This window comes from Streptomyces sp. NPDC059003 (genome assembly GCF_042740445.1).
Taxonomy (GTDB): Bacteria; Actinomycetota; Actinomycetes; order Streptomycetales; family Streptomycetaceae; genus Streptomyces.
Map to the genome: position 1 here is coordinate 1 of NZ_JBHYJH010000040.1, position 57,671 is coordinate 57,671.

Here is a 57,671-nt window from a genome sequence, read left to right on the forward strand (position 1 = left end):
GCGTCGTACCGATGAACCAGTCGTCGACGGAGAAGAACGGCTGGTCCCTGCAGACCGCCACCCGCGGGCGCCCGGTGACGGCGCGGGCGAGGCGCACCGCGGCGGTGGTGACGTCGGAGCCGTTCTTGGCGAACTTCACCATCTCGGCGGTCGGCACCGTGGCCAGGAAGCGCTCGGCGGCCTCGACCTCCACGAAGGACGGCCGCACGAAGTTGCTGCCGCGGTCGATCTCCCGCCGCACCGCCTCGTTCACGCGGGGGTGGGCGTGGCCGAGGCTGACCGACCGCAGCCCCGACCCGTACTCGATGTAGCGGTTGCCGTCGACGTCCCACACGTGGGCGCCGCGGCCGTGGCTGATGACCGGGGCCAGGTTCTCGGGGTACTGGTCGTCGCCCTTGGCGTAGGTGTGCGCGCCGCCGGGGATCAGGGCGTGCAGCCGCTCGTTCGCCGTCCGCGACCGGGGCAGGTGGAACTCTTCGGTGGCCACGCGTACTTCACCCTTCTTCTTGCTTCAGGACCTCGGCGAGGCTCGGTGCCTCCCGGTCCCGCTGGGACATCGAGGTGACCGGCAGCGGCCAGGGGACGGCGAGCTCCGGGTCGTCGAAGGCGATCGTCACGTCCTCGGCCGGGTCGTGCGGGCGGTCGATGCGGTACGAGGTGTCGGCGGTATCGGTCAGCGCCTGGAAGCCGTGCGCGCACCCCGCCGGGATGTACAGGGTCACCTGCGTGTCGCCGGACAGCTCGAAGGTGGCGACGTTGCGGTACGTCGGTGAGTCCGGCCGCAGGTCGACGACGACGTCGAAGATCTTCCCGTACGAGCAGCGCACCAGCTTGGCCTCGCCCGCGCCGGAGCGCAGGTGCAGGCCGCGCAGCACGCCCCGGACCGAGCGGGACACGCTGTCCTGGATGAAGGCGTCCGGGTCGAGGCCCACCGAGCGGACCACGTCGGCGTCAAAGGTGCGGCAGAAGAAGCCGCGCTCGTCGGCGTACGGCGTCGGCTCGAAGAGGTACGCGCCGTGGATCGCGGGGACGTCGGTCGCTTTCATGGGGTTGCCTCCTGCCGGGGCGACGTCTTGAACAGGGTCCTGGTCAAGGCGGCGAATTGGTCGGCCAGTTGCCGCGCGACGTCGGCGTTCCGGTCGGTGAGGGTGGTGCGCAGCTGTGCCGATCTCTTCTCGAGGAGGCGGAACTGCTCCAGGAGTCGGTCGGCGTCCAGCTCTCGGGCCGGATGGCAGTACGCGCCGAGGCCCATCCGCTCCATGAGCGCCTCGCTCTTGGCCGCGTAGCTCAGGGCGAGCGTCGGGGTGCCGGACTTCAGTGCGCAGATCAGGTTGTGGTAGCGGGTCGCGACCACGGCGTCGGCCGCCGCCGTCTCCTGCATGAGGTCGGCGAGGGAGGCCGTCTCGGCGGCGGTGACCAGGGGTGAGTCCACCGCGTCCAGGATCGCGGCGACCACCCGCGCGTCGCACGCGTCGCCCGTGAGCAGCCGGACCCGTCTGCCCTCCTCGGCAAGGGCACGCACGAAGCGGGTCGTCCCTTCGAGGTAGCGGCGGTGGATCTCGTCGGCGCGGGCCCGGTCGTCGTTGCCGCCGTGGAAGTCCATGACACCGACGCACACCTGGCCCTTCGGGGCGGACGACGGCGTCGGCAGGGCGAACGCGAGGTCCGGGTACACCTCGTCGCGGGCGGTGTCGACGCCCATCTCCCGCATCGCGTCGCGCGACAGGGTGTCCCGGTACGAGCGGTACGTGGCCAGGCGTGCCGCCCAGCGCACCAGGGCCCGGGTCGGCCGGTCGCGGATCGTGTCCGCGCCCACGCTGACCAGCGCGACCCGGGTGCCCGAGAGGCGGCCGCCCGCGCAGAGCAGGAACAGCGCGTACGGGAAGCCCCACGGGCGCAGCGGCAGCGTGGCCTCCAGGACGCCCATGCCCGGGACGATCACCACGTCGTGGCGGCGCACCCAGGCGGCGGTGCGGGCGACGTCGACGAGTTTGCCGATGCCCTTGCCCGCGATGGCGCCCGCGCGCGACGCGGTGCGGTACTCCCCGCGGTACCAGTGCAGTCGGGTCGCGGGGATGCCGTACCGGGCCGCGACGGCTTCGGGTCCGCCGCACAGCGCGTCCACGACCGCGTCCGGGTGCTCGGCGCGGAGGTAGCCGAGCACGGCTTCGAGGGACCCGTCGTTGCCGAGGTTGCCGGAGCCGAGCAGGCCGAACACGCCGACGCGCACCGGCGTTCCGTGCGCCGGCCTCACGCCTGCCCGCCTTCACGGCCCGCCCGGCCCTCGCGTCCCGCGACGATCGCGTCGACGGAGACGGTGAGCCGGGCCGGGTCGACCGGGGCGCGGTCCTCGACCCGCTCGCCCGCGCCGGGCCTGGCCCGGCTGGCCGCCCACGCGGCCAGGTGGCCGTAGCAGGCGCGCCGGTCGGCCGCGGACAGCGGCGCCCGCCGGATCGCCGCGACGAAGCCCCCGACGTACTCGGCGAGCAGCCGGGGCGTCGGGTGCAGCAGGCCTGCCCGGCGCGGGTCCAGGTTGACGCACCGGGAGCGCTTGGACGGGTTGGCGCGCTCGGCGCGGGTGGGGTGGTCGCGGCGGAAGTAGAGCAGTTCCGGCACCTGGTGGAAGGGCCCGTGCAGGCCGATCTCCGCGACGAACGTGCGGTCCGCGTGGTGGTAGCTGTCGTGCGGCTTCACCTTGCGCAGCACGTCGGCGCGCATCACGCCGTAGAAGTCGTCGCCGCCGGGCTCGAACAGCATGCTGCGGAAGCGCACCGGCGGGCGCGGCGAGTCGGTGGCGAGCGTGTACGCGTACGGGACCTTCACCTGTCCTTCGGCGTCGATGACCGCCTGGTCGGCGTGCGCGAGGATGACGTCAGGCCGCTCGTCGAGGGCCTCCACACAGCGCCGCAGCAGGTCGCGGGCGTACAGGTCGTCGTGCGAGGCCCACTTGAACAGCTCGCCGTGGCACTGGGTGAACACGTAGTTGTGGTTCGGCGCGGCGCCGATGTTCCGGGGCAGCCGCAGGTACCGGATGCGGGCGTCCTGCGCGGCGTACTTGCGGCAGATCTCCTGGGTCCCGTCGGTCGAGGCGTTGTCGGAGATGACCAGTTCAAAGTCCTCGTAGGTCTGGCCGAGCAGGGCGTCGAGCGCCTCGGCGAGGTACTCCTCGCCGTTGTAGACGGGCAGGCCGATGCTGAGCCGGGGTTGGGCGGTCATGACGTCCTCACTTCGGGGATGGGATGGCGGTGGCGCTCGCGCAGGGCCGACCGCAGGTGCAGCCACCAGACGGCGGAGCTGCAGAGGGTCGCCGCGGCGACCCCCCAGGCCGAGCCGACCGCGCCGCCCACGGCCGCCCCGCCGAGCCCGCCGCCGACGTAAGCGGCGGAGGCGAACAGTTGGGCGCGCAGGCTGCGCCGGGCGGCGGCGAGCGCGCGCAGCCCGGCCGCGGCGCCGATGCCGAGGCCGGAGCCCGCGACGCCGAGCACGGCGGGCACGATGAGTCCGGACGCGGAGCTCCAGACGTCGCCGAGCACGAGTTCGCCCGCCCGGTCCGGCACCAGGAGCAGCGCCACGCCCCAGAGCAGCGCGGCGGCGGCGAGGCCGCCGGACAGCATGAGGCAGAACGCGGCCAGGCGGTGCGGGGCCTGCCGCAGCACCCGGGCCGCTTCGGGGACGGTGACGAGCGAGAGGCCCATCAGCAGGGCCAGGAACGGCCCGAGCAGGAGCTCGGCGCCCCTGACCACGCCCACCGCGCCGACCCCGACGATCGCGCCGAGCCCGTACGCCCGCAGCTGGGACGCGCCGCTGACGCCGACGTTCTCGACCAGGTAGCGGTAGCCGAGGTCGCGCTGTTCGCGCAGCCACGCGCGCGCCCTGTCCGGCCTGGGCCGGATGCCGGACTGGAAGCAGCCGTACCCGGCGGCGACGGCGGCGGCCGCACCCCAAGCGAGGACGAAGGCCTGCACGCTGCCCACGCGGGCCGCCAGCAGCAGCGCCGGGACCAGCGCGAGGGCTCCCAGGAGGTCATTCACGCACGCTTTGCGCCCGGTGCCCGCGGCGAAGAACGAGTACCGCCAGGCGTCCTGGAGGAGCAGCCCGGGCAGCACCACCCCGAGGGCGGCGAACGCGGGCCCCACCCGGCCGCCGAGGCCGAGGCCGACCACCAGGCACACCAGGCCGACGGCACCGCCGACGCCGAGCGCGGTGCCGGACGACCGGGCCGCCGCCGCGCGCCAGGGCGCGTCCGGCACGCCGCTGAAGCGCACCACCAGCGGGTCGGTGGCAAGGCCCCGGGAGACGCTGAGCACCACGCCGTAGGTCACCCAGGCCAGGCTGAACACGCCGAACGCGGTGAGCCCGAGCGAGCGGGCCACGTAGATCCCCACCGCGAAGTTGGTCATGCTGCAGACCGCCTGGTCGGCCAGGCCCCAGGACAGCCGTCCCGCCATGGCCCGTTTGGCGGTCCGCTTCTGGCTCTCGGTGGTCATCGGTGTCACGCCTTGATCAGCCCGGCGCCGCCCAGGGCACCGGCCGCGGCGGCGACGGTGTCGAACGGCAGGCCCGCCCGCTCGGCGACGTCGAGCAGACTGTGCTCGCCGTCGGCGAGGCTGAGCACCCAGAGCATCGCCATCTGGGCCTGCTTGGCGTCGCTGCGGCCGCCGAGCGAGTCGTACAGCCCTCTGCGGCCCAGCTGTGGTTCGCCGTACGGGCTGAGGTTGAGGTAGCGCCGGTTGCGGTCGAGGACGGCGAACGCCTCGCGGCAGACGGCGAGCGTGTCCGCCATCGCCTCCGGGGAGACGAAGTCCGGGTTGTCCGCCGAGGTGTGGTACTCGGGGTAGCCGGCGTACGGGGTGCGGCTGAGCGAGCCGACGCCGAGGTCGAACCCGGGCGAGCAGTACTGCCGCTCGTCGTAGCCGTACGGGGTGAACTCGTTGACGCTGTGCGGGCGTTCGGAGGCGGCGAGCACGTGCCGCATCACCCGGTCGATCTCCGCGTCGCCGCGCCTGCTCTGCTTGTACGTCAGCTGTCCCGAGTCGCCCGCGCAGGCCAGCACGAGCCCGTGCTTGACCCGGTCCATCCGCTCCGCGTTGCGGGCCAGCCAGGTGATCGCCCCGATGGTGCCGGGCGCGTAGATGAACCGGTAGGTGTAGTACGGCGTTTCCCGTGCCAGCGCGCGGGCCAGGAACGTCGCCACTGCGATGCCGGCCAGGTTGTCGTTGGCGAGCGACGGGTGGCAGACGTGGCAGGAGACGATCACCTCGTCGGGGACCTGCCCGGGGACCACGTGCTCGGCGTAGGTGAGGTGGCCGTCGGCGAGGGTGGAGTCGATACGCACCTCGTACTCGCCGTCCGGCAGCGCGTCCAGGGTGTCCTGGGACAGGCAGAATCCCCACTGGGGCTGGTAGTAGCTGGTGCGGTACGGCACCAGGGTCGGCTGGTCCGGCAGGGTGTGCAGGTGTCCGCGCAGCTCGGACAGGGGCATGGTCCGCGACACCGGCACGCTGTAGCCGAGCACGTGCAGGCTGGACGCGGCGAAGTCGACGACCCGGCGGCCCCCGGCGTCGGCGATGTACGCGTCCCGGATGTTCCACTCCTGCGGCACCGTCCAGTCGAGCACCTGCGTGCCGGTCGGCACCTCGTGGACCTGCAGCGGGACGTACTCGCCGACGATCTCCAGGGTGGCGCGCACCCCGTCGCCCGTGATGCTGCGGCACAGCGGGTAGAGCCGCTCCACCAGCGCGTGCATCTGTTCGCCGACCGAGGTCATGGGCTGTTCGCCACCACCTTCTTCGCCCCGCGCGGTCATCGGCGCCACCGCAGGGTCTCGTCGACGGTGCGGGCCTCGGACGCCGCGCGCAGCACGGCGAGGCGGGTGAAGCGCCGCTCGAAGTCCCCCCGGGTCAGGCCGTGCTTGCGGTAGGCGTCGGCGAGTTCGAGCGCGCCCTGCTTCACCGTCCACTCGCAGTCGAAGCCGGGGATCGCGGCGCGGAACCGGGAGAAGTCCACGCGGTACGACCGCGGATCGGCGCCGGTCTCGCCGGTGATCTTCACCTTCGCGCCGGACACCGCCTCCGCGACCTGCTCGGCGATCTCGGCGACCGTGACGTTGTTGGTCTCGCTGCCGATGTTGAACGCCCGGTCGTGCACCGCTTCGCGCGGCGCGGTCAGCGCGGCCGTGAAGGCCCGTGCGATGTCGGCGGCGTGCACCAGCGGGCGCCAGGGCGTGCCGTCGGAGAGCACCAGGACCTCGCCGGACAGCAGGGCGTGGCCCACCAGGTTGTTCAGGACGATGTCGGCGCGCAGCCGGGGCGAGTAGCCGAAGGCGGTGGCGTTGCGCATGTACACCGGGGTGAAGTCGCCGTCGGCGAGCGCGTGCAGGTCGTCCTCCACCCGCACCTTGGACTCCGCGTACGGCGTCACCGGGCGCAGCGGGGCGTCCTCGGACACCAGGTCGTCGCCGCCCGCGGCGCCGTACACCGAGCACGTCGACGCGTACAGGAAGCGCCGCGCTCCGGCGTCGCGGGCGAGGCGGGCGAGGTGGACGGACGCGTGGTGGTTGATGTCGTAGGTGAGGTCCGGGGCCAGCGCTCCCAGCGGGTCGTTGGAGAGCGCGGCCAGGTGGATCACGGCGTCCACCCCGGCCACGTGTTCGGCGGTGACGTCGCGCAGGTCCACCCGGGTGCCGGGCGGGTCCGCGGGCTGCGGGCCGAGGACGCAGTCGGCGAACAGGCCGGCGTCGAGACCGACGACCTCGTGCCCGGCGGCCGCGAGGACCGGGGCCATCACGGTGCCCAGGTAGCCCTGGTGGCCGGTCAGCAGTACGCGCACAGTTCAGTCCCCCACAGTGGAAGTGCTCGGATTGGTGGTGCTCAGCTGGGTGGTGCCCGGCCGGGACGTGCCCAGGTCGAGCGTGAGTTTGGTGGCGGCGAACGCCTCGGCGTAGCGGGCGTGGCATTCGATGCCGCGGATCCGCGCGAGGCCGAGGAAGGCCTCCCGGTCGTACCAGGGACGGTGCCGCTGCGAGGCGTAGTGCTCCTGCAGCAGCCGCACCTTCTGTTCGGCGATCTCCGTCGACAGCGGCTGGTACGCCGACGGGCGGCCGAGGTCGCCGTCCCACTTGACGATCTCGTAGCCGAGGACGAGGTGGTCGCGGAACGCGGTGGGCATCAGCTTCGCCAGGCCGCGGTGGTCCTGGTGCGCGTCGTCGGTGCGCGGGGCGAGGACCAGGTCGGGATCGGTCCGCTCGCGCAGCTCCTCGACCGCGACCTTGGCCTCGTCCCAGTGCACGGGCATCCGGCCGTCCGGCAGCTTGAGCACGGTCAGGCGCAGGTCGGCGCCCGGGCAGAAGGCGGTGAGCGCGGCCTGCTCCTCCTGTTCCCGCTCGGTGCCGCCGCCGGAGAGCACCAGCGCGTCGACGCGGATGCCCGGCCGCGCGTGGCACAGCGTGAGCAGCGTGCCGCCGGCGCCGATGGCGATGTCGTCGCAGTGGGCGCCCACCGCGACGATCCGCTCCAGGGGCCCGGCCCCGAGCCGGATCACGCGCTCACCCCCGCGCGGTCCTGCTCCCACACGGCCCAGGGGCGGTCGCCGCGGGCGTAGGCGGCGTCGAGCGCGGCCCGCTCCTTCACGGTGTCGGTCGGCTTCCAGAAGCCGCGGTGCTGGTGCGCCACCAACCGGCCCTGCTTGGCGAGTTGGGCGCAGCCGTCGGCGACCAGGTCCCCGTTCTCCGGTATGTGGTCGAAGACCTCCTGGCGGAGCACGAAGTAGCCGCCGTTCTCCCACAGCGGCATGTCGCTCACCGCCGTGATGCCCCCGACCAGGCCGTTCTCGCCCAGTTCCACGCAGTGGAACGAGGACTGCGGCGGCACCACCATCATCGACGCGCCGGCGTCGCGCCCGGCGAACCGGTCGATCATCTCCGGCAGCGGAGCGTCGGTGAGCACGTCGGCGTAGTTGGCGAGGAACATCTCGTCGCCGTCCAGGTGGTGCCGCACCCGGCGCAGGCGCTCGCCGATCGGGGACTCGATGCCGGTCTGCGCGAAGGTGATCGTCCAGTCGGCGATGTCGGTGGAGAGGAGTTCGGTCTTCCCGCCCCGGAGCACGAAGTCGTTGGACGTCGTCTCCTCGTAGTTGAGGAAGAAGTCCTTGATGTGGTGGGCGCCGTAGCCCAGGCACAGGATGAACTCCTTGTGCCCGAAGTGCGCGTAGTAGCGCATGACGTGCCAGATCAGCGGTCTGGGGCCGACCATCGCCATCGGCTTGGGCACGTCGTCCGCGGCACCGCTGCGCATCCGCATCCCGTAACCGCCGCAGAACAGTACGACCTTCATGACGTCACCTCGACAGTGCCCTCGACAACGCTCAGTTCCGGGATGGGGAAGACCAGGCGGCCGCCCCAGTCGTGCACGAAGGACAGCTGCTCGGTCAGCTCGGCCCGCAGGTTCCACGGCAGGACGAGGACGTAGTCGGGCCGGTCGGCGGCGATCTGCTCGGGCGGCAGGATCGGGACGCGGGTGCCGGGGGTGAACCTGCCGTGCTTGTACGGGTTGCGGTCGACCGTGTACGCCAGCAGGTCGGGCCGGATGCCGCAGTGGTTGAGCAGGGTGTTGCCCTTGCCCGGGGCGCCGTAGCCGACGACTCTCTCGCCGCGCTCGGCGGCCTCGACGAGGAACTTCAGGAGGTCGCGGCGGACCTTGGCGACGCGGGCGGAGAACTCGGTGTACCCGGACAGCTCCTGGAGCCCGGCGGCCTTCTCGCGGGCAAGCACGTCGGACACCGCCTGAGACGGCTCACCGGCCACCTCGCCGGGCCGGGCCCACAGCCGGATGGAGCCGCCGTGCGTGGGCAGCAACTCGACGTCCACGAGCGCGAGTCCACCGCTCGCGAGCGCCCGGATCGCGGACGCGACCGTGTAGTACTGGAAGTGCTCGTGGTAGATCGTGTCGTACTGGTTCTCCTCGATCAGGGTCAGCAGGTGCTGCACCTCGATGGAGACCCAGCCATCGTCGGCGACCAGGGCGCGCAGGCCCTGGGTGAAGCCGACGACGTCGGGGATGTGCGCGTACACGTTGTTGGCCACGACCAGGTCCGCGGGGCCGTGCTCGGCGCGGACGGCCGCGCCGGTGTCCGGGCCGAGGAACTCCGTGAGCGTGGGCACGCCCGCCTCGCGCGCCGCGGCGCCGACGTTCACCGACGGCTCGATGCCGAGGCAGCGGATCCCCCTGTCCACCACGTGCTTGAGCAAGTACCCGTCGTTGCTGGCGACTTCGACCACGAAGGCGTCCGGTCCGAGCCCCACGCGGGCCGTGGCGTCGGCGACGAACGTGCGCGCGTGCTCCACCCAGGAGGTCGAGAACGAGGAGAAGTACGCGTACTCCTTGAACGTCTCCTCCGGCGTGATCAGCGGCGGGATCTGCGCGAGCCAGCAGTCGGTGCAGACCCGCAGGTGCAGCGGGTACGCGGGCTCCGGCTCGTCGAGTTGGTCCGCGGCGAGAAAGCTCTCGCACGGTGGTGTCGCCCCCAGATCGACGACGCTCGCCAGCGTCGCCGAGCCGCAGAGTCGGCATCCTGTCATCTACTGCCCCCCATTGATTCCGTCCGCACCGCGATCGCGGTGCGGTACCCCTCCACCAGGCGCTCCAGGCCGACGGCCGGGCTGAACCCGTGCTCGTATCGGCGCCGGGCCGCCCGGCCCATCTCCCGGTTGCGGTCCGGATCGGCCGCGATCCGGCGTATGCAGGACGCGAGCGAGGCGGCGTCGCCCGGCCGGTGCAGCAGGCCGGTCACCCCGTCCTCGACGAGTTCGACGAAGGCGCCGTGATCGGCGGCGACGGCCGGGACCCCCGCCGCCATCGCCTCCGCGACCACCAGGCCGAACGTCTCCAGGACCATGGACGGCGCCACCAGGGCGACCGACCGCGCGACGGCGTCCCGGCACTGAGCCGGGTCGAGCAGGCCGACGTACCGCACGTCGTCGCGGCCCGCCGCCCAGGCGGCCACCTCGCGCTCCAGCGGCCCCGCGCCGGCGAGCACGAGCGGCACGCCCGCGCCGCCGCTCGCCGCGATCTCGTCCCACGCGGCCATGAGCAGCCGCATGCCCTTGCCCTCCGCGAGCCGGCCGAGGAAGAGCACGTGCTCGCCGTCGCCCGCCCGGCGGGCGCCCGGGTCCGGCACGAAGTTGTGCTTCACCACGAGGCGTTCGGCCGGCATGCCGGAGCGCACCAGGATGTCGCGCTGCGCCGCGGAGATGCAGAAGAACCGCTCCACGCCGGTCCACCACCGCCGCCGGTTGACCGCGCTGCTGACCGCGAGCGGCACCGTCGCGAGCCGGGAGCCCCGGTAGCAGCCGTGCCGGACGGCGGGCAGGGACGACGCCGACCCCACGCACTCGGTGCACGGCCTGCCGTCCCGGTGCAGCGTGCCCGGCGGGCAGACCTGGGTGTAGTTGTGCAGCGTGGCGACCACGGGCACACCGGCGTCGGCGCAGGCGGTGATGACCGCGGGCGACAGGAGCGGGAAGACGTTGTGGACGTGCACCACGTCGGGCCGTTCGGCGCGGAGCCGGGCGGCGAGCTCCGTGCGGACCGCCGGGTTCCACGGCACGAGCAGCGGCACCGCGGCCTTGCCGAGCAGGGAGCGGGCGGCGATGTCGTCGCTGCGCCGCTCGAAGGTGTCGACGCGGTGGCCCGCCGCGCGCAGCAGCGCCACCTCTTCGTCGACGACGCGGTTCTCCCCGCTCGGCTGCTTCGACGAGTAGCGGTTGTGCACCACAAGGACATGCATGCTCAAGGTCACCTCCGGGCCCATCGCGGGATACGTCGTCGAGGGACCGCGTCCTTCGACGGGGGCGTGGCCGCGGCGGGCGCCGCGAGCAGCGAGGCGGCCAGGGCCAGGTGCAGCAGATACGGCGACGCGTCGCCGAGCCCGGCCTCGGTGTACGACGAGATCGCGCAGTAGCTGATCAGGAAGATCGCGCAGGCCCGCGGCAGCGACGGCGGCCGCAGGAGCGCGACGCCGGCGAGGGTGACGATCATCGCCGCCACGATGGTGACGCCGATCAGACCCTGCTCGTGGTAGACGGCGAGCCAGCTGTTGTCGATCGGCAGGCCCCCGAACGACTTGTCGCTCAGGCCCACGCCGAACACCTTCTCCCCGGTCGTGCGGGGCGCCGCGAGGAGGGCGTCCCAGACCTTGGCCCGGCCGGTGAGGTTGGACATGTTCTCCTGGCTCTGTCCGCGCAGGTACCAGGACTGCAGCGCGGAGCTGAACGCCACGGCGGCCACCGTGGCGCACACCACCGTCCAGGCGAAGAACCGGCGGGCGGCGGAGCTGGTCAGGACGAGCGAGCCGATCGCGAGCACCAGGCCGATGAGCAGGCCGAGCGTGGCCGTGCGGGTATGGGTCAGCAGGAGCAGGACGACCGACGGCACGATGATCACCGCCGCGCTGGTCCCGGTGGTCTGACGGCCGAGCAGGAGCAGCACGGTGAGCCCGATGATGATCGCCGCGTACTGTCCGATCTGCGGCGGGGTGAGCGGCCACAGCGCGCCGACGAGGCGCCCGCCGTAGTACTCGGGCCGGGCCGTGCCCGGTGCGACGGCCAGGCCCGCGGCCACCAGGACGAGCACCGCGAAGTACATCCGGATGTGGTACCGGACGAACGTCAGGCTCCCCTGCCACCAGCGGCTGAGCAGCCACAGCGTGCCGATGAACAGCGCGAGCCGCCCGCAGCGGAACAGGGCGCCGTACCCGACCTCCAGGTTCGCGCTGGAGATCACGCTCGGCACGAGGAGGAGGGTGAGCAGGAAGACGAAGGCGCTGGGGCGGATGCGCAGCCGGAGGTTGAGCGCGAGCGCCAGCGCGAACGCGGAGACCAGCGCGCCCATGGTGGCCATCTGGATGAGGGAGCGGGGCAGCGGGACGACCGTCTTCGCCCCGGCGGAGCCGAGCGTGTTGAGGGCGAGCAGCGCCCAGACGATCCCGACGGCCTTCGGTGTGGCGGCGGTGCGCGGTGCGTCGCCGGACGGCTCCGGTGCCGTGTCCGGTCCGCCCGGCGGCCCGCCGTGCAGCAGGTGTCCGCTCATCTCAACCACCGGCCTGCGGGTCGAAGGTGCTGCCCTCGTCCTGGCGGTAGGGCGTGGTCTGCCACTGTCCGGCTTCGAGCTTGCGGCCCGGGTCACCCGCGACGAAGCTCCACGGCCCGCGGTAGACGTTGTCGCGCCAGCGGTTGTGCTGCTTGTGGGTGATCGCGTCGGCCACCCGCTTGCCCTTGTACGGCGACCACTTGGGATAGGTGCCGTAGTTGGCGAGGACCGCCATGCGGCCGCACTCCGCCGCGCACTTGACGGCGGACGGGTCGAGGACGAAGCGGTTGCCGTGGATGTCCACGCGCTGGGTCTTCCACCGGCAGTCGCCGTAGAGCGGTGCGGTGGCGATCCCGGGGCGCTTGCAGCGGTCGGTGTCCTTCACAAGGAGCGTGCAGTAGCCGGTCGAGGTGTTGGCCGGGCTGTTGCAGAACCGGTCGGCGTTCTCCCACAGGGTGATCCCGTTCCAGTTGTTCTCGAGGACGTTCCGGTAGATGTCGATCCTGTCCGTGCGGGCCCGGATCCGTGGTTCGCCGCCGGCCTCGGAGATGTAGACGGTGGCGTACGGGAAGTCGTCGCCGCGGTCGGCGTTCCTGCGGCCCTCGACCCAGTTGTTCCGGCGGATCGTGTTGTTGCGGATGACCGCGTTGTAGCTGGTCTCGTACATCAGCGCGGCGCCGTCGTTGGCCTCGATGACGTTGTTCTCGAAGCGGAAGTCGTTGTTGTTGTTGTCCGCCCACAGTCCGACGCCGCGGTTGTCGTGCACCCAGTTGCCGCGGACGTCGGCGCCGTTGACGGCCCAGAACTTGATGCCTCCGGTGCAGCCGCAGCCGGGCTTGCGCCGCTCCCAGTCGTCGGTGTTGTTGCCCACGACCTCGTTGCCCTCGACGAGCAGGCCCTTGATGGAGTCGCCGGTCTTGTACGCGTTCATTCCGTACTGCCCGTTGCCGCGCAGACAGCTGGCGCGGACCCGCTGGCGGGCGCCGGCCATCAGTCCGGCGCCGGAGTTGTACTGGATCTTCGCGTGCTCGATCACCCACCCGTCGGCCATGTCGTGGTTGACCACGCCCTCGTTGTTCGGCGCGACGAAGCGCTGCACGGTCAGGTGGCGGATGGTGACGTCGCGGGCGGTGCCGCCGAACGCGTACTGGTTGGTCTTCCGGCCGTCGAGCACCGCGCCGGGCGCGCCGACGTAACGGTTCCCCTTCTTGGGGACGACCTGGGAGTAGCGGTCGGAATCGAGCCTGTGCCTGCCGGGACGGAGCCAGAACGTAGTGTTCGGGGGGCTGTTCCTGGTCTTCGCGGCCAGGTCGCCGACCACGGCGGGGTCGACCGTCACCGCGCCCGCAGGGGCCGTCGCCGGACCGGCCGCGGGCTTGGCGCACACCCGGGCCACGGGCCGGGCCGCGGACGTGGCGGGCGAGGCGTCCGACTCCGCCGAGGCGCCCGGCGCGCTGTCACAGCCGGTCACCGCGAGCAGGGCGAGCGCCAGCGGTGCCGCCGGTAACGCCCACTTCCGCCACATGATCCCCACTCCCCCCTCTAGCCGCAGAACCTGAGTACGGTGGTGAACTCCCCCGACCGCGCGGCGCCGTCGGCGAAGCCGGTGCCGACCAGCGTGGTCGCGGGCTCCTTGCGCCCGAAACCGGCGGAGTACCAGCCGAGCGGCGGGTCGCTCTCGCCGTGGTGCGCCTGCCAGCTCAGCTGTCCGGGCAGGTCGAGCACCGCGGAGCGGTCCTCGCCGTCCCGGGTCCAGGTGAGCACCGCCCAGTTGCCCACCAGGTCCACCGCGATCGCCGGGCCGAGGTGGAACGCCAGGCGCACGGCGTGCCGCTGACCGTGCCGGCCGCGGACCTCGTCGACGATCCGCAGCTCCTGGCTCGCGGCGGTCAGCTCCACCCGGCGGCGGTGCACGGAGCCCTGGTAGCCGTCGTGCTCGGCCGACCAGCGGGAGGTGCCCTCGCCGGAGGGTTCCGCGACCAGGACGCGGCTGCGGGCGTGCCGGGTCCACAGGAACGGGCCGCCGGACTCGGACTGGTCGGCGCCGTCCAGCTGCAGGGTGTTGTGGCCGAGGGTCGACCGGAAGTACTGCCGCCACTCGGGCTGGCCGTGGTAGCAGAACGTCCCCGGGTCGGCGAGCACGTCGACGCCGTCGTGCCGGACCTCGACGGACAGCGCGTCCGCGTGGGCGTGCGCGGCGATGGACAGGAACCCGTGCGGGCCGCCGTCGCAGCGGCACCAGATCTCTCCAGGGCCGCGCAGGATCGTCAGGCCCGCGTCGGCGAAGTGCGCCGGGCGGCTCGCAGGGCGGGTCACGGTCCGGCTCCGCGAGTACGGCCGGATGAGCGCGGCGAGCAGCGGGGTGCGCACGTCGGTGCCGGTCACCTCGGGCCACCAGTCGAGCCGGCCGAACACGGCGTCCCCGGTGGCGAGGAGCGAGCCCCAGCGGTCGGTGCCCGCACCGTCCACGACCAGGCCGTGCCCGTCGTCCGCGTCCCCCTGGCGCGGCGGGCGCAGCCGGTTGTCCACGACGGCCGCGAGCGCGTCGGTCATCCGCAGCAGCACGAGCCGCAGTGAGGCGGGGACCGGCACGTCGGCGGCGTCCGCCTCGGCCACCGCGGCCAGGGCGAGCTCCAGGACGAGCCCGTGGTACTCGGTGGCCAGCTCGCGGTTGAGTCCTGAGCCGAAGGTGTTGGCGCGCAGCTGTCGCTCCAGGGACCGCAGCGCGTCGTCCCGCCAGCGCGCCGACGTGGGGAACCACGCGAACGCGCAGGCTGCGGCGGACTGCCCGGCGGCCTCGGCGATGACGTGGTTGTTCGCCGAGGAGCCGCGGCTGGGGAAGGCGGCGAGCCAGCGCTGGTGGTGCCAGATCTGGTTCAGCGCCACCGGGTTGTCCTCGAAGAGCCCGGCCGCGCCCGGCCAGCCGTCGAGCAGCCGCCGGATCCACACCCAGGAGAGCAGCCGGATCCCCAGCTCGATGCCGCTGATCCAGTGCACCCCGCGCAGCGGCGGGTTGGCCGTCCACCACGACCGCAGGTGCGCGGCCACGCGCTCGGCGTACCGCTCGTCCTGGGTGAGCGCGTAGGCGGCGGCGAGCACGGTGAGGTACTGGTGCCGGGACGGCTCCCAGATCTGCTTGATGTCCCCGACCGCGTCCTCGTTCCGGTACGGCACGTCGAAGGCGTAGCCCCACGGCGCCCGGCGCCCGGTCTTCGGGTCGGCCCACCAGTCCGGGTCGGCCAGGTCGTCGCGGACCACGCCGAAGAACTCGGCGTGCCCGGCCATCAGGCGGTCCGCCTCGGCGACGAGGCGCTTCGCGGCGTCCGGCGGCACCGCGGCGACCGTCCCTGCGGGCAAGGCCGCGGTGAACCGGGCGCCGGTCACGCTCGGGCACTTGGGCCGTGCCGAGCGCCACCGCCGCCTGCGCACCGCGTCGACCGCCCGGCCGCCGACCTCCCGCGGCCCCATCCGGGAGAGGCGGCGCAGGTACCAGCCCGCGCTCCCCGAGCTCACCGTCATCGCGCCCGCTCCAACGCCACCGGCGCGCCGGTCGCCAGGCCGGTCCGCACGGCGAGGGTGGCCGCCGTGGTGGCGGCCAGGGACTCCAGCGGCACCGGCATCGGCCCGCCGGTCCGCACGGCCTTGACGAACGCGGCCAGTTCGGCGTTCTGGCCCTTGTCCCTGGCCTTGGGAAGGCGCGAGCTGACCCACTTCTTGGGTCCTGCTCCCCCGTCGGTGAACACCGAGGCGCGGACGAAGTCGTCGAGCCGCAGCACCTTGCCGTCGGCGATCAGGTCGAGGGTCTCCTTGGGGAAGGCGGGCGCGCCGGTGGTGACGTAGCTGATCGTGGCGGTGGAGCCGTCCGGGTAGCGGAGGACGACCTGGAGGTCCTCGTTGCCGGGGGTGGCGGTCGCGTACACCGAGACCGGGTCGGCCCCGAGCAGCCAGCTCGCCGTGTCGATGAAGTGCCCGCCCTCACCGGCGAACCGTGAGCCCTCGGTGCCCTGTCGGAGGTACCAGCTGCCGTGGTCGAGGCGGCCCGCGTTGACCAGGTAGCGCAGGCTCGCCGGACCGGTCCGGGCGCCGAACCGCTCCTTGGCCTCCCGCAGCAGCGGCGCGAACCGGCGGTTGAAGCCCACCTGGAGCCGGTCGTTGCCGGACTCCGCCACCGCCGCGAGCACCCCGGCCAGGTCGTCCTCGGTGAGGGCGAGCGGCTTCTCCACGAACACCGCCTTGCCCGCGAGCAGTGCCTTGCGGGTCAGTTCGGCGTGCGAGCTGTGGCGGGTGACCACGAACACCGCGTCGATGGCCTGGTCGCCGAGCACGGCGTCGAGATCGGTGGTCGCCCGGGCGAAGCCGAACTTCCGCTGCGCGTTGGTCGCGGACAGCGCCGTCGTGGTGACGACCGTGGACAGCTCGACGCCGTCGCGCTCCGCCAGGTGCGGAAGGAGCATCGACGTCGCGTAGTTCCCCGCGCCGACGAACGCGAGGCGCACGGGCGTCCTGGCGGCCCGGACCGGACTCCGCTCGGCGCTCTGGGTGGACACCGCCACGGCGGGCACGGCCACCGCCGGCGCCTCCTGCGCCTCGGCCGCGCGCTCCGGATACCGGAACAGCACCGCCACGGCCTTCAAGTCGCCGTCCTTCAGGCGCTGGTACGTCTCCACGGCGTCGTCGAAGTCGGCGACGTGGGAGACCAGGGGCTCCACGTCGACGCGGCCGCGGGCGGCGAGGTCGAGGAAGCACGCCAGGTTGCGGCGCTCGGTCCAGCGCACGTAGCCGATCGGGTAGTCCCGCCCCTCCAGCTCGTACTCCGGGTCGTAGCGCCCGGGGCCGTAACTGCGCGAGAACCGGACGTCGAGCTCCTTCTCGTAGTACGCGTTCCACGGCAGGTCCAGGCGGCACTTGCCGATGTCGACGACCCGGCCGCGGTCCCGGCAGAGCCGGGCGGCCAGCTCGACGGGCTGGTTGCTGCCGCCGCCCGCGGCCAGGTACACCTGGTCCACGCCGTGGCCGTCGGTGAGTTCGGCGACGGCGGCCTCCACGGCCGCGGACCCGGGATCGCCGCAGGCCGCCGCGCCCAGGCGCTCCGCGAGCTCGCAGCGCGCCGGGTCGGGGTCGGCCCCGACGACGCGGACCCCCGAGGCGGCCAGGAGCTGCACCACCAGCTGTCCGATCAGGCCGAGGCCGATGACCAGGGCCACGTCGCCGAGCTGCGGCTCGCCGCGGCGCACGCCCTGCATCGCGATCGACCCGACGGTGCCGAAGGCGGCGTGCCGGGGCGCCAGGGCGTCCGGCACCGGGGCGTAGAGGTTCTTCGGCACCCAGTTGAGCTCGGCGTGCAGCGCGTGCTCGTTGCCGGCGCAGGCCACGAGGTCGCCGACCTTCACGTCGTCGATCCCGGCGCCGACCTGCTCGACCACCCCGCACAGCGAGTAGCCGAGCGGCGTGTACGAGTCCAGCTTGCCCATCACCTTGCGGTAGGTGGCGGGCACCCCGTTGGTGGCCACGCTCTGCATGACCTTGGCCACCTGGTCGGGGCGCGAGCGGGCCTTGCCGAGCATCGACATGCCGGCCTCGGACACCTTCATGAGCTCGGTCCCGGTGGAGATCAGCGAATACGCGCTGCGGACGAGCACTCCGCCCGCCTTGCACCCCGGCACCGGCACGTCGAGCACCGCCAGCTCGCCGCTCTTGTAGTTCTGCACAACCTGCTTCACCCGAACTCCTCTGAATTCCTAAGCCGTTAACCGAGTGCTCTGACCGGACCCAGAGGTCGCGTCGCGATACCAGTACTCAAGGGTCAGTACGTGCCACAGATGCTTGGAGAAGTCCCGCTGCCCCGCGGCGTCCTCGGCGACCATCCGCGCCAGGGCGTCGCGGCGCAGGAACCCGGAGCTGACGAGCACGCCGTCGTTGACCACCTCGCGCACCAGCGGCGCCAGGTCCCGGCTCATCCAGGCCCGCAGCGGGGCGCTGAACAGGCCCTTGGGCCGGTACACGATCTCCTTGGGCAGGATCGAGGTGGCCGCCTCCTTGAGGACGGCCTTGCCCTGCCGTCCGGCGATCTTGCGGTCGCCGGGGAAGGCGAACGCCGCCCGCACCACCTCGACGTCCACGTACGGCACCCGCACCTCGGTCGACGCGGCCATGCTGGAGCGGTCCGTGTACGTGAGGTTCAGGCCCGGCAGGAACATCCGGGCGTCGCCCAGGCACATGCGGTTGACGAAGTCGTCGAGGTCGTTGTCCCGGTAGACGTCCGCGTGCTCGGTCAGGACGTCGTCGACGGTCCCGGCCAGGTCCGGGTCGACGAGGGCGAGCAGCTCCTCCTGGTCGTACATGGTGTAGCTGCGCCGGAACGCGGTCTCCTCCGGCAGCTCGGCGAAGGACAGGAACCGCTTCGCGAACCGCACCGACCGGTAGCCCCGCCGTGCCGTGGCGACCGGAAGGCGGTCCACCGCTCCGTACACCGCGCGCCGCAGGGGCCGCGGGACGCGCTGGTAGCGCAGGGCCAGCACATTGGCCAGGTGCTTGCGGTACCCGGCGAACAGCTCGTCGGCGCCCATCCCCGAGAGCATCACCTTGACCCCGGCCTCCCGGGCGGCCGTACAGATCAGGAACGTGTTGATCGCCGCCGGGTCGCCGATGGGCTCGTCCAGGTGGTACGTCATCCGCGGCAACAGGTCGAGCACGTTCGGGGCGATCTCGATCTCGTGCAGGTCGACGCCGTACCGCCCGGCCACCTGCCGGGCGTAGCGCAGGTCGTCCGGCATCGCCTCGAACTTGGCGTCCTCGGCACGGAATCCGATCGTGTAGGCGGAGATCCCCGGCTGGTGGCGGGCCGCGAGGGCGGTCAGATAGCTGGAGTCGAGGCCGCCGGAGAGGAAGGTCGCCACGGGCACGTCGGAGAGCAGGTGGCGCCGGGTCGACTCCTCGACAATGGCGGCCAGATCGGGCTGTTCGCCGCTGCGGGCGCGCTCCCGGCCCTCGGCCGCGACGTCCTTCAGGTGCCAGTACCGGCCGCGCTCCACCCGGCCGTCGGCCCGGCACCTGAGCCAGCTCCCCGGCGGCAGCTTCTCCGCCTCGCGGAACGCGCAGCGCGAGTCCGGCACCCAGTAGTAGAGGAGCGAGGCCACAAGGGCCGCATGGTCCACCTCAAGCGATCCGCCGGTGGCGGCGGCGAGCGCCTTGAGCTCGGAGGCGAACACCAGGCCCTCGCCGCGCCGGAGCAGGAACAGCGGCTTGATGCCGAGCTGGTCGCGGGCGAGCACCAGGTCGCCGGTGCGCTCGTCGAAGATCCCGAACGCGAACATGCCGCGCAGCCGTGCCAGGCAGTCCGTGCCCCAGCGCCGCCAGGCCTCCAGGACCACCTCGGTGTCGGAGGTGCCGCGGAAGCGCACCCCGGCGGCGGCCAGCTCGGCCCGCAGCTCGGGCGCGTTGTACAGCTCGCCGTTGTACGTCAGGGCGAGGCCGCCCGAGACCATCGGCTGGGCGCCGGTCTCGGACAGGTCGATGATGGCCAACCTGCGGTGCCCCAGGTGCACTTCGCCGTCACCGGCGGGGTGGCTGTACCGGCCCGCCCCGTCCGGGCCGCGGTGGGCGAGGGTCTCGGTGAGCCGGTCGGTCACGACCTTCCCGTCCGGCCATCGGTACGTGCCTGCGATGCCACACATGATCTACCGCGCCTCCTGGTCGCTGTCCGGGACCCGCGCGGCCGGCACCGACGGCCGCTCCATCCGCAGCTGGCCCGTCCCGTTCTGCCGGGCCGACCGCTTAAAAGGGCCGTTGAAAGGGCCGCGCAGCGCGGTGTGCAGGCCGTCCCACAGGGTGCCGTCGGTCCGGTCCCGCGGATCGGGGTCGACAAGGACCACCCCGATCACCGGGATGCCCTGGTCCGCGAGCTGCCGCGCCACGGTGTGCAGCCACGCGGCGCTGCCGTGCCCGGCCCGCACGACGAGCACCGTCTCGCCGCCGAGGTACTGCAGGTCGGTCCACGCGGTGCCGGGCGCGACCGAGCCGACACCGAGCCGGCGCACCTCCTGCGGCAGGGCCGCGGCACGCTCCCCGCTGACCACGTCCGGGTCTCCGGGCTCCGTGCGCCGGTTGGCGAGCTGCGGTCCCGGCAGGCCGTCGACGACGGCCACCGGGCCGTCCGCCGCCAGTGCCCTGGCGACGTCGAGGGCGATCGCGCTCGTGGTGCGCGCACAGCCCAGTTCGAGCAGCGACACCGGTTCCCCGCAGCCGCGCACGGTGCGGGCCAGTGTCGTGGTGAGCCTCGTGCGTGCCGCTCTGGTCCGTCGCAGCTGCCACGGCCTCGGCAGGCGTGGCGCGCGGCGCAGCTCCGCGATGACCGAGGCGCCCAGGTTCGCCGCGATCTCCCGGCGCAGCACGGGGCGGTCCGCCACCACCGCGCCGACCGCGGCCACCGCGAGGCCGACGACGAGCCCGAGGACGGACCCGATCCCGGCGTTGGTGACGGCGGCCTTGGGCAGGGAGTGCCGCACCGCGCGCGGGGCGTCCACGATCTGCGTGCCGGCGACGGCCTTGGGCGTGCCGACGCGTGCCTCCTCGGCGCGCTGGGCGAAGTCGGCGATGCGTGAGGTGAGTTCGGCGCGGCGGGCGAAGAGCGTCTCCGCGCGCGCCGGCGCCTTCGGGTCGCTCTCCGGTGTGCGGTCCCCGATCTCCTTGTTGACCTGGGCGAGTTCCTTCTGCATGCGGTCGCGCTGGTCGAGCAGGGCCTTGGCCTCGGCCTTCGCCGCCTGCCGCAGCCGCCGCACGTGGTCCGCGACGAACGCGTCGGCCACCGCCTTGGCCCGGGTCATCGCCTCCTCGTCGCTGTCGGCCGTGACGTCGATCCGCAGCAGGTTGTTGGTGAGGCCGGTGCCCCGGTAGGTCCCCATGAAGTCCTCCGGGTTCTCGTGGGACTTGAGGGACTTGAGGGCCTCGCTCGCGATCCGTGTGGTCTTCAGGAGCTCGACGTCGGTGCGGATCAGCGTTCCGGTGTCGTTCGGCTGGTCCTCCTGATGCGCGACGAGGACCTTGGTCGCCGCGGTCGGCGGCGGCGGTCGCAGGACCGCGAGCGCCGCGCCGGCGAGCAGTCCGATCAGTGCCATCAGGCTCCAGAGGCGGCGGCGCCTGCGCACCGCCACCACCAGCGCCTGCAGGTCAAGCAGCGGAGTCGCGGCCGACGACTCCGACGTCGTACTCGTCCTCACACAGAACCCCCCGTTCCGTGGCCGCGCGCCGCGAGCGCCAGGTCGGCGCTCTCCGGAGTGCGGCCGGCAGAGCGCGTCGTACGGGCCCGGACCGTGCCCGCGACGACGATGCCGACGACCTCGTGCCTGCCGTCCGCGCACGCCTCGGCGATGCCGCCGAGCTCCCCCGCGGTCCAGCTGCCCGCGCTGAGCACGACCAGGACACCGGACTCGGTGTCGCGGTCCGGCACCAGCGGCTGGGCCACCGAGACCTCCACCACCCGCAGCGCGGGGTATCCCCTGCCCGACGGGCTCGGGGACGGATCGCCCGTGGCCTCGGCGACGAGCTGCCCGGCGGCCCGGCGGGCGATCTCGTCGCCCTCCGGCACGACGACGAGGAGCCGTCGGGGCGCCGGCAGCTTCTCCTTCAGGCGGGCGCACACCCGCCGGTAGCGGATCCGTCTGCTCTCCTCGTCGCCGGACCTGCGCGGGGCCGGTGTGTCCCACCGGGTTTCGACGCCGAGGAACCAGCGGATCCAGGCCTTCGGGCCGCTGCCCCGGGGCCGGTGCGCGGACCGTTCACCGGGCACGTCGACGGCGCCGATGAGCGTCGAGCCGAGCGCCGCGGCGATCTCCGGTTCGGTGCGCAGGCGGCGGTTCATCCGCGCGGCGGTGAGATGGCCGATGACCCCGGCCACGAAGAACAGCAGCGCGCCCGCGCCGATGAGCTGCATCCTGGTCGGCGGCGCCTCGCTGGTCGGCCGGGCGGCGGGGCCCATGACGACCATGCCGGCCTTGTTGGTCGCCGGGTCGGCCTCGTCGAGCTTCTTCATGGCCTCCTGCAGCGAGGTGCGCAGCTTCTCGAGCTCGGTGCGGGCCTGCACGCTCTCCACGGTCTGCCCCGGGTCGGCCGCGTTGGCCAGCTCGGTGATGCGGCGGTTGGTCTCCGCCACCTTCTTCCGCAGTACTTCGGGCTCGGTGGCCGCTCCGGAGTCGGTGCTGTCGCCCGCGAGCCGCGCGGCGAAGGTGACGAACTGCTGCGCCACCCGGTCGGAGAGCTGCTGCGCGCGCTCCGGGGTTTCGGCCGTGCCCGAGATCTTGAGGATGTTCCCGTCGGCGGCCTTGGCGCTCACCCGGTCCCGCAGCTCGCCGCCGCTGACGCCCTTCCAGCCCAGCGTGGCGGCCGCCCGGTCGACCACCGACGAACTGGTCGCGATCTCCGCCTGGGTCAGCAGCTCGCGCTCCTCCCACTGCCCCGGGAGCAGTACCGACACCGAGGCCGTGTAGCGCGGCGGGAACAGCAGCGAGGCGCCGTAGCCGACGAGCGCGCCGAGCACGGCGACGACGGCGAGGAGCCGCCAGCGCCGACGGAAGATCCGCCCGATCGTGACCAGGCGTATTGCTTCATCACTCAACTGCGCTGCCTCTTCCCTGTGCGGACCGGGGCGGCCGCCGACGCCGGAGTGCGGTCGCGGCAGGCGGCGGCGTAGGCGGCGAGCAGCTGTGCCTGCGAGTTCCGCCAGGACAGCTCGCCGCCGATCCGCTCCTGGCCGACCTTGCCCATCCGGGCCCGCCGGTCCGGGTCGTCGAGGAGCAGCGCGACGAGCCGGGCGAACTCGGACTCGTCGTTGGCGGGCGCGTAGACGGCGGCGTCACCGGCGGAGACGCGCGCCTCCTTCAGGTCGAACGAGACGATCGGCCGGCCCATCGCCATGTACTCGAGGACCTTGTTCATGGTCGACACGTCGTTGAGCGGATTGCGCGGGTCGGGAGACAGGCACACGTCCGCGCTGGACAGGTAGCGCACCAGGTCGGCGTCCGGGATGCGCCCGGTGAACTGCACCTGCTCCGAGAGCCCGAGCCGCCGGGAGAGGTCCACCATCGCGTCGAAGGCGTCGCCGGAGCCGACGAACACCGCGTGCCAGTCGGTCCGCCCGAGCTCGTCGCGCAGCTTCGCGAGGGCCCGTAGGGCGTAGTCGACGCCGTCCTGCGGCCCCATGACGCCGAGGTAGCACAGCAGATGGGGCTTGCCGCGCTTCAACTCCGGCTCGGGCGGCACCGGTTGGAACCGGTCGACCTGGGGCGCGCTGCGCACCACGAAGACGTCCTCCGGTCTCTTGCCGCCGCGGCGCACCGCGACGTCCCGGTAGCTCTCGTTCGTGGCGATCACGATGTCCGCGGCCCGGTAGGTCAGCCGTTCCAGGGCGCACACGGCGCGGTGGAGCAGGTCCTCGCCGCGGCCGAACCGGGACAGGTACAGCTCGGGCACCAGGTCGTGCTGGTCGAAGACGAACCGCGCGCCGCGTCGCGTCAGCCACCGCGCCGGCAGGAACAGCAGGTCGGGCGGGTTGCAGGCGTGGACCACGTGGACCGGGCCGACCGTGCGGGCGAGCCGGTACGTGTGCCACAGGGCCGTGCCGTACTCCCGCAGGTACCCGGCGGGACCGCCGGTGGCCGCGCGCAGCGGGTAGCGGTGGATCCGCACCCCGTCGATCACCGCCTCCGGCTCCCTGTCGCGCTTCTCGCCGCGGGGGCAGATGACGTGCACCTCCCAGCCCGCGTCGCGCAGCGTCGTGCACTCCTGCCACACCCGCCGGTCGAACGGCACCGACAGGTTCTCGACCAGGATCAGCGCGCGCCGGCCCGGCCGCGCGCCGTCTTTCGCGTTACCAAGCAAGGCCCACGTACCCCGGTTCGGCCCGGCGCGCCTCGGCGTCGGGGAGGCGGATGAGGTCGACGATCACCGGTCTCCCGCCGTGGGGCAGCGCCGCGACGACGGCCGGGTCCCTGGTCCCGACCAGGCACACCTCGGCGTGGTCGAGCACCTCGTCGACGGAGTCCGCGAGCAGCTGCGCGAGGTGCGGGAGGCGGGTCTCGATGTACTCGCGGTTCGCGCCCATCAGCCGGGAGAGGCTCACGTTGGCGTCGTGGATCTTCAGGTCGTACCCCTTGCCGAAGAGCCGCTCCGCCAGCTCGACGAGCGGGCTTTCGCGGAGGTCGTCGGTGCCGGGCTTGAAGGAGAGCCCGAACAGGCCGACGCGGCGCTTTCCGGTGCGCTCGACCAGGTCCACCGCGCGCTGCAGGTGGTCGGAGTTGGAGGGCAGCACGTGGGCGAGGATGGGCACCGAGACGTCGGCCCGCTGCGCCGCGTAGACGAGGCTGCGCAGGTCCTTGGGCAGGCAGGAGCCGCCGAAGGCGAAGCCGGGCCGCAGGTAGGCGGGGCTGATGTTCAGCTTGCGGTCGGCCAGGAACACGTCGATCACCTGGTGGGAGTCGACGCCGAGCGCCTGGCAGACCGCGCCCAGCTCGTTCGCGAAGCCGATCTTGAGGCCGTGGAACGCGTTGTCCGCGTACTTGATCGCCTCGGCCGCCGGGACGGGCACCCGGAACACCTCGCCGGGCAGGCCGTCGTACAGCGCCGCCACCACGTCGCCGCTCGCCGGGTCGAGCTCGCCGATGACGGTCTTGGGCGGGTCGAAGAAGTCCCGCACGCTGGTGCCCTCGCGCAGGAACTCCGGGTTGACCGCGACCCCGAAGTCCGCCCCGGCCGTGCCGCCGACGTACTTCTCCAGGATCGGCACGAGCAGGTTCAGGCAGGTGCCGGGGAGCATGGTGCTGCGGAACACGACGGTGTGCCGACCGCCCTTGTCTGCGAGCGCGGCGCCGATCTGTTCGGTGACCCGCTCCAAGTACGTGGTGCACAGGCTGCCGTTGGGCTCCGACGGCGTGCCCACGCAGACGAGCGACACGTCGCTGCCCATGACCGCCTCGCGGACGTCACGGGTGGCGCGCAGCGCTCCGGTGCGCACGACCTCGGCGGTGAGCTCGCCGATCCGCTCCTCGACCACCGGCGCCTTGCCGCTGTTGACCAGGTCGACCTTCGCCTGGTTCACGTCCACGCCGATGACCTCGTGGCCCTGGCTCGCCAGGCACGCGGCCGACACACAGCCCACGTAGCCGAGCCCTAAGACGCTGACTCTCACGATCCGTTCCTCCCCCCGGGCAGGCCCTTGTGGCCTGCCGTCCGCGCGCCGGCCGGGCGGCGCCCCCCGCACATCAGTAGGCCCCCTGGCCGTAGAGCACCGCACGCAGCGTCTTCCACAAGATCACTGTGTCCAGGGCGAGCGACCAGTCCTCCACGTACCGCAGGTCGAGGCGGACCGCCTCCTCCCACGGCAGGTCACTGCGCCCGCTGATCTGCCACAGGCCGGTGAGCCCGGGCTTGACGAGCAGCCGCCGCCGGATGTCCGGGCCGTACGCGGCGGACTCCTCCGGCAGCGGGGGCCGCGGACCGACGAGCGACATCGATCCGGTGAGTACGTTGAAAAGCTGCGGCAGTTCGTCGATCGAGTACCGGCGAAGGACCGCTCCCACCCGGGTCACCCGCGGGTCCCTGCGGAGCTTGAAGAGCAGCCCCGCGCCCTCGTTGCGGTGGGCCAGCTGGGCCCGTGCCCCGTCGGCACCGGCGACCATGGTGCGGAACTTGAAGATGGTGAACTCGCGGCCGTCCTTGCCGACCCTGCGCTGACGGTAGACCACCCCGCCCCGGCTGTCCGCGAGCACGAGCAGCCCGACGGCCACCATCAGCGGCGCGAACAGGAGCAGCAGGATCGCCGCGCCGAGGCGGTCGACGACCTCTTTGACCACCCGGCGGCCCCCGGTGAAGGTCGGCATGCTGACCCGCAGGAGCGGGATCCCGAGCACCGCGTCGACGTGCAGCCGCGGTCCCGCCACCTCCATCAGGACGGGGGCCACGACCATCTCGGCGTCGCTGCCTTCGAGGTTCCAGGCGAGGCGCTGCAGCCGGTCCGGTGACCAGTGCGGGTCCGGCGTGACCGCGACGACGCGGTAGCCGTCGCGGCGGACGTGGTGGGCGACGTCCGCGAGGCGGCCGACGACCGGCACGCCGTCCAGCTGGTCACCGTCGAGGCGGTCGCCGTCGAGCCCGATGCCGTCCGTCGTGCACACCGCGTCCACGCGCCAGCCGAGGTGCGGGAACTTGCGGGCCCGGGTGATCAGGTCGCGCAGGGTGGCGGGGCTCCCGGCGGCGAGCACGGGTCTCAGGCAGTGCCCTTCCTTCCGCTGTCTGTGCAGCCGCAGGCGCAGCAGATAGCGGGCGGTCATCGTGACGAGCCCGATCGCGGGGATCGCGACGAAGATCCAGAGCTTGATGTTGCGCGAGGTCAGGGCGATCCCGCCGAGGGCGAGGACGACCGCCGACATGAACAGTGAGCGTCCGAGCCGGCGGAACTCCTCCGCGCCCTGACCGAGCACGGCCGGAGCCCACGACCGGCTCACGCCGAGCGCCCCGAGCACCAGGAGTTCGGTGCCGAAGGCGAGAAAGGCCCAGTTCTCGTGCCAGTTGGCGGCGTCCCTGACTCCGAAGAAGCCGCCGATCGCCGCCACCACGAACGCGGTGGCGAGGGTATCGCTGGTGATCACGGTACGGCGGTACCGCTGTTCCCAGTCGTTCGCGGGCCGGCTGATCGTCCCGTTCGTCGGACGCCCGCGCGTCGACGGAAACGGGCTGGCTAATTCCCCCTGCTGCACGGGACCCCCCAGATCTCCAGTGGTGCGGCGTGTTCGCCGGACCCTGTTTCTCCCTCGGGAGGCACCCCCGCCCCCCGCGCCGCGCTGTTCCTCCCCTCGGGAGGTCCCCGCCTCCCGCACACGCACATCCCGGCTGTTGCAGCGCTCCTTGAACACCCCGCTCCGGCGGCGGACCGCAGGTCCTGCCGGCCTCACGAGGTACGCGGGAACCCGTCGAAACCCCCGGGTGCTCCCCGCACCCAAGGCCCCCCTCTCGGGTTCCAAGAATCGATCACCCCGACGCCTGGCGCCGGGGACGCAGCTGCTGGCTTTCCGTAGCGCCAGACCTGATAGATCGTCATTGATCGGCTTGTGACCGACCGCTGACGGACGGTCAATCTAGACCATCGACGGCGGGATGTAGAGGGGATGTGTGTAACTTGCGCTGAACCTTTGAGTCCGGGGCCACCGGCCGGTAACCGCTTGCGGGGGCGCCGACGGCGGAGGCATGCCAGGTGACCTGCGACAACGGGAATTCGAACGGCTCCTCGGGCGGTCTTGAGAATCCTCCGCTTACCGAAATGTGAAGACACACGGGAAGATCACATTCCGGTCCGGCTCCGGCATCGCGTCGGCGCTCGCCCCGGCCTCGGGCAGAAATCCGGCCACTCGCGCGAGGACGATGACCGTAAACAAGACGTACGGATGAGAGTCAAGTGACCGCCCCCGGAAAGGACTTACGGGCCTCAACAATCGACTCAGGAGCCCCACATGACACACAGCACCGCCCGGCGCCGACGCACCGCGACGCTCCTCGCCGCGGCCGCCTCCCTGGCCGTCGGCCTGGCCGCGTCGCCCGCGAACGCCGCGGCGACCTGGGAGTCGCTGACGGTTCCCGAAAACATCGTGGACATGACGCTGCTGCCCTTCGACAGCCAGAACGCCTACGCCAGGACGCAGCTCCAGTGCATGAACCTGTGCCGCGCCGTCCCGCCGAAGCTGTGGCAGAAGTCCGGCAGCACCTGGAAGCAGCTGAAGCCGCCGACCGAGGTCGCCTTCGACACGCTGGCCGGAACCGGACCCAACGACCTCTGGGCGATAGGCCGCAAGGACATCGGCAACAGAGTCTGGCACGTACACCACTACGACGGCACCAAGTGGTCCGCCGACCTCTCCCCCGACACCACGAAGGTGGAGATCCTCGACGCCGAGGCCGTGAGCAAGAACAGCCTGTGGGGCGTGGGCAACACCCGCAACGCCGACTTCAACCCGATGATCACCCACTGGGACGGCGCCAAGTGGGACACCAAGACGTTCACCGACATCAAGGGCAGCTTCGAGTCCGTCGACGTACGGTCCGAGAACGACATCTGGGCCGTCGGCTACGGCTCCGTGAGCGAGCAGGCGGCCGACTACCAGCCGCTGGCCATGCACTACGACGGCACCAAGTGGAGCAAGGTGCCGCTTCCCGCGACGCCGGGTGATGGGAACAGCGTCCTGCGTGAGGTGTTCAGCAACGGCCCGAACGACGTGTGGGCCTCCTCCTGGGTAGACGTGTGGCACTGGAACGGCACCACCTGGACGCGCCAGGACCTCCCCACCCCCGGCTGGGCCATGTCGTTCGCCGGCCACGGCGGCCAGGTCTACGCCGGCGTGCAGCCCCAGGGGTCATCCGGCGCGAAGCTGGTGCGCTGGAACGGCACTTCATGGGAGGCCGCCGACAGCGCGCTGACCAACGTCCGCACGGTCAACCAGTTGGCCAACACCCCGGACGGCGCGATGTACGCCCTGTACCAGAACTACTCGTACGAGAACTTCCTCTCCCGCCTCGCCCCGCCGACCGCGCGCTGACCCGGAAGGCCGCGCACGGGACGAACCTGCCATGAGCGATCTCCAACAGCCTTGCTCTGTTGGAGACTTCGCCGCTTCCGGACAAGGAACGCGAGGAATCCAGCCACCCGCGAGAGCGGATGGCCGTAAACAGAAGAGTCAAATGACCACCCCTGGGGAGGATTTACCAGCCTTAACAATGGACACAGGAGTCACACATGACACACAGCACCTCCCGGCGCCGACGCACCGCAACGCTCCTCACCGCCGCCGCCTCCCTCGCCATCGGCCTGGCCGCGTCGCCCGCGAACGCCGCGACGAGCTGGGAATCCATACCGGTGCCCGAAAACGGCGCGAGCATGACGCTGTTGCCGTTCGACAGCCAGAACGCCTACGCCAGAACGCAGCGCGACTGTTGGGACATGTGTGACGATCCGAAGCTGTGGCAGAAGTCCGGCAGCACCTGGAAGCAGCTGAAACCGCCGACCGACGTCGCCTTCGACACGCTGGCCGGAACCGGACCCAACGACCTGTGGGCGATAGGCCGCAAGGACATGGCCGGCGGAGTCTGGCACGTGCACCGCTACGACGGCACCAAGTGGTCGTCCGACCTCGCGCCCGACACCAAGAAGGTCGAGATCCTCGACGCCGAGGCCGTCAACAAGACCAGCCTGTGGGGCGCGGGCAACACCCGCAACGCCGACTTCAACCCCATGATCACCCACTGGGACGGCACCAAGTGGACCACCAAGACGTTCACCGATATAGACGGCAGCTTCAAGTCCATAGACGTACGGTCCGAGAACGACATCTGGGCCGTCGGATACGGCTCCGTGAGCAATGACGTGGCCAACTACCAACCGCTGGCCATGCACTACGACGGCACCAAGTGGAGCAAGGTGCCGCTTCCCACGACCCCGGGTGATCGGAACACCCTGCGTCAGGTCTTCAGCAACGGTCCGAACGACGTGTGGGTCGCGTCCGAGGACCACGTGTGGCACTGGAACGGCACCACCTGGACGCGCAGGGACCTCACCATCGGCTCGATCACGTCGTTCGCCAACTACGGCGGTCAGGTCTACGCCGGCATGGCTCCCAAGGAGTGGGGCGGTGCGAAGCTGGCGCGCTGGAACGGCACTTCATGGGTGGCCGACACCTCGCTCACGAGCGGCAACAGCGTTTCGCAGCTGGCCAACACTCCGGACGGCGCGCTGTACGCCCTGTCCCGGGTGAGCATGTCCACGAACTTCATCTCCCGCCTCGCCCCGCCGACGACGCGCTGACCCGAAAGACCGCGCACGGAACGAACCAGCCATGAGCGACCTCCAACGGCCGTGCGCCGTTGGAGGATTCGCCGCCCCGGCAGGAAGAGCAGAAATCCAGCCACCACGAGACGAGTTGGCCGTAAATAGAGCGTCAAGTGACCACTCCTGGGGAGGCTTTACCAGCCTTAACAATGAACACAGGAGTCACACATGACACACAGCACCTCCCGACGTCGACGCACCGCGACGCTCCTCGCCGCGGCCGCCTCCCTCGCCGTCGGCCTGGCCGCCTCGCCCGCGAACGCCGCGGCGACCTGGGAACCACAGCCGGTTCCCGACACGTACGTGAACATGACGCTGCTGCCCTTCGACACCCAGAACGCCTATGCCAGAACGCAGCCCTTCTGCTGGGACCAGTGCGAAGCGCCGAAGCTGTGGCAGAAGTCCGGCAGCACCTGGAAGGAGCTGAAACCGCCCGCCGACGTCGCCTTCGACACGCTGGCCGGAACCGGACCCAACGACCTGTGGGCGATAGGCGCGAAGGAGGTGGGGGACAGCCTGTGGCACGTGCACCGCTACGACGGCACCAAGTGGTCCGCCGACCTCGCCCCCGACACCAAGAAGCTGAGCATTACCGACGCCGAGGCAGTCACCAAGACCAGCCTGTGGGGCGCGGGCTTCACCCGGGACAACACCGACTACTACCCGACCGTCACCCACTACGACGGCACTAAGTGGAACACCAAGACGTTCACCGACATAGACGGCAGCTTCGATTCCATAGACGTACGGTCCGAGAACGACATCTGGGCCGTCGGCTCTCGCACCGTGGGCCTGGACAACTACCAGCCGCTGGCCATGCACTACGACGGCACCAAGTGGAGCGAGGTGCCCCTGCCCACGACCCCGGGCAGGCGGAACATGCTGGTTGAGGTGTTCAGCAACGGCCCGACCGACGTGTGGGTCGCGTCCGAGAAGTACGTGTGGCACGGGGACGGCACCACCTGGACGCGCCAGGACGCCCCCGCCTCCGGCCGGGTCACGTCGTTCGCCAACTACGGCGGTCAGGTCTACGCCGGCATCGCGCCCGGGGATGTCCGCAACCCGAAGCTGGTGCGCTGGAACGGCACTTCATGGGTGACCGACACCTCGCTGACCAACGCCAGCAGCGTCCACCAGCTGGCCACGACCCCGGACGGCTCGCTGTACGCCTCGTACTTCAAGATCTCGTCCGGCAACAACAACTTCATCTCCCGCCTCGCCCCTCCGGCCGCGCGCTGACCCGCGGGGCCGCACTCGTCTCGCCTGCGGCCTCGCCTCACCACCCCTGAGCGACCTCCAACGGCCACGCGCCGTTGGAGGCTTCGCCACCCCCGGGCAGGAAGAGCGGAAATCCAGCCACCCGCGCGAGGACGATGGCCGTAAACAAGACGTAAGAAGGAGAGTCAAGCAACCGCCCCTGGGGAGGATTTACAGGCCTCAACAATTGACCCAGGAGCCCCACATGACACAGAGCACCACCCGGCGCCGACGCACCGCGACACTCCTCACCGCGGCCGCCTCCCTGGCCGTCGGCCTGGCCGCGTCGCCCGCCAACGCGGCGGCGAGCTGGGAATCACTGCCGGTTCCCCATAACTACGCGGACCTGACGCTGCTGCCCTTCGACAGCCAGAACGCCTACGCCAGAACGAAGCCCTTCTGCTGGGACTTCTGCGAAGCGCCGAAGCTGTGGCAGAAGTCCGGCAGCACCTGGAAGGAAATGACGCCGCCCGCCGAGGTCGCCTTCGACACGCTGGCCGGAACCGGACCCAACGACCTGTGGGCCATAGGCCGCAAGAACATGGGCGACAGAGTCTGGCACGTCCACCGCTACGACGGCACCAAATGGTCCTCCGACCTCGCACCCGACACCAAAAAGGTCGAGATCCTCGACGCCGAGGCCGTCAACAAGACCAGCCTCTGGGGCGCCGGCAACACCCGCAACGCCGACTTCAACCCCATGATCACCCACTACGACGGCACCAAGTGGAACACCAAGACGTACACCGACATCAAGGGCAGCTTCGAGTCCATAGACGTACGGTCCGAGAACGACATCTGGGCCGTCGGCTACCGCTCCGTGAGCGACGAAGTGGCCGACTACCAGCCGCTCGCCATGCACTACGACGGCACCAAATGGAGCGAGGTGCCCCTGCCCACGACCCCGGGCAAGCTGAACATCCTGCGCACCGTGTTCAGCAACGGCGCGAAGGACGTGTGGGTCGCGTCCGACGACCACGTGTGGCAGTGGGACGGCACGACCTGGAAGAACAGGGACATCCCCACCGCCCGCTTCGCCACGTCGTTCGCCAACTACGGCGGTCAGGTCTACGCCGGCGTACAGATCGCCAACATCGGCGACCCGATACTGCTGCGCTGGAACGGCACTTCGTGGGTGGGCGACGCCACGCTCAACAAGGGCGTCAGGCTCACGGAGCTGACCACGACCCCGGACGGCGCGATGTACGCCGTCTCCAAGGGCAACGGGTCCGAGGCCTATCTCTCCCGCCTCGCCCCGCCGGCCGCGCGCTGACCAGCCTTGCACGACCCATCATGGGCGACCTCCAACGGCCGTACGCCGTTGGCGGCTTCGCCGCTTATCAATGGACTCAGGAGCATCACATGACACAGAGCACCTCCCGGCGCCGACGCACCGCGACCTTCCTCGCCGCGGCCGCCTCCCTCGCCGTCGGCCTGGCCGCGTCACCCGCGAACGCCGCGGCGAGCTGGGAATCGCTGCCGGCGCCCGAGAACTACGTGACCATGTCGCTGCTGCCCTTCGACAGCCAGAACGCCTACGCCAGGACGATGAGCCAGTGCATCGAGCTGTGTGGGCCCGTCGCGCCGAAGCTGTGGCAGAAGTCCGGCAGCACCTGGAAGCAGCTGAAGCCGCCGACCGAGGTCGCCTTCGACACGCTGGCCGGAACCGGACCCAACGACCTGTGGGCGATAGGCCGCAAGGACATGGGCGACAGAGTCTGGCACGTGCACCGTTACGACGGCACCAAGTGGTCTTCCGACCTTGCGCCCGACACCAAGAAGGTGGAGATCCTCGACGCCGAAGCGGTCAGCAAGAACAGCCTGTGGGGCGTGGGCAACACCCGCAACGCCGACTTCAACCCCATGATCACCCACTGGGACGGCACCAAGTGGAACACCAAGACGTACACGGACATAGACGGAAGCCTTGAGTCCGTGGACGTACGGTCCGAGAACGACATCTGGGCCGTCGGCTTCCGCGACGTGAGCAACGAGCCGGGTGGCTTCCAGCCGCTGGCCCTGCACTACGACGGCACCAAGTGGAGCGAGGTCCCCCTTCCCGCGATACCGGACGATCAGATCCTGCGTGAGGTGTACAGCAACGGTCCGAACGACGTGTGGGTCTCCACCTACGAGCACGTGTTGCACTGGAACGGCACGGCCTGGACACGCCGGGACCTCCCCACCCCCGGCTGGGCCATGTCCTTCTCCAGCCACGGCGGCCAGGTCTACGCCGGCGTGCAGCCCGAGATCGGGCAGCGCGGCGCGAAGCTGGTGCGTTGGACCGGCACCGCATGGGAGGCCGCCGACAGCGCGCTGACCAACGCCATGCGGGTCAACCAGCTGGCCACGACCCCGGACGGCGCGATGTACGCCCTGTACCAGAACTACTCGTCCGAGAACTTCGTCTCCCGCCTCGCCCCGCCCACCGCACGCTGACCCGAAGAGCCGTACCCGACTCGCGTACGGCCCTGCACGACCAGCCATGAGCGACCTCCAACGGCCGGGCGCCGTTGGAGGCTTCGCCTGCCGCCGGCCACCGACCCGGCCCCGCCCGACCGCACCCCGGCCGCGTTCCCGTTCGCACCCACGCTCGCCAGGACCATCTACGGCATGAACGCGGGGCGCGACCGGTCACCCGTGACGGGGACATCGCGCCGGGGCACGGGTGCAACTGGGGGATCATGGCCGGATGTTGGGCAATCCGCCGGAAGAGCGAGACAGTTTCATCGGGCGTCGGGCCGAGCGGGCCAGGCTTGCGGGGACTCTCGGGCCGCGCACCCTGACGACGCTGACCGGGGCCGGCGGCGTGGGCAAGAGCAGGCTCGCCGCGCACACCCTGCGGCGGCTGCCCGCCGAGCGGCGGGCGGCCCTCGGCGAGGTCCGCTGGGCGGACCTGAGCGCGCTGCCGGACGAGGGGCTGCTGATCACGGCCGTGGCCGACGCCGTGGGCCTGGCCGACCACACGCCGCGCCTTCCGCTCGAAGCGCTCCGCACCTGGCTCGCGCCGCGCCGCGTCCTGCTCGTGCTCGACTCCTGCGAGCACCTGGTGGCCGCCTGCCGCGACCTGGTCGGCGAACTCCTCGCGGGCTGTCCCGGGCTCACCGTCCTCACCACCAGCCGACAGCCCCTCGGCCTGTGGGGCGAGGCCCGCATCGAGGTGCGGCCGCTGGCCCCGGACGGCGACGCGCTCACGCTGTTCACCGAACGGGCCGAGGCCGTCGCGCCCGGCACGCTCCCCGACGAACCGCACCGCGGAGCCGCGGCCACCGAGATCTGCGAGCGCCTCGACGGCATCCCGCTCGCCCTGGAACTGGCCGCCGCCCAGCTGCGGCACACCCCGCTCGACGAGCTCGCCGACCGCCTCCGCGCCCACCACGAGGGCCTGGTCGCCGCCGCCCCGCTGCGGCCCGCCCGGCACCGGACGCTGCGCACGACGATCGGCTGGAGCCACGAGCTGTGCGAACCTTTGGAGCGGCTGCTCTGGGCCCGGCTCTCGATCCTGCGCGGGCCCTTCGACGAGGACACCGCCCGGGGCGTGTGCGGCGGCGGGCCGCTCAGCGGCGACGCCGTCACCACGGCCCTGTTCTCGCTGGTGGCCAAGTCCGTCGTGAGCCTGGACGGGCAGGGCCGCTACCGGCTTCCGAACACCGTGCGCGAGTACGGCCTGCTGTGGCTCGGGGAGCTCGACGAGCACGAGGCCGCCGCCGACCGGCACGCCGCCTACTTCCTCGGTCTCGCCCGCGCCGCCGAGGCCGCCTGGCTCGGCCCGGAGCAGGTCGCCTGGTACGGGCGCGTGGCCGCCGCGCACACCGATCTGTGCGCCGCCCTCGACCACCTCGCCCTCACCGACACCGAGCGCGCCCTCGAACTGGTCGGCCTCGTCGCCTTCTTCTGGAGCTGCTGCGGCCATCTGCACGAGGCCCGCGCCTACCTGGAGCAGCTCCTCGTCCTGCGCGAGGAGCCCTGCCCCGCCCGCGACCGGGCACTGTGGGCCCTCGGCGTCGTCGCCCTCCTCCAGGGCGAGCACGACCGGGCGGAGCAGCTGGGCCTGCGCTGCGCGCGGGAGGCCGCCCGCAGCGGCGACGCCGAGCAACAGCTTGCCGTCGCCTATCTGTTGGGGATCACGCATCTGCTGACCGGCCGGGCGGCTCAGGCCCTCGACACGGCCGACCGCACCCTGGCCCGGGTCCCGGGCCCGCCCTTCCGCTCGCCCTCGCGGCTGCGCTGCCACCTGGTGAAGGTGTTCGCGCTGACCTCCCTCGGCCGGCTCGACGAGGCGCGGCGCCGGGCGACCGCGCTGCGGGAGGGCTGCATCGCCCACGGCGAGTGCTGGACGCGGGCGTACTGCGACTACCTCCTCTCCCTGATCGCCCTCGGCCAACAGCGTCCGGCGCGCGCCGCCGAGCACGCCCGCGCGATGCTCGCGGGCAAGAGGCTCATCGGCGACAGCTTCGGCATCGCCCTGGGCATGGACCTGCTCGCCGCCGCCGCGGCGGCCGAGGGGCGGGCCGAGGTCGCCGCGGTGGTGTGCGGGACCAGCGAGACGCTGTGGCAGTCGGTCGGCCACACCCAGCGCGGCATGCCCGAGCTGCGGGAGGTCCGTGAGCAGTGCCGGCGCCTCGCGCTCACGGCCGTCGGCCGCGAGGCGTTCGAGCGCGCCTTCCAGCGGGGCGCGGGCGCGGAGCCGGGCACCGTCCTGACACTGGCCCTCGAGGGACGCCTGTCCGAAGAGGTCTGATCCGCCCGGAACAGGTCTGCTCTGCCCCAAGGATGTCTGATCCGCCCGCAGCGTGGAAGACAGCGGGAAGGCAGTGGGAAGACAGCGGAGGGCGGGCGCTGTAGAACGTACTCGGAAGTGCACGGGGGTACGCGACAGCACGCGCAACGCGACGGACCGGACGAGGAGTTGGCACGATGGCAGGACAGGACCTGGACACGAAGGCGAACGTCTCCCCGACCACGGAGAAGGCCACCGGCGCGGCGCAGCGGGCGCCCGGCGCCACCACGCTCAGCGGCCGCACGGGTGCCGGCGAGCCCCCGGCGACGCGCGGCAGGACGTCCATCGCGGACGTCGTCGTCGTGAAGATCGCGGGCATGGCCGCGCGGGAGATCCCGGGCGTGTACGACATGGGCGGCGGCCTGTCCCGCGCGCTCGGCGCCGTGCGCGACCGCGTGCCCGGCGGCCGCTCGAACGTGGGCCGGGGCGTGAAGGTGGAGGTCGGCGAGCGGCAGACCGCCATCGACCTGGACATCGTCGTCGAGTACGGCGTGCCCATCACGGACGTCGCCCACGACGTCCGCGAGAACGTGATCGCCGCCGTCGAGCGCATCACGGGCCTGGAGGTCGTCGAGGTCAACGTGGCCGTGAACGACGTCCGGCTGCCCGACGACGACACCGCGGACTCCGGCGAGTCGCGGGTGGAGTGAGGCGCGCGGCACGTGGTGCCGCGCGGGAACGCGCGGGAGTCGAGCGGCCGCGACCGGGGAAAACGCCGCGGCCGCTCGACCGTTCACCGGCTCAGCGCCCAGACGCGCGGAGCTCAGAGGAACCGGGCTTCTTCCCGTTCCTGCAGTTCGAGGATGCCGACCATGCACTCACCTCCCGGAGTTCCGTCCGCAACTGCCGTACCGGCCGCCGGACGGATGCGGAGCGGTGGTGCGCCCACCGCGGCGGACACGCGTACGTCATGCCCCAGGCGGTCACTCCCGGGCCTTCGGCTGGGCCGTCGGCGACGTACATGAATTCCCCCGGCTTCACCCGTGTCCGCGCTCCCCGAACCCGCCCGGCGTTCGCCCGGCATCGGCTGATCTCACGATGACGAATGCGCGCGGGCCCGCGCCATTCGTGTTCCGCTCACCGGAACACGGCCGCGGACCTCGCACGCATGGACGAGAGTTCAGTGGAGAAGCTCAGTAGAGAAGCACGGACGATGACGAGCCGTGTTCCTGGGGCGGGACGCGCAGGAGCCGGGACTCGATGGCCGCCGCGGCCGCGGCCGTCGCGGCGGACACCGCCGTGAGCCGCTGCTCCACGGGCACCACCGCGGCGAGCGAGGCGACGGTACGCCCGTCCGGCGCCCGCACCGGCATCGCGACGCAGGACACGCCCTCCTGCACCTGCTCGCGCTCGGACACCGGACCGCGGGGTCTGCCGGTGAGGATCCGTCCGGCGGCGGTGTCGAGGGGGAAGCTCATGCCGTTGCGCACCGGCGCGAGCGCCTCGATCCGGCCGGGCACCGACGCCACGGTCAGGGCGAGTTCGTCGCGCAGCACCGTGAGGACGACGCTCGCGCCCGTCGAGGCCCGCAGCCGGTGCACCGGGATGCGCGAGGCGGAGCGCAGGCCCGGGTGCGGCTGCCAGGCCTGGCCGAGGCGGAAGAGCTGCGGCCCGACGAGATAGCGGTTGCCCCTGCGCTCCACCGCGCCGACGAGCCCGAGCTGTTCGAGGAGGCGGTGGGCGCTGCCCTTGGGGACCTCGCAGGCGTGGGCGAGCTCGGTGAGCCCGGCCTCGCCGCCGCGTCTGCGCAACGCCTCCAGCAGGGCAAACGCTCCGTCGAGCACCCCCCGGCCCTGCTGGAGGGGTGCCCCCTGGACTTTCGGCGGAACCACCTCCCCGTCGCGTCGGGACGCCGCACGTTCCGAGGAGTTCCGCTCGTTCGCGGGCATGGCGGAAGACAGTCCTGTCCCTGGCATGGTCGTGCCCCCGTTTCGCACGCCCGTCACCCCCCTGGCGAGGCTCCGGGCAACTGCACATGGTGCGGGGGGAAGCAGGCATCCCGCCAGACGAGATCACGCCGACTCGCACCGTGCGTGCCTTCCCCTGAGCTCTCGTCCCTCGCACCGCTCACACCCCATTGGCACCTGACACCCCGTGCGTAACGGGTACCTGGCACCACCCCCGCTCGGGTGCTACGCGCAGTGACCAGGCGGAGCCCGACCAGCAGGCTGAGAGGCGTCAGCGCAACGCGGGGCGCCGGGAGCGGCCCGTACCGAGTGAGAGACCGAGCGAGAGCAGGGGATTCCGCGCCATGACCGACCGGACGCGACAGGCCCGACAGGCCCGACAGGCTCAGCCGACGCAACAGGCACGACAGGCTCAGCCGACGCGGCAGGCACAGCAGGCGGAGCCGACGCGGCAGGCAGGGCACCCCTTCCTCGCGGGCGCCTACACGCCGGTCCGGGAGGAAGTGACCGAGTTCGACCTGCCGGTGACGGGATCGCTGCCCAAGGAGCTGAACGGCCGCTATCTGCGCGTCGGCCCCAACGCGCTGGGCGTCGAGGACCCCAAGGCGCACCACTGGATGCTCGGCGAGGGCATGGTGCACGGCGTGCGCCTGCGGGACGGCAGGGCCGAGTGGTACCGCAACCGGTGGGTCCGGTCGCGATCCGTGGCCCGCAAGCTGGGCGAGCCGTACCCGTGGACCGCCCCGGACGGCGACTTCGCCCCCAACACGCACGTCATCGGCTACAAGGGCCGCATCCTCGCCCTCCAGGAGGCGGGCCCCCAACCGTACGAGCTGGACGGCGAGTTGAACACGCTCGGCCCCTGCGACTTCGAGGGCACCCTCGACGGCTCGTTCATGTCCCACACCAAGTTCGACGCCGCCGCTGACGAGCTGCACGCGGTCACCTACCACCCGACGTGGGACCACGTCCGCCACCTCGTCCTCGACGAGACGGGGACGGTCACCAGGACCACCCGCATCCCCGTGTCCGACAGCCCGATGGTGCACGACTTCGCGCTCACCGAGCGGTACGTGGTGATCCTCGACATCCCCGTCACCTTCGACCGCGCCGCGGCGGCCGCCGGTGCGCCCGTGCCGTACGAGTGGAACGACAGGCACCCGGCGCGCGTCGGCGTGCTGCCGCGCGCCGGCGGTCCGATCCGCTGGTTCGAGACCGACAACGTGTACTACTCGCACACCCTCAACGCGTACGACGACGGGGACGGCGTCGTCATCGACGTCACCACGTTCCCGGCGCCGTTCTTCGTGAACGGCAGGAACTCCGGCGGTCCCGCCGCCACCGGCACCCCCACCCTCGACCGCTGGACCATCGACCTGGCCGCGGGCCGGGTCCGCTCCCGCCGCCTCGACGACCGCCCCCAGGAGTTCCCGCGCGTCAACGAGACCCTGGTCTCGCGCCGCCACCGCTACGGCTACCTGGCGTCGACGGCCGACCTGTACGAGGGCTATGCGTACGTGGACGGGCTCCCCGGCCCCACGAGGTACGACAACGCCCTGATCAAGCACGACCTCGACACCGGTGACACCCAGGTGCACCGCCTCCCGGCGCACGCCACGGCGGGCGAGGCCGTCTTCGTCCCGCGCGAGGGGGCCACCGCCGAGGACGACGGCTACACGATGGCGTACGTCCACAATCCCGACCGCGGAGCGACGGACCTGGTGATCCTCGCGGCCCAGGACTTCACGGGGACGCCGCTGGCGCGGGTGCACCTGCCGGGGCGGGTGCCGATGGGGCTGCACGGGAGCTGGGTCGCGGACGCCTGACGGCGCGGCGGCGGGCACCCCGAACAAGCCACCTATACACGGAGTGTATAGTTCCGCTATGCCTGCCACACGCAAGATGCGATCCCCGAGGTACTGGTTCCCCGCTGTCGCCGCGCTCTCCGCGGGCCTGGTCCTCAGCGGCTGCACCAAGCTGGACACCGTCGCGCCGAGCACCGTCCGCAAGGGCGCCGCCGACGCGAAGGCGGCGGATCAGGGCAGCTTCGGGACCGTCGACTGCCGCAAGGCCAAGTGCATAGCCCTGACCTTCGACGCGGGCCCGAGCGAGAACACCCCGCGGCTGCTGAAGATCCTCAAGAAGGAGAAGGTGCCCGCGACCTTCTTCACGCTCGGCAAGAACCACATCGAGAAGTACCCCGAGCTCGTCAAGCAGATGGACGCCGAGGGGCACGAGGTCGCGAGCCACACCTGGTCGCACAAGATCCTCACGAAGATCAAGCCGGCCGAGGCCCGCGCGGAGCTGGAGCGCCCGAACAAGGCGATCGAGAAGCTCATCGGCAAGAAGCCGACCCTGATGCGCCCGCCGCAGGGCCGCACCAACGACACGGTGAACAAGATCTCCCGCGACCTGGGCCTCGCGGAGATCCTCTGGACGGTCACGGCGAAGGACTACACGACGGACGACTCCGCGCTGATCACCAAGCGCGTCCTCGAACAGTCGAGCCGTGACGGCATCATCCTGCTGCACGACATCTACAAGGGCACGGTGCCCGCGGTGCCGGGCGTCATCACGGAGCTCAAGAAGCGCGGGTACGTCTTCGTGACCGTGCCGCAGCTCCTGGCGCCCGGCAAGGCGGAGCCGGGCAAGGTCTACCGCTAGCCCGGGCCGTTCACCACCTGACGTGGAGGGCCTCCGGGGCGCGGTGGATGAGGGTGGGCCGCATCGTGACCGGGGGCCGGTCGCCGTCGAGCCTGAGCCCCGGGAACCGGCGCGCGAACAGCTCCAGCGTCAACCTCACCTGCTCACGGGCCAGTTGGGCGCCGGGGCAGGCGTGGGCGCCGAGGCCGAACGCGACGTGCCGGGCGGCGGTCCGCCGCGTGATGTCGAAGACGTCCGGCCGGGGGTGGCGCGCGTCGTCGCGCCCCGCCGCGCCGAACCCCACGAGCAGTTCGGCGCCCGCGGGCAGTTCGGTGCCCGCGAACGTCACGGCGCGGGTGGTGACGCGCCGGAATCCCTGGAGCGCGGTGTCGTACCGCGCCGTCTCCTCGATCGCGGCCGGAATCCGCTCCGGCTCCTCGCAGACGAGCCGCCACTGGTCCGGGTGGCGCAGCAGGTGCAGGAACGTGGTGCCGATGAGGGCGGTGGTGGTCAGATGCCCGGCCAGCAGGAAGTTGTTCAAGTGGGAGACGAGCTCGGCCCGCTGAGCGAGCGTCAACACCCCCGTCTCCCCGACCGCCGCCCCCTCCTCCCCGTCCTCCGGGACGAGTGACCCGACGATCTCGCTGCACAGGTCGTCGCGGGGCTCGGCGTGGCGATCGCGTACGTAGCCGTCGAGGAGCCGGCGCAGGGCGACGATGTCGCGGGCGGCGGCGACCTGCTCCTCCTCGCCCAGGGGCCGGAACAGCAGCTGCATGGTGCTCTGCCCGCCGCGGACGACGAGCGGCACGTCCGCCGGATCGAACCCGAGCACGTACCCGACCACCTGCCCCGGCAGCCGCAGCGCGTACGCGCCCATGAGCTCCGCACGCCCCTCCCCCGCGAACGCCTCGACGAGCTCCTCCGCGCGCCCTTCGGCGTACGCGACCGCGGCGGCGACGCGGGCCGCGCCCAGGCCGCGCGTGATCGGGGCGCGCAGGCGCTGGTGGGCCGGGCCGTCCGAGGTGACGACGACCCGGGTGCGGCCGCCGTCCCCCGCGCCGCTCGCGGCGAGCACGGCGAGCGCGGCCGGGGACGGGACGACGTCCCCGCGGACGGCGTTCGCCGACGAGAACACGTCCGGGCGCCGCAGCACCTCCCGCACGTCCGCGTCCCGCGCGACGAGCCAGGCCCGCATCTCCGGCACGTACGTCAACCCCACGGCACGCCGGGCCCGCTCGTACAAGGGGTACGGATCCCGCATCAACTCATCGAGCCGAGCGTGCTGTTGACGGTCCATCCCCCCATGGTGACAACCCCCCCACCCCCCGCGAAACCCCACAAACACCCTCCACTTACCCGAACCCCCAAAGGCGATACGCCGCGGGCACCTGGAGGGGACGGAGCCAGGCCCCGTCAGCGAGCGTCCGCATTCCGAGCGTCCTCGGGGAAGAACCGGACGCCAGGAAAGGCAACATGAGCGGAGGGAACTCCTGAAGGGAGCACAGGAGAGAGGGTTCGAAACACGCCCTCCATGACCGCATCCGAATAACCAGCCAGCGTTTCCGACGCTTGCAGTACCGCACCCCCTGCCGCAAGGGGAATCACACGATGGAAGGCTCCGACCGAAGCCAACCTCTCCCAGCCGCCGAGCCGGTCGAGCAGTTCCTCCGGGCAGACGGTCACCCACGCGTACCCGCGCAGCGATTCCCGTGCCTCGGCGAGGTAGGTACGCCGCTTGCGCCGAAGAGCGATATCAAGGTTCGCCCGGTCCAGAGACTGGCCCTGCTCGATACGGCCAAACGTCGGATTCACGGTGCTCGCAGCCTCGGTCACACATTCCACAAGCTCAGCACAGCGACTGGCGTCGGACATCACGCGACCTCCGCACGGCAACGCGACCGAGAGCGAAGTGAACTCGCCGCCGAAATAGGCGGAAGAGCTCCCGATCCTCCCCGACTCACCCTCTTCACCCAGCTCCAACTGCGCCCAATAGTGCGGCCGGGAGAGCTCGACAACGAACTGATCGCGGCGCTCGACACCGCCGGAGAATTGCTCAAGCGGATCATCCTCGCCCCACGCCAGCGACCCCACCCAGGCAGGGCCCGAGGAGAAGTTCCCCGAAAACAGACGCCGCAGGCACGTGTCGAACCAACGTGCCGCGGCCCTGGCCCGATCCCCCGCGTTCCCGTCGAGCCACACGTCGATGTACACATTCACCCAAGAAACTCCTTCGACAACGCAGTTTCGATCGACACGGTCGGCCGTGTCGATCGAAACTGAACAGGGCCCCTGCTACCTCAGCATGCACCTACCGCACAACTGGGAGTGTTGGCGATGGTCCAAAGCGTCCAGAAACCCAGGACGGTGAGCGTCAGCCCCGACCCTGTACCTTCCGGAGAGTAGCCACGCGCTCCAGGAACGGACGGGCCGTACTGCCCAGTGGCAGAGGGGGATGGCTCCGGGGTGGGTGTAGCCCGCGACCCGGGCTTGGCGAGTTCCGGTGGAGTGGGCCTGGGGTTGGGTCTCGGCTCGGGCGATCGCCGCTTCCTGTCCATCCCGTAGTACCTCATCCCAGCGGGATCACCGGACCACACTCGCCCGGTTCCCTGGGCCGAGTTGAACTGCTTCGCCGCGATCACCGGACCAGGTAAGACCTCTCGATCGTCACCCACTGCTTCAAGGTGCCGTTCCAGGCGGTCCACATAGCGAGCCAGATCCCTCGGCCCTTCACCCCGACCGTATGCGTTGTTCGGCTTCACTTCCCATACGTAGACCTCGTCATTCCCCCAGAAGATCACGTCCGCATAGCCATCGTTCCCCGGTTTGTTCCCGCTTGCTCCGGGGATCAGATTGGCCCCACGCTTGCCCTTGGCGAGATCGACGGTCGTGTACCCGTTGACTCCGTTCCGTCTGGCCCACTCCTCTGCTGCGATGCCGCTCTGGCAGACCGAGGAGTCATGGGCACTCATGGACTTCATCTGGGCAGCACCGCATCGAGACCCCACATTCGATGAGCCACCGTTCCGCGTCACCTTGGCAGGCTTCTTCGCAGAAGAACCGGAAACCTTCCAGCCACCGTTGGCGGTCTTGCTGCACGAAACCCCGGGGTTGTTCACGCACCCGTCAGGTATGTGCCCGTCCAACTCGACAACCCCGACCGGATTGCCCCCGCCGAACGCATACCGGTTCCCCGTCATCGGGTCGCTGCCGAGGGCCATGTCGTCCAGCGCACCGCTGTACATGTCCCGCGTGAGGAACCGATTCAAGCCGGGGCTGTAGTCCCGGAACCCCATGTCATACGTCGCCGATGCCGCGTCCCAGCGTTTGGAGTTGAAGCGGTAGGGGTTGTAGGACTCCTTCGTGGGGTCCGTGGCTGTCGGCTTGTCCACGCCCGTGAAGTCGGCGGCGTCGTTGTCGCCGTACGCCGTATAGCCGTACGTCGCCTTCGCGTTGCCGTCCGTGCCCGTCAGGGTCTCGACGTCCGTGTGGCTGTTGTAGCCGTAGAAGCCGTCCTCGGTGGCGCCGTCCGCGGCGTGTTTGACCTGGGAAAGGCGCTCGCCCCACGGGCCGTACTGGTAGGACTTCGTGAGCTTGCCCGCGACTTCCTCGCCGAGGACCTCGCCCGACATGCCCAGGTAGGTGTAGTCCGTGGTCCTGCCGGCGGCATCCGTGCGGGACTGCGTGCGGTCCAACGGGTCGTAGGCGTACTTCGTCGTCTTCAGGGCGCCCGACCCCTCGTCCGCCTTCTCGTGCTGACGCACGCGGTCGAAGCCGTCGTAGACGTTGCGCTCGATGACCCTGCCGCCCGACGTGACCGAGTCCTGCCGGCCGAACGGGTCGTAGTTGTACCAGGCCTCCGCCCCGCCCGACGTCGCCTTCAGGAGGCGGTTGCGGTCGTAGCCGAAGGTCGTCGTCCTGCCCTTGACCGTCTGGGAGACGACGTTCGCGTTGTCGTCGTGGACGTACGTCTCCGTGCCCGCGCCGTCGCCCGTGCGGGCGGACTTCGACAGGCGGTCGGCCGGGTCGTAGGAGTAGTCCGTGGTCGAGGAGAGGTACGCCGAGGTGTCGTCGGCGTTCATCTTCTTCGCCACGTCCTGCGCCTTGTTGCCGTTGGCGTCATAGGCGTAGGCGTGGGAGGAGACGAGCGTGCCGTTCGGCTTCTTCTCCGTCTGGGACTTGAGGGCGCCGTCCAGGTAGTAGGCGTAGTCGACCGTGTTCTTGTTGGCCTTGTGTTCCTGCTTCTTCTCGCCCCGCGAGGTGTAGTCGTACGTCGTGACCTTCGGCGAGGAGTCGGAAGCCGACTTCCCCACCGAGACCTCCTTCACCAACTCCCTCAGGTCGTAGGTGTACTTGGCGTACTGGTCGGGGTGCGTCAGGGTCTGCGGCTGACCGTTCGCGTCGTACGTGTACGACGTGGACTTCTTCTCCTGGCCCGCCAGGGCCTCGACGACCTTCGCGACCTGGTTCAGGCCCGTGTACGAGACCGTGTACGCGTCGACCCTCGTCCCGGTCGACGTGTCGTCGATCGAGGTCAGGTTGCCGTTGACGTCGTAGGCGTACGCGAAGCGCTTGCGTTCCGTGTCCGCGTCGGCCGCGTTGTCGCGGACCAGCTTGACCCGTGCCGCGCCCGCCGCCTTCAGCGTCGTGATCTCGTTCTTCTTGTACGTCTCCTTGCCGAGGCGCACCCAGCTCCTGCCGTCGCCCTCGCGGTCCGCGTACGCGGTGTACGAGCCCGACTTCGGGATCGGCAGCTTCCAGGCGCCGCCCGCGCGCCGCTGCGACTTCACGCCGAGGACCTCGTTCCGGCCCACCGGAACGCCGTCGTCGTCCAGGGACTTCAGCTTGCCGTCGGGGAAGTAGCCCCACCGCATGGTCCGGCTCGACGAGCCCGCCGCCGAGATCAGCTGCCGCGCCGACTGCTGGCCGAGCGCGGTGTAGTCGTACAGCGTGCGGATGTCCCAGACGTCCTCGGAGGACTTCACCCAGCCGTTGTCGAAGTACGCGTACGTCGTGTCGTTGCGGGTCTGCTCGCCCTCCGACGGGGGCGCCGAGACCTTCGCGACGCGGCCCACCGCGTCGTACGTCGTCTCCGTCCAGACCTTCCGGTGGTAGCGCGGGTCGCTCGGGTCGTACGGCTGGATCTGCCGCGCGGGGCGGTTCAGCGCGTCGTACGTCGTCTCCGCCACGAAGGCCTCGGAGGTGCCGGCGGCCACCGCACGCGGAGTGAACACCTTGACCTGGTTGCCGACCTCGTCGTAGCCGAACTTCGTCGTCCGCGCCGTCGAGCCCTCGTGCGGGACCTCGACCGACGCCAGCATGCCGCGCTCGTCGTAGTGGTTCTTGGTGACGTTGTTCTCGGCGTCCGTCGTCGTGAGGACGAGCGCGTCCTTGTCGTACGCCTGCTTGACCGTCCGGCCCGCCGCATCAGTGACCGCCACGACACGGTGGTTCAGGTCAAAAGCTGTCCTGGTCGTGTAGTCGTCCGGATCGGATGTCTCGTTCTTCTTCGGGTCGACGACCTCGACCGGGTTGCCCACGCCGTCGTAGACGTAACTGACCTTGTCCTTCTTGGCGTTGACGACGGAGGTCAGCTGGTAGATCTCGTCGTAGGCGTTCGTCGTGACGTAGTCGTCGGGGTCCGACAGGGTCGCCGTGCCCTTCGGTTCCGTCGTCGTCAGGAGGTTGCCGACCTTGTCGTACGTGTACGTCGACGTCCGCTCCGGTGACGTCGCCGTGTCCTTGGGCGCCGTCGCCTCTTTGACCTGGTCGGCCTTGTCGTACACCGCCGTCGACACCGCGTCGTTCGGCGCGGTCGACTTGGTGACGTTGTCGTTCGCGTCGTACTCGGGCGCCGGAGTCGTGATGTACACGCCCGCCGCCTGGTCCTTGGGGACCTTGGACACCAGCGGGCGGCCGTAGGTGTCGTACGTCTGCGTGGTCTTCTTGCCCAGCGCGTCCGTGACCGCCGTGACCTGGCCGCGCGCGTCGTACTCGGTCTTGGTGGCCTTGTTCAGGGCGTCCGTCGTCGTGCGCGGATAGCCCGAGGCGACGTAGTCCGCGTACAGCGTCGCGTTGCCGTTCGCGTCCGTGGCCTTCGTCAGCCGGCCGTAGCCGTCGTAGTCGTACGACGTCGTGTAGTCCCCGGCCGCGGGCGTGGCGACGCCCTTGGGGTCCGTGACCTTCTTCAGGTTGCCCTTGGTGTCGTAGCCGAACTCCCAACCGCGGTTCTCCGCCGAGGTCTTCTTCTTCAGGTCGGCGACGTACCCGTCCTCGCGCGTCTGGTACTCGTAGCGCACGGAGTGCTGCGGGTACTTCCCCGGCGCGCACTCCTCCGCCGACGGGACGCCCCCCTTGTTCTCCTCCGCCGCGCGCTGCCACGTCGGATAGCCCGTCTTCGCGTCGAAGCAGTACGCCGTCTTCGCGCCGTTGTTCTCCTCCAGGAGCGTGACGTTGTGGTCGGCGTCCCAGGTCAGCTTCGTCTGCTCGGACTTGGCGTTGACCGTCCGCACTGGCCGGGCGAGGTCGTCCGTCTCGTGCGTCGTCGTGTGCTTCTCGGCGTCGGTGACCTTCGTCTCCCTGCCGCCGCCCGTGGGGCGCGCGGCGTACGCGAAGCCGGTCGTGCCGCCCAGGCGGTCCGTGAGCGTCTTCGTCACCCAGCGGGAGCCGTAGTCCAGGCCCGTGCCGCTGTCGCGCGGGTCCGTGACCTTCGTCAGCTTGGCGTTCCTGTTGCCCTGCGCCGCGTCGTACGTGAAGGCGAAGGTCTTCGGCTGGGCGGCGCCGTCGCCGTCCACGACCCGGCCGAGCAGGCCCTTCGCCGTGTACAGGAAGGTGACCTTGCGCCCGGAGACGTCCGTGAACGACTTCACGTGGTCGTAGATCCGCGGGTTCTTCAGATCGGTGCCCTTGGCGGGCTTCCCGTTCGCGTCGATGTAGTCGTACGTCGCGTCGCCCTGCTCGTAGTGGTCGACGGTCAGGGACCTGCGGCCCGAGGGGTCGCGGATCTCCTTCAGGAACTTGACGGGCCTGCCTTCGGAGTCGCGCTCCTCGTAGACGTATCGCTGGGCGTTGCTGTTCGTGTCGACGATCGACGTCAGATAGCCGTCGCAGTCCAGGAGGAAGCGGGAGCCGTCGGGCCGGGTCAGCGTCCAGGCGTCCGTCACCGAGTCGTTGTCGGGGGTGCAGGTGACGTTCGGCTTCGGCTTGAGCCGGTAGTGCAGGCCCGGCGGGGACGTCCAGCCGCCGTCGGTCTCCTTGCGGAAGACGTGCGTGGTGCCGTCGCCGTCCGTCAGATGGGCCTTGGTCGGGTTGGTGTCCGGCTCGAAGTCCAGCGGGGCGCCCAGGCGCAGCGGCCCGGACGCCTGTGCCGTCCAGCCGTGGCCGAGCGAACTGTCCGACGTGTCCTGCGCGTTGTAGGCGAGCCGGAGGAAGGTGTTGAGGCCGCGGCCCGGGTTGTTGAAGGCGTCGTACGACCAGACGGCGTTGCCGGAGGCGAGGTTGCTCAGCAGCGTGGAGCCGGCGCCGGTGTTCTTTCCGGTGTAGCCGTAGAACTTCTCCAGGCCGAGCTGGTCGGCGGTGCCCGCGTCCTCGACGGCCACGCTCTGCGCGAGCCCGGGGATGCCGGGCTTCTGCGACAGCCAGCTGCCGTCGCTCTTGTTGCGGACGTCCCACGTGAGGACGTGGCCCACGCGGCCGTTGCCGTCGTCGACCGTCGGGGACTTCACCTTGGCCTTGACGGTGGCCGACTTGCCGGGGGCGAGCGCGGGCAGCGCCGTCTCCAGCTGGTTGGCGGCCGTGGTGGCGTCCGTGCCGTCGGGCAGGGTCCAGCGGTACGACAGCTCGCGCTCACCCGCGGGCCAGGCCGTGTCGGTGGTGTTGGTGACGGTGACGTCCGTGGTGTACGTGAGGCCTTCCGTCATGCGGGAGGGGGTGTTCGGCGCGTAGTACGTCGACTCGGTCGAGGAGTCGACGTAGATGACGCGCAGGAGCGGCCGCAGCTGCTTGTCCTTGGCCTCCGCGGAGAGGAACAGGGTGCGCTCCTGGCCGCCGGTCGCCGACTCGTCCTTGAGCTTGATCAGCGCGCCGGTGTTGCTGCTCGGCTTCGTCACCCACTTCTGGGTCAGCGCTGTGGCGTCCCACCAGTGCCGGCCGACGTCGCTGGTGATCTCCGGGACGGTGTCGGAGACCGTGCCCGAGTAGTCGCCGCCCGCCTTGGTCCAGGCGGTGGTGGCGTCGGCCTTGTTCCAGGTCGCCTTCTTCTCGTCGAAGTCCCGGGTCAGCGCGTGCAGTTCGTAGACCGCGCCCCGGCTCTCACTGGTGGTCTCCGAACCCCACATCTGAAGCTGCGACTCGAGGATCGTCGCCGTCGAGGGCACGCTGCCCGTGGGGAACTTGAGCGCGGCGCGCGTCTTGCCGTAGGTGTCGGAGTTGTTGCCGACGCTCGTCCACGTCTGGCCCACGTCCCAGGACGGCAGGGCGTCGAAGTTGGTGTCGGGCTTGGCGGACGACAGGGTGGTGTCGCTCTGGCCCGCCTGGATGAGCTTCATGGTGCGCCCGGCCTTGGGGATGCCCACCATGCGCACGGGCGAGCCGAGGAGCTGCCCGTCCTTGGTCTTGACGGCGACCTGGTAGAAGTACACCCGGCCGATCTCGTTCGCGCTGCTGTCCGGCGTCGGCTTGGCCGTGGTGTCGCGGAAGGTGGTCCGGTCCTTGCCCACTGGCGCGACGAGGGTCGAGGCGTCGGGCGCGAACCCCTCCCGCGTCGACCGATGGATCTGATACTCGGCGATGTCGAGGTCGGGATCGTCCGAGCCATTCACGTACTTCGACCACGACAGCTCGGGCCCGTTGCCGTGCACGACGGTCGGCGAGTCGAGGGCGCTGCCCACCTTGCCGTAGGTGACGGTCAGGCGGGGGTACGTCGAGGTCTCGCCGCCGTAGTCGTAGTCGGCCTGCTCGTAGCGCGGGCCGCCCTTGGGGGCGTCGGCCGACTCGTCCTTGGCCCGCAGGACGAAGCCGTGGTTGGCGGTGCCGTCGACCCACTTCTGGACGGTGTCCTTGACGGGGAAGTTGTGCCACTGGTTGTACTCGCCCTTGTTCTTCACGACCTGGGCGGGGTTCACCAGGCGCACCGAGTCGGCGATGTTCCGCTTGCCGCCGTCGCCCGTGTCACCGAGCACGACCTTGCCCGCGGTGCCCTTGGCGAAGCCGATCTGGCCGCCCACCACGGACTTCCAGTCGCTGTCGGCGCCGTTCTGGTCGACGGTGCCGGTCTTCGTGCCGCCGTCGTGGGTGACCGTGTACGGGGCGTCCTTGGCCGCGTCCGAGGCCTTCGGGAAGTGGGCCTCCACCCGGTACGAGGCGCCTTCGGGCACCTTCGGCTGCCAGGTGTACGACTCGTTGCGCGCGGTGTTCTTGTTGTAGAGGTAGTCGTTGTTGGTCGCGTCGCCGCCGGTGGTGGTCACCTTCGGCCAGTCGCCGACGGCCGCCGTGCCAGAGTCCCCGTCGTCGGTACGGACCGTCGTGCCCGACAGCTCCCCCGCCAGGTTGTCGGTCTTGTCCCAGGTCGCCGTCGCCTCGTCCCAGGCGCCGGTGGCGCGGTGCGCCTCGATGGTGACGTCGTTGCCGTTCGTGGTGTGCGTCTGGTCGTAGTACACGCCGAGCCGCGCCGAGTCGATGTCGACGCCCGCCGGGATCTCGTCCAGCGGGAACTTCAGCAGCGACCGCGCGACGCCGGTGTCCGTCCTGCCCACCGCGAGCCGCCAGTTGGCGTTGAAGTTCACGCCCGGCTGGTCGGACAGGACCATGACGTCCTGCGACTGCGCGGGCCGCGGGGAGATGGTGATGGTGGGGTCGATGACCACGGGGTAGCGGCGCTGCTTCGCCGCGAGCCAGCGGGCGTCCGGCGTGACGGTGACCCGCCACGCGTCACCGTCCCTGCTCAGCTTCTGCCGGACCTCGGCGGTACCGGCCTTCCCGTACGGCGAGGACGCGACGTCTTTGGCGTCCGTCATGTGGGCGGCCGGAATCACGAGGACGGGATGGCGCGAGTACTCCCCGAAGAAGGCGATGGAACCGTCCTTGCGGGGCTCGGGCCGCAGCCCGTCGGCGTCGAGCCGGAAGCCGAAGGAAACCGGCCCCTTCGGCCGCTCGGCGAGGACGATGTCCTCCTTCACCTGCCCGACCCCGACCTGATACCGCAGCCGGGCCCCGGACACCGGGTCGCGATACGTGACCCGGTCCCCCTTGACCTGAGGCGTCAGCCGACCCTTCCGATCGAGCCCGACCGTGACGGCCTGCCCACCGCCGACCTCATACCGCAGCAGCCTGCGCGCGTCGGACCCGAAGTAACTACGCCCGGTGTTAGTGAGGTTGGCGTACTCATACACCCCACCACTGCGCCGCTGGCTCACGCGCCGTACATCGGTGTCGACCGACCGCCACGTCTTGCCCGCCTTGTAGGCGGTGGGAAACGCCGACAGCTCCGCCTGCACGCGCCCGTCGGACAACTCCCAGAACCGCGTACTCGGCGTGCGCTCGCCCTTCAACTCCTTGACGCGCTTGGCCTGCGGCGCCTTGGCCCCTTTCGGTAGACGCTCACGTCTGGGCTCCGGGTCACCGTCGCCGCTCTTGGGCGAGTCCTCGTCCTGTACCCGACCGACGTCGGCTGTCACGGCACCCTTGCCACCGACCGCCGACTGCGCCACGGCGATCTGCGGCAGGGCGGTCCCTAAGACGGCCGACACGACGACGCCGACCACGATCCTGCGATGATCGATTCTCACTGTGCCAACTACCTCCCTTACGTCTCACGAGAGCGGGAAAGCGGGCATGCCTGGCCGCTGCTCCAGGGGTTCCTGGGGCAGCGGAGGAGAGCAGTGAGGAGTTGTAGTCAGGCGTCGGGAGATGCGTCAACTGGCCTCACATATCGGGCAGTTGGCGCCTCCGTGATGTGGGTACGGGGCCTGTTCCCGTTGCACGAGCTCTAGTGCCGCATCATGGATGCATGGGGGCTACCCGTGGTTCCAGGGCGACTGAATCCCGTACCAGAGCTGTTCCAGAAGGGGCGGGGAGCCAGGGGGAATGATGGACGCCGAGCCGCCGGGCTTCTTGAGTCTGAGGACCAGGTCACCGAGCCGGGCCTGGCATCTGAAGCGCGGTGAGACCGTCGTCGCGGCTCTCAGGCTCGACTACATCGACCAGCCCTGGTTCCACTGCCACTTCACGGCGGACGGCCCGGCCTGGGAGAGCATCCGGCCCACCGTCGAAGAGTGGACCCGGGCAACGCTGGAGACCAACCCAGCAGATGTTCTCCGCATTCCCCGCGCCTGGGAGGCGTTCCAGGCCCTCAATCTGGTCCTTGTCCCGCTCGACAACGCGCCGCCGATCGAAGAATTCTTCCTTCACGTCGACGGCAAGACTGCCCGGTTCCGCTACTGACCACCTGCGATGCCAAGACGAGCCCCTAGCCGGACGTCCGTCCTGTTCTCTTGCTCAGGCCGAAGGTGTGAAGCCGGCGGAGCAGTCGAGGCAGAACGGGGAACCGGGAGCCATCGGCGCCCAGCCCTCGCGGAGGGCCCGTTGGATGGCCCGGGCCACATCGGATGGCAGTACGGGTTTCCCCTGACGTCCCAGCCAGTTGTTCGGATGTGGCTGGGCGGTCGTGACCACGAGTGTTGTCCTGGGGACGTCCGCATGCTCGACGGCAAATGTGCAGGGCGTCCACGACATGGCCTGGAAGTAGGTGGGCCTGCGCCTCAGCCGCCAACGGTAGGCCGTGCCATCGACGACGATGCGCCGTGCGCCCTTGCGCCCCAGTGCCATGTGGTTCCTCCTGGACGGTCCCATCGGCGCAGCGTCAGAACAGGTGATACATATCCGATATGGCACAGTTCTTGGTCCTGGTCGATGCTGAGCCGGACGGATGGCGGGTCGACCGCGATGCACTGACCGTAGCAATTCGGGATCGATGGGCAGACGTCGGGATCGACTCCACGCGCTACAGCAAGGCGCGGAGCTTCTGCTGGTCGTTCGCAACCGGCAACGGCCCGGGTGAGGCGTATCTGCACGAGGACGGCACCTGCCTGTACGTCGATGCCCTACTGGAGGACGCTGCGCAGTTGGCGATCTCGTTCCGCAGGCTCACTCCGCCGGACGTCGACGTGGTCTTCTGCGATGAGGGCTACACGTTCGACATTCGGCTCCGGCCCGGGGTGACTGACGGCGATCTGGCTGACCTGGTGAACTCGGCCTGAGTCAGCAAGGCCGACGCGCACCACAGGCGCGCCACCGGCCGGGGACGGCACGGTCCCGTCAGGCCACCGAGTTGATGCGGTGGGGTGCGTCATGGTGGATCGGGGTGTGGGCTCCCGTCAGGGAGAGGCCCGTGCCGCCGCGGCGGGACGCCACGATTTCCGCCGCGATCGAGAGGGCCGTCTCCTCCGGTGTGCGGGCGCCCAGGTCCAGGCCGATCGGGGAGTGGAGGCGGGTCAGTTCCAGGTCGGTCACGCCGACCTCGCGGAGGCGGGCGTTGCGGTCCAGGTGGGTGCGGCGCGAGCCCATCGCGCCTACGTACGCCACGGGGAGGCGCAGCGCGAGGCGGAGCAGGGGGACGTCGAACTTGGCGTCGTGGGTGAGGACGCACAGCACGGTGCGGCTGTCGACCTCCGTGTCCGCCAGGTACTCGTGCGGCCAGCGCACGACGATCTCGTCCGCGTCCGGGAACCGCGTGGCCGTCGCGAAGACGGGGCGCGCGTCGCACACCGTGACGCGGTAGCCGAGGAACTTGCCGGCCCGCACCAGCGCCGACGCGAAGTCGATCGCACCGAAGACGATCATCCGGGGCGGGGGGACGGAGGATTCGACCAGGACGGTCAGCGGCCGGCCGCAGCGCGAGCCGTCCGCGCCGATCTCGACCGTGCCGGTGCGCCCCGCGTCCAGCATCGCGCGGGCCTCCCCCGCCACGGTGCGGTCCAGTTCGGGGTGGCCTCCAAGACCGCCCTCATGAGCCCGGTTCTCCAGGTCCCAGGCGTTCTCGGGGTCTCCTGAGTCACCATGTGCGACGGGGGCAGAGCCGCCGCGTACGAGCAGTGCCCGGCCCATCAGCTCCTCCGGGCCCGACGTGATCCGCGCGACCGCCGCCGCCTCGCCGCGCGACGCCGCGGCGAGGGCCGCGGCCAGCACCGGCCGCGCGGCATCGTCCGCGCGGACCGGTGCGACCAGGATGTCGATGACGCCGCCGCAGGTCAGCCCCACGGCGAAGGCGTCCTCGTCGCTGTAGCCGAAGGTCTCGAGGACGGGCCTGCCGTCCTCGAGGACCTGCTGACACAGCTCGTACACCGCGCCCTCGACGCACCCGCCGGAGACCGACCCGATCGCCGTGCCGTCGGCGTCGACGGCGAGCGCGGCGCCGGGCTGGCGCGGGGCGCTCCCGCCGACGGCCACCACCGTGGCGACGGCGAAGTCACGTCCCTGCTCGACCCACCGGTGCAGCTCTTCGGCGATGTCCAGCATGTTCGGCCTCCAGTTTCCGATAGTCCGAGATAGTCGGACAGGGCGGGCTGCGCCTAGTGCACGCCCAGCCAGCTCTCGATGGGGTTCAGGGCGAAGTACACGAGGAAGATCACGGTGAGGCCCCACATGAAGGCCCCGATCTCCCGCGCCTTGCCCTGGGCGATCTTGATGGCGACCCAGGCGATGACACCTGCGGCGACACCGGTGGTGATGGTGTACGTGAACGGCATGAGCACCACGGTCAGGAAGACCGGGATGGCCGTGGCGCGGTCGGCCCAGTCGACGTGCCGGGCGTTCATCATCATCATCGCTCCGATGACGACGAGCGCGGCGGACGCGACCTCCTGCGGGACGATCGCGGTCACCGGAGTGAAGAACAAGCACGCGGCGAAGAAAAGTCCCGTCACCACCGAGGCGAGGCCCGTCCGGGCGCCCTCGCCCACGCCGGTCGCGGACTCGACGAAGACGGTCTGGCCGCTGCCGCCCGCCACGCCGCCGATCGCGCCGCCCGCGCCGTCGATGAACAGCGCCTTGGACAGGCCGGGCATGCGGCCCTTGTCGTCGGCGAGGTTCGCCTCCGTACCGACGCCGATGATGGTGGCCATCGCGTCGAAGAAGCCCGCGAGGACCAGGGTGAAGACGATCATGCCGACCGTCATCGCGCCGACCTCGCCCCAGCCGCCGAACTCGACGTCGCCGAGGAGCGAGAAGTCGGGGGACGACACCGCGCTGCCATGGAGCTCCGGCGCGCCATTGGCCCACTGCTTGGGGTCGATGACGTCGAGCGCGTTGAGGACGACGGCGACGACCGTGCCGGTCACGATGCCGATCAGGATCGCGCCGGGCGTGTCACGGGCCTGGAGCATGAAGATCAGGAGCAGGGTGCCCGCGAAGAGCAGGACGGGCCAGCCCGCGAGCTCACCGCCGGGGCCGAGGGTGAGCGGCGTCGCCTTGCCGGGGTGCACGAAGCCGCCCTTGACCAGGCCGATGATGGCGATGAACATGCCGATGCCCATGGTGATCGCGTGCTTCAGGGCGAGCGGGATCGCGTTCATGATCATCTCGCGGAGCCCGGTGACCACCAGGAGCATGATCACGGCGCCGTACATCACGCACATGCCCATGGCCTGCGGCCAGGTCATTTCGGGCGCGACCTGCGAGGCGATCACTCCGGACACGGAGAGGCCGGCGGCGAGGGCGAGCGGCACCTTGCCGATGAAGCCCATGAGCAGGGTGGTGACGGCCGCGGCCAGGGCGGTCGCCGTGATCAGGGCCTTCTGGCCCATGGTGTCGCCCGCGGCGTCCTTGCCGGACAGGATGAGCGGGTTGAGCAGGACGATGTACGCCATCGCCATGAACGTGGTGATGCCGCCGCGGACCTCACGCGCGACCGTCGATCCCCGGTGGGATATGTGGAAGTACCGGTCGAGCCAAGACCGTCCGGCGGGGACCCGCGAGCCGTGGCCCGCGTCCTCCGCCGTGGTCTTGGGCTCCAGTGACTGCTGGGTCATGGTGCCTACTCCCAAGGTTCAAAGGGGCACCCGCGTAGGGAGCCGCGGGATTTGGGATGGTGCGTTGGCTGCACGACCCGGGGGACGGCCCGAGACGAAACGTGGTACTGGACTTGAGCCGGGCCGGGGTGACCGTCGGGTCGACGGTTGCCCCGGCGCCGGGGGCGGTCGGACTACGCCGTGCCCGTGAGGTGCTCCGGGCGCACCGGCGTCTTGGTCAGCTCCAGACCCGTCGCGTTCCTGATGGCCGCGAGGACCGCCGGGGTCGACGACAGGGTCGGGGCCTCGCCGATGCCGCGCAGGCCGTACGGCGCGTGCTCGTCGGCGAGTTCGAGCACGTCGACGGGGATGGTCGGCGTGTCGAGGATGGTGGGGATCAGATAGTCCGTGAAGGAGGGGTTCTTCACCTTCGCGGTCTCGGGGTCGACGATGATCTCCTCCATCACCGCGACGCCCAGGCCCTGGGTGGTGCCGCCCTGGATCTGGCCGAGCACGGACAGCGGGTTGAGCGCCTTGCCGACGTCCTGCGCGCAGGCGAGCTCGATGACCTTGACCAGGCCGAGCTCGGTGTCGACCTCGACGACGGCGCGGTGCGCGGCGAAGGAGTACTGGACGTGGCCGTTGCCCTGTCCGGTGCGCAGGTCGAAGGGCTCGGTGGGGCGGTGGCGCCACTCGGCCTCGACCTCGACGCTCTCGTCCGCCAGGACGTCGACCAGGTCGCCGAGGACCTCGCCGCCGTCGGTGACGACCTTGCCGCCTTCGAGGAGGAGCTCGGCGGTGGCCCAAGCGGGGTGGTACGTACCGAACTTGCGGCGGCCCATCTCCAGGACCTTCTCGCGCACGAGCTCGCAGGAGTTCTTGACGGCGCCGCCGGTGACGTACGTCTGACGCGACGCCGAGGACGATCCCGCGCTGCCCACCTGGGTGTCGGCGGGGTGGATGGTCACCTGGGTGACGCCGAGCTCGGTGCGGGCGATCTGCGCGTGGACGGTGACGCCGCCCTGGCCGACCTCCGCCATCGCGGTGTGGACGGTCGCGACGGGCTCGCCGTTGATGACCTCCATGCGCACCTTGGCGGTGGAGTAGTCGTCGAAGCCCTCGGAGAAGCCGACGTTCTTGATGCCGACCGCGTAGCCCACGCCGCGTACGACGCCTTCGCCGTGCGTGGTGTTGGACAGGCCGCCGGGGAGCTGGCGGACGTCCGCGCCCTCGGAGCTCTCCCACTGGCGCTCGGGCGGCAGCGGGCGGGACTTGACGCGGCGCAGGATCTCGGCGACCGGGGCGGGCGAGTCGACGACCTGCCCGGTCGGCAGGAGCGTGCCCTGCTCCATGGCGTTGAGCTGGCGCAGCTCGACCGGGTCCATGCCCAGCTTCGCGGCCAGCTTGTCCATCTGGGCCTCGTAGGCGAAGCACGCCTGGACCGCGCCGAAGCCGCGCATGGCGCCGCAGGGCGGGTTGTTGGTGTAGAGCGCGATGGCCTCGATGTCGACGTCGTCGACGACGTACGGGCCGACGGACAGCGAGGACGCGTTGCCGACGACCGCCGGGGACGCGGACGCGTAGGCGCCGCCGTCCAGGACGATGCGGCACTTCAGGTGCGTCAGCTTGCCGTCGCGCGTGGCCCCGTGCTCGTAGTAGAGCTTCGCCGGGTGGCGGTGGACGTGCCCGAAGAAGGACTCGAAGCGGTTGTAGACGATCTTCACCGGCTTGCCGGTGCGCAGCGCGAGCAGGCAGGCGTGGATCTGCATCGAGATGTCCTCGCGGCCGCCGAAGGCACCGCCGACGCCGGAGAGCGTCATGCGCACCTTCTCCTCGGGCAGGCCGAGGACGGGGGCGATCTGCTCCAGGTCGGAGTGCAGCCACTGGGTGGCGACGTAGAGGTCGACGCCGCCGTCATCGGCGGGCACGGCGAGACCGGACTCCGGGCCGAGGAAGGCCTGGTCCTGCATGCCGAAGGTGTACTCGCCCGTGACGATGACATCGGCCTTCTTGGCGGCCTCGGCGGCGTTGCCGCGGATGATCGGCTGGCGGTGCACGATGTTCGGGTGCGGTACGTGCCGCGCGTGCTCGTCGTCGCGGCCCTCGTGCACGAGTACGGCGTCGGGGGCGGTCGCCGACGCC

The 57,671-nt window shown here is 71.0% G+C and carries 38 protein-coding genes and 1 pseudogene (1 of these 39 running past the window's edge); 11 read left to right on the forward strand and 28 right to left on the reverse strand.

All coding sequences use genetic code 11. The features are described from left to right. The 21 genes and pseudogenes from ACFWZ5_RS16930 to ACFWZ5_RS17030 form a co-directional block, all read right to left on the reverse strand. Window positions 1-487, reverse strand: a 487-nt coding sequence (locus ACFWZ5_RS16930) for an aminotransferase class III-fold pyridoxal phosphate-dependent enzyme (protein ID WP_384890802.1), incomplete at its 3' end; no start/stop codon positions are given. A gap of 7 nt (window positions 488-494) precedes the next feature. Further along, on the reverse strand, window positions 495-1,046 hold the full coding sequence (rfbC, locus tag ACFWZ5_RS16935) for a dTDP-4-dehydrorhamnose 3,5-epimerase (protein WP_384800902.1): 552 nt from the start codon (window positions 1,044-1,046) through the stop codon (window positions 495-497). Further along, the gene (locus tag ACFWZ5_RS16940; protein ID WP_384800899.1) at window positions 1,043-2,254 is read right to left on the reverse strand and encodes a polysaccharide pyruvyl transferase family protein; all 1,212 of its coding nucleotides are present in this window, start codon (window positions 2,252-2,254) and stop codon (window positions 1,043-1,045) included. The genes rfbC and ACFWZ5_RS16940 overlap by 4 nt, the downstream gene beginning before the upstream one ends. After that, window positions 2,251-3,216 (reverse strand): glycosyltransferase family 2 protein, encoded by a 966-nt coding sequence (locus ACFWZ5_RS16945; protein ID WP_384800896.1) that lies wholly within the window; start codon window positions 3,214-3,216, stop codon window positions 2,251-2,253. Before ACFWZ5_RS16945 ends, ACFWZ5_RS16940 begins: the two co-directional genes overlap by 4 nt. Beyond that, window positions 3,213-4,487 (reverse strand): hypothetical protein, encoded by a 1,275-nt coding sequence (locus ACFWZ5_RS16950; RefSeq protein ID WP_384800893.1) that lies wholly within the window; start codon window positions 4,485-4,487, stop codon window positions 3,213-3,215. The genes ACFWZ5_RS16945 and ACFWZ5_RS16950 overlap by 4 nt, the downstream gene beginning before the upstream one ends. Window positions 4,488-4,492: 5 nt before the next feature. Beyond that, the gene (locus ACFWZ5_RS16955; protein WP_384800890.1) at window positions 4,493-5,767 is read right to left on the reverse strand and encodes a DUF4910 domain-containing protein; all 1,275 of its coding nucleotides are present in this window, start codon (window positions 5,765-5,767) and stop codon (window positions 4,493-4,495) included. Window positions 5,768-5,802: 35 nt separating this feature from the next. Beyond that, complete coding sequence (locus ACFWZ5_RS16960) at window positions 5,803-6,828, reverse strand: NAD-dependent epimerase/dehydratase family protein (protein ID WP_384800887.1); 1,026 nt, start codon at window positions 6,826-6,828, stop codon at window positions 5,803-5,805. Between the two features lie 69 nt (window positions 6,829-6,897). After that, a pseudogene (locus ACFWZ5_RS16965) lies at window positions 6,898-7,539 on the reverse strand (PIG-L deacetylase family protein); the annotation flags it as partial. After that, on the reverse strand, window positions 7,536-8,330 hold the full coding sequence (locus tag ACFWZ5_RS16970; RefSeq protein ID WP_384800884.1) for a glucose-1-phosphate cytidylyltransferase: 795 nt from the start codon (window positions 8,328-8,330) through the stop codon (window positions 7,536-7,538). The pseudogene ACFWZ5_RS16965 and the gene ACFWZ5_RS16970, both read right to left, overlap by 4 nt. Beyond that, on the reverse strand, window positions 8,327-9,574 hold the full coding sequence (locus ACFWZ5_RS16975; RefSeq protein WP_384800881.1) for a class I SAM-dependent methyltransferase: 1,248 nt from the start codon (window positions 9,572-9,574) through the stop codon (window positions 8,327-8,329). The genes ACFWZ5_RS16970 and ACFWZ5_RS16975 overlap by 4 nt, the downstream gene beginning before the upstream one ends. Then, window positions 9,571-10,782: a glycosyltransferase gene (locus ACFWZ5_RS16980; protein WP_384800878.1), complete on the reverse strand. Its 1,212-nt coding sequence runs from the start codon at window positions 10,780-10,782 to the stop codon at window positions 9,571-9,573. Before ACFWZ5_RS16980 ends, ACFWZ5_RS16975 begins: the two co-directional genes overlap by 4 nt. An 8-nt stretch (window positions 10,783-10,790) precedes the next feature. Further along, on the reverse strand, window positions 10,791-12,083 hold the full coding sequence (locus tag ACFWZ5_RS16985) for an O-antigen ligase domain-containing protein (RefSeq protein ID WP_384800875.1): 1,293 nt from the start codon (window positions 12,081-12,083) through the stop codon (window positions 10,791-10,793). 1 nt (window position 12,084) lies between these two features. Beyond that, entirely contained in the window at window positions 12,085-13,608 is a 1,524-nt protein-coding gene (locus ACFWZ5_RS16990; protein ID WP_384800872.1) for a right-handed parallel beta-helix repeat-containing protein, read from the reverse strand. Between the two features lie 17 nt (window positions 13,609-13,625). After that, window positions 13,626-15,602 (reverse strand): alginate lyase family protein, encoded by a 1,977-nt coding sequence (locus ACFWZ5_RS16995; RefSeq protein WP_384800869.1) that lies wholly within the window; start codon window positions 15,600-15,602, stop codon window positions 13,626-13,628. Further along, window positions 15,599-17,803: a bi-domain-containing oxidoreductase gene (locus ACFWZ5_RS17000; RefSeq protein ID WP_384890805.1), complete on the reverse strand. Its 2,205-nt coding sequence runs from the start codon at window positions 17,801-17,803 to the stop codon at window positions 15,599-15,601. The genes ACFWZ5_RS16995 and ACFWZ5_RS17000 overlap by 4 nt, the downstream gene beginning before the upstream one ends. An 18-nt stretch (window positions 17,804-17,821) precedes the next feature. Next, entirely contained in the window at window positions 17,822-19,756 is a 1,935-nt protein-coding gene (gene asnB, locus ACFWZ5_RS17005; RefSeq protein WP_384799930.1) for an asparagine synthase (glutamine-hydrolyzing), read from the reverse strand. A 3-nt stretch (window positions 19,757-19,759) separates the two neighbouring features. Further along, window positions 19,760-21,298, reverse strand: coding sequence for a Wzz/FepE/Etk N-terminal domain-containing protein (locus tag ACFWZ5_RS17010; protein WP_384799933.1), 1,539 nt, complete (start codon window positions 21,296-21,298; stop codon window positions 19,760-19,762). Continuing rightward, entirely contained in the window at window positions 21,295-22,692 is a 1,398-nt protein-coding gene (locus ACFWZ5_RS17015; RefSeq protein WP_384799936.1) for a Wzz/FepE/Etk N-terminal domain-containing protein, read from the reverse strand. Before ACFWZ5_RS17015 ends, ACFWZ5_RS17010 begins: the two co-directional genes overlap by 4 nt. After that, a complete protein-coding gene (locus tag ACFWZ5_RS17020) occupies window positions 22,689-23,954 on the reverse strand; it encodes a glycosyltransferase family 4 protein (protein WP_384799939.1) in 1,266 nt (421 codons plus the stop codon). The genes ACFWZ5_RS17015 and ACFWZ5_RS17020 overlap by 4 nt, the downstream gene beginning before the upstream one ends. Then, window positions 23,944-25,260 (reverse strand): nucleotide sugar dehydrogenase, encoded by a 1,317-nt coding sequence (locus tag ACFWZ5_RS17025; RefSeq protein WP_384799942.1) that lies wholly within the window; start codon window positions 25,258-25,260, stop codon window positions 23,944-23,946. Before ACFWZ5_RS17025 ends, ACFWZ5_RS17020 begins: the two co-directional genes overlap by 11 nt. Window positions 25,261-25,333: 73 nt before the next feature. After that, the gene (locus ACFWZ5_RS17030) at window positions 25,334-26,827 is read right to left on the reverse strand and encodes a sugar transferase (protein WP_384799945.1); all 1,494 of its coding nucleotides are present in this window, start codon (window positions 26,825-26,827) and stop codon (window positions 25,334-25,336) included. Window positions 26,828-27,577: 750 nt separating this feature from the next. Here ACFWZ5_RS17030 and ACFWZ5_RS17035 point away from each other — a divergent pair. The 7 genes from ACFWZ5_RS17035 (at window position 27,578) to ACFWZ5_RS17065 (ending at window position 36,630) form a co-directional block, all read left to right on the forward strand. Beyond that, window positions 27,578-28,657, forward strand: coding sequence for a hypothetical protein (locus ACFWZ5_RS17035; protein ID WP_384799948.1), 1,080 nt, complete (start codon window positions 27,578-27,580; stop codon window positions 28,655-28,657). Window positions 28,658-28,854: 197 nt separating this feature from the next. Further along, window positions 28,855-29,919, forward strand: coding sequence for a hypothetical protein (locus ACFWZ5_RS17040; RefSeq protein ID WP_384799951.1), 1,065 nt, complete (start codon window positions 28,855-28,857; stop codon window positions 29,917-29,919). Between the two features lie 192 nt (window positions 29,920-30,111). Next, on the forward strand, window positions 30,112-31,182 hold the full coding sequence (locus ACFWZ5_RS17045) for a hypothetical protein (RefSeq protein WP_384799954.1): 1,071 nt from the start codon (window positions 30,112-30,114) through the stop codon (window positions 31,180-31,182). A 223-nt stretch (window positions 31,183-31,405) separates the two neighbouring features. Next, window positions 31,406-32,473 (forward strand): hypothetical protein, encoded by a 1,068-nt coding sequence (locus ACFWZ5_RS17050; protein ID WP_384799956.1) that lies wholly within the window; start codon window positions 31,406-31,408, stop codon window positions 32,471-32,473. 89 nt (window positions 32,474-32,562) lie between these two features. Beyond that, window positions 32,563-33,639 carry a hypothetical protein gene (locus ACFWZ5_RS17055; RefSeq protein WP_384799958.1) on the forward strand — a complete coding sequence of 359 codons (1,077 nt, stop codon included), beginning with the start codon at window positions 32,563-32,565 and terminating at the stop codon, window positions 33,637-33,639. A 253-nt stretch (window positions 33,640-33,892) separates the two neighbouring features. After that, a complete protein-coding gene (locus ACFWZ5_RS17060; protein ID WP_384799960.1) occupies window positions 33,893-35,941 on the forward strand; it encodes an ATP-binding protein in 2,049 nt (682 codons plus the stop codon). Between the two features lie 176 nt (window positions 35,942-36,117). Beyond that, entirely contained in the window at window positions 36,118-36,630 is a 513-nt protein-coding gene (locus ACFWZ5_RS17065) for an Asp23/Gls24 family envelope stress response protein (protein WP_384799963.1), read from the forward strand. Window positions 36,631-37,113: 483 nt separating this feature from the next. On the opposite strand, the gene ACFWZ5_RS17070 is transcribed toward ACFWZ5_RS17065, so the two are convergent. After that, window positions 37,114-37,764 (reverse strand): IclR family transcriptional regulator, encoded by a 651-nt coding sequence (locus ACFWZ5_RS17070; protein WP_384800932.1) that lies wholly within the window; start codon window positions 37,762-37,764, stop codon window positions 37,114-37,116. A gap of 467 nt (window positions 37,765-38,231) precedes the next feature. Between ACFWZ5_RS17070 and ACFWZ5_RS17075 the strand changes: the two genes are divergently transcribed. Together ACFWZ5_RS17075 and ACFWZ5_RS17080 are read left to right on the forward strand one after the other, a co-directional pair. After that, window positions 38,232-39,713, forward strand: coding sequence for a carotenoid oxygenase family protein (locus tag ACFWZ5_RS17075; RefSeq protein ID WP_384800929.1), 1,482 nt, complete (start codon window positions 38,232-38,234; stop codon window positions 39,711-39,713). A 58-nt stretch (window positions 39,714-39,771) separates the two neighbouring features. Further along, entirely contained in the window at window positions 39,772-40,551 is a 780-nt protein-coding gene (locus tag ACFWZ5_RS17080) for a polysaccharide deacetylase family protein (protein ID WP_384800926.1), read from the forward strand. A gap of 10 nt (window positions 40,552-40,561) precedes the next feature. Here ACFWZ5_RS17080 and ACFWZ5_RS17085 read toward each other — a convergent pair whose 3' ends face one another. From ACFWZ5_RS17085 to ACFWZ5_RS17095, 3 genes are all read right to left on the reverse strand, one after another. Then, on the reverse strand, window positions 40,562-41,827 hold the full coding sequence (locus tag ACFWZ5_RS17085) for a cytochrome P450 (protein ID WP_384800923.1): 1,266 nt from the start codon (window positions 41,825-41,827) through the stop codon (window positions 40,562-40,564). 116 nt (window positions 41,828-41,943) lie between these two features. Next, complete coding sequence (locus ACFWZ5_RS17090) at window positions 41,944-42,747, reverse strand: hypothetical protein (RefSeq protein ID WP_384800920.1); 804 nt, start codon at window positions 42,745-42,747, stop codon at window positions 41,944-41,946. Between the two features lie 80 nt (window positions 42,748-42,827). Then, complete coding sequence (locus ACFWZ5_RS17095) at window positions 42,828-50,333, reverse strand: DNRLRE domain-containing protein (RefSeq protein WP_384890811.1); 7,506 nt, start codon at window positions 50,331-50,333, stop codon at window positions 42,828-42,830. Window positions 50,334-51,609: 1,276 nt separating this feature from the next. Here ACFWZ5_RS17095 and ACFWZ5_RS17100 point away from each other — a divergent pair. Both ACFWZ5_RS17100 and ACFWZ5_RS17105 read left to right on the forward strand, forming a co-directional pair. Continuing rightward, entirely contained in the window at window positions 51,610-51,966 is a 357-nt protein-coding gene (locus tag ACFWZ5_RS17100; RefSeq protein ID WP_384800914.1) for a hypothetical protein, read from the forward strand. Window positions 51,967-52,409: 443 nt separating this feature from the next. Then, the gene (locus tag ACFWZ5_RS17105) at window positions 52,410-52,781 is read left to right on the forward strand and encodes a hypothetical protein (protein ID WP_384800911.1); all 372 of its coding nucleotides are present in this window, start codon (window positions 52,410-52,412) and stop codon (window positions 52,779-52,781) included. 58 nt (window positions 52,782-52,839) lie between these two features. Here the strand turns inward: ACFWZ5_RS17105 and ACFWZ5_RS17110 are convergent, their stop codons facing one another. From ACFWZ5_RS17110 to ACFWZ5_RS17120, 3 genes are all read right to left on the reverse strand, one after another. Further along, complete coding sequence (locus ACFWZ5_RS17110; RefSeq protein ID WP_384890808.1) at window positions 52,840-54,039, reverse strand: XdhC family protein; 1,200 nt, start codon at window positions 54,037-54,039, stop codon at window positions 52,840-52,842. 53 nt (window positions 54,040-54,092) lie between these two features. Continuing rightward, entirely contained in the window at window positions 54,093-55,550 is a 1,458-nt protein-coding gene (locus ACFWZ5_RS17115; protein WP_384804639.1) for an NCS2 family permease, read from the reverse strand. Between the two features lie 173 nt (window positions 55,551-55,723). Further along, window positions 55,724-57,671, reverse strand: partial view of a xanthine dehydrogenase family protein molybdopterin-binding subunit gene (locus ACFWZ5_RS17120; protein WP_384804637.1) — the 3' portion only. It continues 446 nt past the right edge of the window; the window shows 1,948 of its 2,394 coding nt (coding positions 447-2,394); its start codon lies off the right edge, out of view; it ends in the stop codon at window positions 55,724-55,726.

What these genes read in the sequence shown, in the direction of transcription:
- rfbC (WP_384800902.1), bottom strand. Translation starts at nt 1,046, where the DNA reads ATGAAAGCGACCGACGTCCCCGCGATCCACGGCGCGTACCTCTTCGAG.
- ACFWZ5_RS16945 (WP_384800896.1), bottom strand. Translation starts at nt 3,216, where the DNA reads ATGACCGCCCAACCCCGGCTCAGCATCGGCCTGCCCGTCTACAACGGC.
- ACFWZ5_RS16950 (WP_384800893.1), bottom strand. Translation starts at nt 4,487, where the DNA reads ATGACCACCGAGAGCCAGAAGCGGACCGCCAAACGGGCCATGGCGGGA.
- ACFWZ5_RS16955 (WP_384800890.1), bottom strand. Translation starts at nt 5,767, where the DNA reads ATGACCTCGGTCGGCGAACAGATGCACGCGCTGGTGGAGCGGCTCTAC.
- ACFWZ5_RS16970 (WP_384800884.1), bottom strand. Translation starts at nt 8,330, where the DNA reads ATGAAGGTCGTACTGTTCTGCGGCGGTTACGGGATGCGGATGCGCAGC.
- ACFWZ5_RS16975 (WP_384800881.1), bottom strand. Translation starts at nt 9,574, where the DNA reads ATGACAGGATGCCGACTCTGCGGCTCGGCGACGCTGGCGAGCGTCGTC.
- ACFWZ5_RS16980 (WP_384800878.1), bottom strand. Translation starts at nt 10,782, where the DNA reads ATGCATGTCCTTGTGGTGCACAACCGCTACTCGTCGAAGCAGCCGAGC.
- ACFWZ5_RS16985 (WP_384800875.1), bottom strand. Translation starts at nt 12,083, where the DNA reads ATGAGCGGACACCTGCTGCACGGCGGGCCGCCGGGCGGACCGGACACG.
- ACFWZ5_RS16990 (WP_384800872.1), bottom strand. Translation starts at nt 13,608, where the DNA reads ATGTGGCGGAAGTGGGCGTTACCGGCGGCACCGCTGGCGCTCGCCCTG.
- ACFWZ5_RS16995 (WP_384800869.1), bottom strand. Translation starts at nt 15,602, where the DNA reads ATGACGGTGAGCTCGGGGAGCGCGGGCTGGTACCTGCGCCGCCTCTCC.
- asnB (WP_384799930.1), bottom strand. Translation starts at nt 19,756, where the DNA reads ATGTGTGGCATCGCAGGCACGTACCGATGGCCGGACGGGAAGGTCGTG.
- ACFWZ5_RS17035 (WP_384799948.1), top strand. Translation starts at nt 27,578, where the DNA reads ATGACACACAGCACCGCCCGGCGCCGACGCACCGCGACGCTCCTCGCC.
- ACFWZ5_RS17040 (WP_384799951.1), top strand. Translation starts at nt 28,855, where the DNA reads ATGACACACAGCACCTCCCGGCGCCGACGCACCGCAACGCTCCTCACC.
- ACFWZ5_RS17045 (WP_384799954.1), top strand. Translation starts at nt 30,112, where the DNA reads ATGACACACAGCACCTCCCGACGTCGACGCACCGCGACGCTCCTCGCC.
- ACFWZ5_RS17050 (WP_384799956.1), top strand. Translation starts at nt 31,406, where the DNA reads ATGACACAGAGCACCACCCGGCGCCGACGCACCGCGACACTCCTCACC.
- ACFWZ5_RS17055 (WP_384799958.1), top strand. Translation starts at nt 32,563, where the DNA reads ATGACACAGAGCACCTCCCGGCGCCGACGCACCGCGACCTTCCTCGCC.
- ACFWZ5_RS17060 (WP_384799960.1), top strand. Translation starts at nt 33,893, where the DNA reads ATGTTGGGCAATCCGCCGGAAGAGCGAGACAGTTTCATCGGGCGTCGG.
- ACFWZ5_RS17065 (WP_384799963.1), top strand. Translation starts at nt 36,118, where the DNA reads ATGGCAGGACAGGACCTGGACACGAAGGCGAACGTCTCCCCGACCACG.
- ACFWZ5_RS17075 (WP_384800929.1), top strand. Translation starts at nt 38,232, where the DNA reads ATGACCGACCGGACGCGACAGGCCCGACAGGCCCGACAGGCTCAGCCG.
- ACFWZ5_RS17080 (WP_384800926.1), top strand. Translation starts at nt 39,772, where the DNA reads ATGCCTGCCACACGCAAGATGCGATCCCCGAGGTACTGGTTCCCCGCT.
- ACFWZ5_RS17085 (WP_384800923.1), bottom strand. Translation starts at nt 41,827, where the DNA reads ATGGACCGTCAACAGCACGCTCGGCTCGATGAGTTGATGCGGGATCCG.
- ACFWZ5_RS17095 (WP_384890811.1), bottom strand. Translation starts at nt 50,333, where the DNA reads ATGGTCCTGTCCGACCAGCCGGGCGTGAACTTCAACGCCAACTGGCGG.
- ACFWZ5_RS17100 (WP_384800914.1), top strand. Translation starts at nt 51,610, where the DNA reads ATGATGGACGCCGAGCCGCCGGGCTTCTTGAGTCTGAGGACCAGGTCA.
- ACFWZ5_RS17105 (WP_384800911.1), top strand. Translation starts at nt 52,410, where the DNA reads ATGGCACAGTTCTTGGTCCTGGTCGATGCTGAGCCGGACGGATGGCGG.
- ACFWZ5_RS17110 (WP_384890808.1), bottom strand. Translation starts at nt 54,039, where the DNA reads ATGCTGGACATCGCCGAAGAGCTGCACCGGTGGGTCGAGCAGGGACGT.
- ACFWZ5_RS17115 (WP_384804639.1), bottom strand. Translation starts at nt 55,550, where the DNA reads ATGACCCAGCAGTCACTGGAGCCCAAGACCACGGCGGAGGACGCGGGC.